Origin of the sequence: Burkholderia crassaminum, from assembly GCF_964265005.1 — a bacterium.
Classification (GTDB): Bacteria; Pseudomonadota; Gammaproteobacteria; order Burkholderiales; family Burkholderiaceae; genus Burkholderia.
This window is the reverse complement of the sequence record NZ_OZ183800.1, coordinates 741,152-798,822: the sequence shown is the minus strand read 5'-3', so window position 1 is coordinate 798,822 and position 57,671 is coordinate 741,152. Positions and strand designations below refer to the sequence as shown.

At 68.3% G+C, this 57,671-nt stretch carries 43 protein-coding genes and 1 tRNA gene (2 of these 44 running past the window's edge); 14 read left to right on the top strand and 30 right to left on the bottom strand.

The window, feature by feature from the left end; genetic code table 11:
• On the bottom strand, nt 1-968 hold the 5' portion of the coding sequence (locus ACPTTF_RS20650; protein WP_423367995.1) for a leucine-rich repeat-containing protein kinase family protein. 367 nt of this gene lie to the left of the window's left edge; the window shows 968 of its 1,335 coding nt (coding positions 1-968); it begins with the start codon at nt 966-968; its stop codon lies beyond the left edge, outside the window.
• 146 nt (nt 969-1,114) lie between these two features.
• Between ACPTTF_RS20650 and ACPTTF_RS20645 the strand changes: the two genes are divergently transcribed.
• Nucleotides 1,115-1,199 (top strand) — tRNA-Leu (locus ACPTTF_RS20645).
• Nucleotides 1,200-1,269: 70 nt separating this feature from the next.
• Here the strand turns inward: ACPTTF_RS20645 and ACPTTF_RS20640 are convergent.
• Nucleotides 1,270-2,169 (bottom strand): LysR family transcriptional regulator, encoded by a 900-nt coding sequence (locus ACPTTF_RS20640; RefSeq protein WP_423367994.1) that lies wholly within the window; start codon nt 2,167-2,169, stop codon nt 1,270-1,272.
• Between the two features lie 138 nt (nt 2,170-2,307).
• On the opposite strand from ACPTTF_RS20640, the gene ACPTTF_RS20635 reads away from it, so the two are divergent.
• On the top strand, nt 2,308-3,549 hold the full coding sequence (locus ACPTTF_RS20635) for an MFS transporter (protein WP_423367993.1): 1,242 nt from the start codon (nt 2,308-2,310) through the stop codon (nt 3,547-3,549).
• 81 nt (nt 3,550-3,630) lie between these two features.
• On the opposite strand, the gene ACPTTF_RS20630 is transcribed toward ACPTTF_RS20635, so the two are convergent.
• From ACPTTF_RS20630 to ACPTTF_RS20610, 5 genes are all read right to left on the bottom strand, one after another.
• Nucleotides 3,631-3,855: a hypothetical protein gene (locus ACPTTF_RS20630; protein ID WP_423369930.1), complete on the bottom strand. Its 225-nt coding sequence runs from the start codon at nt 3,853-3,855 to the stop codon at nt 3,631-3,633.
• Between the two features lie 24 nt (nt 3,856-3,879).
• On the bottom strand, nt 3,880-5,778 hold the full coding sequence (locus ACPTTF_RS20625) for a clostripain-related cysteine peptidase (protein ID WP_423367992.1): 1,899 nt from the start codon (nt 5,776-5,778) through the stop codon (nt 3,880-3,882).
• 165 nt (nt 5,779-5,943) lie between these two features.
• The gene (locus tag ACPTTF_RS20620) at nt 5,944-7,656 is read right to left on the bottom strand and encodes an ArnT family glycosyltransferase (protein WP_423369851.1); all 1,713 of its coding nucleotides are present in this window, start codon (nt 7,654-7,656) and stop codon (nt 5,944-5,946) included.
• Nucleotides 7,657-7,763: 107 nt separating this feature from the next.
• Nucleotides 7,764-8,525 (bottom strand): polysaccharide deacetylase family protein, encoded by a 762-nt coding sequence (locus ACPTTF_RS20615; protein WP_423367991.1) that lies wholly within the window; start codon nt 8,523-8,525, stop codon nt 7,764-7,766.
• Nucleotides 8,522-9,643 carry a glycosyltransferase family 4 protein gene (locus tag ACPTTF_RS20610; RefSeq protein ID WP_423367990.1) on the bottom strand — a complete coding sequence of 374 codons (1,122 nt, stop codon included), beginning with the start codon at nt 9,641-9,643 and terminating at the stop codon, nt 8,522-8,524. Before ACPTTF_RS20610 ends, ACPTTF_RS20615 begins: the two co-directional genes overlap by 4 nt.
• A 489-nt stretch (nt 9,644-10,132) precedes the next feature.
• Between ACPTTF_RS20610 and ACPTTF_RS20605 the strand changes: the two genes are divergently transcribed.
• Complete coding sequence (locus ACPTTF_RS20605) at nt 10,133-11,473, top strand: helix-turn-helix transcriptional regulator (protein ID WP_243771766.1); 1,341 nt, start codon at nt 10,133-10,135, stop codon at nt 11,471-11,473.
• 116 nt (nt 11,474-11,589) lie between these two features.
• On the opposite strand, the gene ACPTTF_RS20600 is transcribed toward ACPTTF_RS20605, so the two are convergent.
• Together ACPTTF_RS20600 and ACPTTF_RS20595 are read right to left on the bottom strand one after the other, a co-directional pair.
• Entirely contained in the window at nt 11,590-12,963 is a 1,374-nt protein-coding gene (locus ACPTTF_RS20600; protein ID WP_423367989.1) for an HdeD family acid-resistance protein, read from the bottom strand.
• 67 nt (nt 12,964-13,030) lie between these two features.
• Entirely contained in the window at nt 13,031-13,813 is a 783-nt protein-coding gene (locus ACPTTF_RS20595) for a DUF4105 domain-containing protein (RefSeq protein WP_166961702.1), read from the bottom strand.
• Between the two features lie 199 nt (nt 13,814-14,012).
• Here ACPTTF_RS20595 and ACPTTF_RS20590 point away from each other — a divergent pair, with 199 nt between their 5' ends.
• Nucleotides 14,013-14,801 carry a hypothetical protein gene (locus ACPTTF_RS20590; protein ID WP_423367988.1) on the top strand — a complete coding sequence of 263 codons (789 nt, stop codon included), beginning with the start codon at nt 14,013-14,015 and terminating at the stop codon, nt 14,799-14,801.
• Nucleotides 14,802-14,857: 56 nt separating this feature from the next.
• Here the strand turns inward: ACPTTF_RS20590 and ACPTTF_RS20585 are convergent, their stop codons facing one another.
• The 5 genes from ACPTTF_RS20585 to ACPTTF_RS20565 form a co-directional block, all read right to left on the bottom strand.
• Nucleotides 14,858-15,283: an ExbD/TolR family protein gene (locus tag ACPTTF_RS20585; protein ID WP_166961696.1), complete on the bottom strand. Its 426-nt coding sequence runs from the start codon at nt 15,281-15,283 to the stop codon at nt 14,858-14,860.
• Nucleotides 15,284-15,292: 9 nt separating this feature from the next.
• Nucleotides 15,293-15,715 (bottom strand): ExbD/TolR family protein, encoded by a 423-nt coding sequence (locus ACPTTF_RS20580; protein WP_423367987.1) that lies wholly within the window; start codon nt 15,713-15,715, stop codon nt 15,293-15,295.
• Nucleotides 15,716-15,727: 12 nt separating this feature from the next.
• The gene (locus tag ACPTTF_RS20575) at nt 15,728-16,645 is read right to left on the bottom strand and encodes a MotA/TolQ/ExbB proton channel family protein (protein WP_423391175.1); all 918 of its coding nucleotides are present in this window, start codon (nt 16,643-16,645) and stop codon (nt 15,728-15,730) included.
• Between the two features lie 69 nt (nt 16,646-16,714).
• Entirely contained in the window at nt 16,715-17,401 is a 687-nt protein-coding gene (locus tag ACPTTF_RS20570; protein WP_423367985.1) for an energy transducer TonB, read from the bottom strand.
• Nucleotides 17,402-17,426: 25 nt separating this feature from the next.
• A complete protein-coding gene (locus ACPTTF_RS20565) occupies nt 17,427-19,763 on the bottom strand; it encodes a TonB-dependent receptor (RefSeq protein WP_423367984.1) in 2,337 nt (778 codons plus the stop codon).
• 58 nt (nt 19,764-19,821) lie between these two features.
• Between ACPTTF_RS20565 and ACPTTF_RS20560 the strand changes: the two genes are divergently transcribed.
• Nucleotides 19,822-20,361 (top strand): hypothetical protein, encoded by a 540-nt coding sequence (locus tag ACPTTF_RS20560; RefSeq protein WP_423367983.1) that lies wholly within the window; start codon nt 19,822-19,824, stop codon nt 20,359-20,361.
• Between the two features lie 38 nt (nt 20,362-20,399).
• On the opposite strand, the gene ACPTTF_RS20555 is transcribed toward ACPTTF_RS20560, so the two are convergent.
• The 3 genes from ACPTTF_RS20555 to ACPTTF_RS20545 form a co-directional block, all read right to left on the bottom strand.
• Entirely contained in the window at nt 20,400-21,689 is a 1,290-nt protein-coding gene (locus tag ACPTTF_RS20555; protein ID WP_423391174.1) for an MFS transporter, read from the bottom strand.
• Nucleotides 21,690-21,867: 178 nt separating this feature from the next.
• Nucleotides 21,868-23,343: a M81 family metallopeptidase gene (locus ACPTTF_RS20550; RefSeq protein ID WP_423367981.1), complete on the bottom strand. Its 1,476-nt coding sequence runs from the start codon at nt 23,341-23,343 to the stop codon at nt 21,868-21,870.
• Between the two features lie 191 nt (nt 23,344-23,534).
• On the bottom strand, nt 23,535-24,980 hold the full coding sequence (locus tag ACPTTF_RS20545) for a serine hydrolase domain-containing protein (RefSeq protein ID WP_423367980.1): 1,446 nt from the start codon (nt 24,978-24,980) through the stop codon (nt 23,535-23,537).
• A gap of 349 nt (nt 24,981-25,329) precedes the next feature.
• Between ACPTTF_RS20545 and ACPTTF_RS20540 the strand changes: the two genes are divergently transcribed.
• Nucleotides 25,330-26,514 (top strand): alpha/beta fold hydrolase, encoded by a 1,185-nt coding sequence (locus ACPTTF_RS20540; protein ID WP_423367979.1) that lies wholly within the window; start codon nt 25,330-25,332, stop codon nt 26,512-26,514.
• A 15-nt stretch (nt 26,515-26,529) separates the two neighbouring features.
• Here the strand turns inward: ACPTTF_RS20540 and ACPTTF_RS20535 are convergent, their stop codons facing one another.
• The 11 genes from ACPTTF_RS20535 to ACPTTF_RS20485 all read right to left on the bottom strand — a co-directional run bounded on the left by ACPTTF_RS20535 (nt 26,530) and on the right by ACPTTF_RS20485 (nt 48,662).
• Nucleotides 26,530-27,603, bottom strand: coding sequence for a helix-turn-helix transcriptional regulator (locus ACPTTF_RS20535; protein WP_423367978.1), 1,074 nt, complete (start codon nt 27,601-27,603; stop codon nt 26,530-26,532).
• Between the two features lie 168 nt (nt 27,604-27,771).
• A complete protein-coding gene (locus ACPTTF_RS20530; RefSeq protein ID WP_423367977.1) occupies nt 27,772-29,016 on the bottom strand; it encodes an MFS transporter in 1,245 nt (414 codons plus the stop codon).
• Between the two features lie 22 nt (nt 29,017-29,038).
• A complete protein-coding gene (locus ACPTTF_RS20525) occupies nt 29,039-30,550 on the bottom strand; it encodes a PepSY-associated TM helix domain-containing protein (protein WP_423367976.1) in 1,512 nt (503 codons plus the stop codon).
• Nucleotide 30,551: 1 nt separating this feature from the next.
• Nucleotides 30,552-30,815 carry a hypothetical protein gene (locus ACPTTF_RS20520; RefSeq protein WP_423367975.1) on the bottom strand — a complete coding sequence of 88 codons (264 nt, stop codon included), beginning with the start codon at nt 30,813-30,815 and terminating at the stop codon, nt 30,552-30,554.
• On the bottom strand, nt 30,815-33,022 hold the full coding sequence (locus tag ACPTTF_RS20515; protein WP_423367974.1) for a TonB-dependent siderophore receptor: 2,208 nt from the start codon (nt 33,020-33,022) through the stop codon (nt 30,815-30,817). Before ACPTTF_RS20515 ends, ACPTTF_RS20520 begins: the two co-directional genes overlap by 1 nt.
• Before the next feature lie 146 nt (nt 33,023-33,168).
• The gene (locus tag ACPTTF_RS20510; protein ID WP_423367973.1) at nt 33,169-34,935 is read right to left on the bottom strand and encodes an ABC transporter ATP-binding protein; all 1,767 of its coding nucleotides are present in this window, start codon (nt 34,933-34,935) and stop codon (nt 33,169-33,171) included.
• The gene (locus ACPTTF_RS20505; protein WP_423367972.1) at nt 34,932-36,653 is read right to left on the bottom strand and encodes an ABC transporter ATP-binding protein; all 1,722 of its coding nucleotides are present in this window, start codon (nt 36,651-36,653) and stop codon (nt 34,932-34,934) included. The genes ACPTTF_RS20510 and ACPTTF_RS20505 overlap by 4 nt, the downstream gene beginning before the upstream one ends.
• Nucleotides 36,650-37,702: a Gfo/Idh/MocA family oxidoreductase gene (locus tag ACPTTF_RS20500; protein WP_423367971.1), complete on the bottom strand. Its 1,053-nt coding sequence runs from the start codon at nt 37,700-37,702 to the stop codon at nt 36,650-36,652. The genes ACPTTF_RS20505 and ACPTTF_RS20500 overlap by 4 nt, the downstream gene beginning before the upstream one ends.
• Entirely contained in the window at nt 37,699-43,176 is a 5,478-nt protein-coding gene (locus ACPTTF_RS20495; RefSeq protein ID WP_423367970.1) for an amino acid adenylation domain-containing protein, read from the bottom strand. The genes ACPTTF_RS20500 and ACPTTF_RS20495 overlap by 4 nt, the downstream gene beginning before the upstream one ends.
• Nucleotides 43,173-47,597, bottom strand: a complete 4,425-nt coding sequence (locus ACPTTF_RS20490) for an amino acid adenylation domain-containing protein (protein ID WP_423367969.1) — start codon at nt 47,595-47,597, stop codon at nt 43,173-43,175. The genes ACPTTF_RS20495 and ACPTTF_RS20490 overlap by 4 nt, the downstream gene beginning before the upstream one ends.
• A gap of 123 nt (nt 47,598-47,720) precedes the next feature.
• Nucleotides 47,721-48,662 carry a helix-turn-helix transcriptional regulator gene (locus ACPTTF_RS20485; RefSeq protein WP_166961639.1) on the bottom strand — a complete coding sequence of 314 codons (942 nt, stop codon included), beginning with the start codon at nt 48,660-48,662 and terminating at the stop codon, nt 47,721-47,723.
• Between the two features lie 217 nt (nt 48,663-48,879).
• Between ACPTTF_RS20485 and ACPTTF_RS20480 the strand changes: the two genes are divergently transcribed.
• The 4 genes from ACPTTF_RS20480 to ACPTTF_RS20465 are packed head-to-tail and all read left to right on the top strand — an operon-like array spanning nt 48,880 to nt 53,043.
• A complete protein-coding gene (locus ACPTTF_RS20480) occupies nt 48,880-50,532 on the top strand; it encodes a (2,3-dihydroxybenzoyl)adenylate synthase (RefSeq protein ID WP_423367968.1) in 1,653 nt (550 codons plus the stop codon).
• A complete protein-coding gene (locus tag ACPTTF_RS20475; protein WP_166961633.1) occupies nt 50,529-51,302 on the top strand; it encodes a thioesterase II family protein in 774 nt (257 codons plus the stop codon). Before ACPTTF_RS20480 ends, ACPTTF_RS20475 begins: the two co-directional genes overlap by 4 nt.
• The gene (locus tag ACPTTF_RS20470) at nt 51,299-51,604 is read left to right on the top strand and encodes an isochorismate lyase (protein ID WP_166961631.1); all 306 of its coding nucleotides are present in this window, start codon (nt 51,299-51,301) and stop codon (nt 51,602-51,604) included. The genes ACPTTF_RS20475 and ACPTTF_RS20470 overlap by 4 nt, the downstream gene beginning before the upstream one ends.
• Nucleotides 51,601-53,043, top strand: a complete 1,443-nt coding sequence (locus ACPTTF_RS20465) for an isochorismate synthase (RefSeq protein WP_423367967.1) — start codon at nt 51,601-51,603, stop codon at nt 53,041-53,043. Before ACPTTF_RS20470 ends, ACPTTF_RS20465 begins: the two co-directional genes overlap by 4 nt.
• Before the next feature lie 25 nt (nt 53,044-53,068).
• On the opposite strand, the gene ACPTTF_RS20460 is transcribed toward ACPTTF_RS20465, so the two are convergent.
• On the bottom strand, nt 53,069-53,953 hold the full coding sequence (locus tag ACPTTF_RS20460; protein WP_423367966.1) for a LysR family transcriptional regulator: 885 nt from the start codon (nt 53,951-53,953) through the stop codon (nt 53,069-53,071).
• 78 nt (nt 53,954-54,031) lie between these two features.
• On the opposite strand from ACPTTF_RS20460, the gene ACPTTF_RS20455 reads away from it, so the two are divergent.
• A complete protein-coding gene (locus ACPTTF_RS20455) occupies nt 54,032-55,333 on the top strand; it encodes an aspartate aminotransferase family protein (protein WP_423367965.1) in 1,302 nt (433 codons plus the stop codon).
• An 80-nt stretch (nt 55,334-55,413) separates the two neighbouring features.
• Here ACPTTF_RS20455 and ACPTTF_RS20450 read toward each other — a convergent pair whose 3' ends face one another.
• On the bottom strand, nt 55,414-56,163 hold the full coding sequence (locus ACPTTF_RS20450) for an SDR family oxidoreductase (protein WP_423367964.1): 750 nt from the start codon (nt 56,161-56,163) through the stop codon (nt 55,414-55,416).
• A 41-nt stretch (nt 56,164-56,204) separates the two neighbouring features.
• Between ACPTTF_RS20450 and ACPTTF_RS20445 the strand changes: the two genes are divergently transcribed.
• The 3 genes from ACPTTF_RS20445 to ACPTTF_RS20435 all read left to right on the top strand — a co-directional run.
• Complete coding sequence (locus tag ACPTTF_RS20445; RefSeq protein WP_423367963.1) at nt 56,205-57,182, top strand: AraC family transcriptional regulator; 978 nt, start codon at nt 56,205-56,207, stop codon at nt 57,180-57,182.
• Nucleotides 57,183-57,263: 81 nt separating this feature from the next.
• Nucleotides 57,264-57,464, top strand: coding sequence for a hypothetical protein (locus ACPTTF_RS20440; protein WP_423367962.1), 201 nt, complete (start codon nt 57,264-57,266; stop codon nt 57,462-57,464).
• A 62-nt stretch (nt 57,465-57,526) separates the two neighbouring features.
• Nucleotides 57,527-57,671: the 5' portion of a helix-turn-helix domain-containing protein gene (locus ACPTTF_RS20435; RefSeq protein WP_423369850.1), read on the top strand. It continues 713 nt past the right edge of the window; only the first 145 of its 858 coding nucleotides appear in the window; it begins with the start codon at nt 57,527-57,529; its stop codon lies beyond the right edge, outside the window.

Here is a 57,671-nt window from a genome sequence, read left to right as displayed (position 1 = left end):
AGCGCCGCGGCAGGCTCGAATCTCGTGCCGTCGGCATACACGTCGCGCGTGCAGGTCGCGAAGCTCGGCGGCCCCGCGAGGTTCGTCAGCGCGGGATCGACCAGCTCCATCACGAGGCCGTGCGTGCCGTCCGGGTGCCCGCGCACCTTGCCGATCACCGGGATCATGTTCGGGTGGCGGCCGGCGTGCAGGCACGCGGCCATTTCGCAATCGGGCAGGCCGTCGCTCGTCACCGCGCCCTTGAACAGCTTGACCGCGACCGCGCGCGGCGCACGGCTTTCCGCCGTCCATTGCGCGCGGTAAATCACGCCCGAGGCGCCTTCACCGAGTTTCTGCTCGCACGCGAGCGCTGCCCAATCGACATCCGCGACGCCCGGTTCCGCCGACGCCGCGGCTTCCGGTGCCGCGCCGAACGGATTGCCGGCAGCGGCGAGCCACGCGAGCCGCGGCAAGCGCAGCAGCCAGTCCGGCAGTGCGTCCAGACGATTCGCCGACAGGCGCACCAATTCGAGCGCGCGGCAAGCGGCCATTTCCGCCGGCAGCGCGCGCAACCGGTTGCCCGCGAGCATCAGCTTCTGCAGCCGCGAGCATTCGCCGATGTCGGCGGGCAATTCGTCGATTGCGTTGTCGGTCAGGATCAGCCAGCGCAGCGCGCGCGGCAGCGATCCACGGGGCACCGTTTGAATCCGGTTCGCCTTGAAGCCGATCATGTCGAGTTGCGCGCAGGCGCCGAGCACGTCGGGGAATGCGGTGAAATGGTTGCCGGATGCGAACAGGATACGCAGGCGATGCAGGCGCGGCAGGTCGTCCGGCAGCGAGGTAAGCGCATTGCCGGTCAGGTCGAGCACTTCGAGGGTGTCGGCGAGATCGAGAATTTCACGCGGAAACTCAGTCAGCCCGCATGCGAGCTTGAGTTGCCGTGCGCCGGCGAGTTGCCCGGCCTGCAGTTGTTCGAGAGTGTGTGTCACGCGGAGAAAACGGGTTGCGGTTGCGGCGATCATCGGGTCGATCGCCCGAATTCTACCGGGATCGCCTTCACGCATCCGCCGATCGTGTCACACCCTCTTCACAAACGCGAAATGTGACGCTACAATTGCGCCCCTTGCAGTGCAGTGCCGACGTGGTGAAATTGGTAGACACGCTATCTTGAGGGGGTAGTGGCGAAAGCTGTGCGAGTTCGAGTCTCGCCGTCGGCACCAGATGCGGTTCACCGCATTTCACGCATTTACAAAAACCGCGACAGCACATGGCTTCGCGGTTTTTTTGTTTCTACCGCACGCCCTTCGCCTCATCCTCCCCCGCCAGCAACAGAAAATTCCGAACCACCGCCGACGACTCGTCGCATCGTGACGCAATGGCGAGCCGTGCACGCAGCGCATCCCCCGCCAACGGCCGATAGACGACTCCGGCAACCTGCACCTGCGTAATCGCCTTCGGCACGACCGACACGCCGAGCCCGGCCGCCACCAGCGTCACCGCGGACGCCATTTGCGGCGCGGGCTGCGCCATGCGCGGCTCGAACCCGGCGGCATTGCATGCGGCGACGATATGGTCGAACAGCGCGCCGCCGGCCTCCCGCGGCACCTGCACGAACGACTCGTCCACCAGTTCCACCAGATCGATCCGCCGCCGCTGCGCCAGCCGGTGCGCGACGGGCAGCGCGACGAACATCGGTTCGTCGTCCCAGTCGAAGACCCGCAACGTCGCGGCCGCACGGCGTTCCGGCCGCACGATCGCGACGTCGAGGTGCCCGGCCTCCAGCGCCTCCAGCAGCACGCGCGACGCGGCCTCCTGCAACGTCAGCTCGGCGTCCGGGAACGCTTCCCGAAAGCGCCGGATCAGATCCGACACTTTCGAATTGAAGGCCGCCGTCCCGGTGAAGCCCACGCGCAGATGCCCGGTCTCCCCGCGCGCGGCCCGCCTTGCCGCGCGCACCGCACGCTCGGCGGCGTCGAGCACGCGGCGCGCTTCCTGCGCGAAGACCTCGCCCGCCAGCGTCAGCTCGGCGCCGCGCGCGGTCCGCTTGAACAGTTCCACCTCGAGCTCGCTTTCGAGCGCCTTGATCTGCTGGCTCAACGGCGGTTGCCCGATGCCGAGCGCTTCGGCGGCCTTCGTGAAATTCGATGCGGCCGCCACGGCCAGAAAATAGCGGAGATGTCGGAGTTCCATTCGTACGTGACCTCACGGTGCGCCGGGTCGGCTTACTAGCCAGCGGTTAAACATATCGCTGCGGTTGTTTTCATATATTGGACATATCGATGACGGTGCGCAAGAATTCAGGCATCCCTTCGCACATCGAGTGCAGTCATGCCCTCCCCTTCGCTTTCCCGCTCCCTGCCCGGCACGCAACAGGCCACGCCCGATGCGCTGCCCGCCGGCGTTTCCCCGCGCTCGGCCGCATACAAGCGCATCGCGCTGGCGCTCTTCCTCGCCGGCTTTTCCACGTTCTCGCTGCTGTACTGCGTCCAGCCGCTGCTTCCCGCGTTCGCACGCGAGTTCGGGCTCGGCGCGGCGTCGAGTTCGCTCTCGCTGTCGCTATCGACCGGGATGCTGGCGGTCTCCATCCTGTGCGCCGGCGCACTGTCCGAACGCGTCGGGCGGCGCGGGCTGATGTTCGCGTCGATGACGCTCGCCGCACTGTTCAACGTGCTCGCCGCGCTGTCGCCCGACTGGAACCTGCTGCTGGTCTGGCGCGCACTGGAAGGTTTCGCGCTGGGCGGCGTCCCGGCAGTGGCGATGGCGTATCTCGCCGAGGAAATCGCGTCGGAAGGGCTCGGTTTCTCGATGGGGCTCTATGTCGGCGGGACCGCGTTCGGCGGCATGGTCGGACGGATCGGCATGAGCATGCTGGAAGAGCACTTCTCGTGGCGCACGGCGATGCTGACGATCGGTGTCGTCGATCTCGTCGCGGCGGCCGCGTTCGTGATGCTGCTGCCGCCGTCGCGGCGCTTCGTGAAGCGCGCCGACCTGACGCTGCGCCATCACGTCCGGCTGTGGGGCGCGCAACTGCGTCACGACCGGCTCCCGTTCGTTTTCGCGATCGGCTTCCTGGTGATGGGTGCGTTCGTGACGATCTACAACTATGCGGGGTTCCGGCTCACCGCGGCCCCGTTCAACCTGAGCGCGACCGCGTGCGGGCTGATCTTCGGCGCCTACCTGTTCGGGATGGTTTCGTCGTCGAGCGCAGGCGCGCTCGCCGACCGTCTCGGACGCGCACCGGTGCTCGTCAGCGGCGTGCTCGTGTTCGCGGCGGGCCTCGCGCTGACGCTGTCGCATTCGCTCGCGGCGATCGTCGTCGGCATCGTGCTCGTCACGATCGGCTTCTTCATTGCCCATTCGGTCGCGAGCGGCTGGGTCGGGCACCTTGCGGGGTCCGCGAAAGGGCACGCCGCGTCGCTGTACCTGCTTGCGTACTATCTCGGGTCGAGCGTGCTCGGGTCGCTCGGCGGCACGTTCTGGCAACACGGCGCGTGGACGGGCGTCGCCGCGTTCGTCGCGGTACTGCTCGTGCTCGCGCTGCTGGCGGCGCGCCGGCTGGCCCGCGCGTGACGGGTGCGGCGCGGATCGCGCGCGATCCGGTCCCCGTGGCCTGCTTCAAGTACGCCACGCATCGGGCCGGTCGCGCATCGATCAGGATACCGGCACATTCTGCTGCTTCACCGCGTTGCTGCTCGCACGCGAGGAATCCCCAAACGACGTCCGCAACACCCCGACAGGCCGACGCTGCCGCTTCCAGCGCCGCACCAAACGGCTTGCCGGCGACTGCGGCAAGCCCGGCAGGTCGTCTGGCGGTGCGGTGAACGCGCTGCCGATCAGGTCGAGTACTTCGAGCGAATCGGCAAGATCGAACTTCATGAGCTGGAGCGCGCCCCGGGCGGTTCAAGGAACCTGCTCCTCTCCGGGGGGAACAGGTTCCATCTCGGGAGACAGACGCAAGCGATTCGCCAGGTCTGCCACGGCGAACCGGAATCGATACGACTTGGGCTTCTCGATCCTTCCGATTTTCCAGCTTCCGTCCTGCGCCGCGACCGCCTTGCACACGACAGTCTCCGGGGGGGGTGGGTACCACATCGACTGGGCAGCAGACCAAAGCTGCGGCGTCAATGTCCACTTCGGGCCGATCGACGTCACATGACCGACTGCCGTGCCAAGTGACGGCACGAAGCCCTCCAGAGTCATGTCACCACCCGGCCCTCCCGACGCCAGCAGGAAGCCTGTGACATCCGCGGTGGAGCCCTCGTCGCGGTACGATACCGGAATCACGAACGATGTTTCGGTATCGCCAGTTACGCCCGGAATCACCGACACGATGCAACCATTGAGCGCATACCATGGCTCCGACAATTTGGTCGAGAGCTTGCGGAAATCGCCGCCCAGATTCGTATCCCCGGCAGGTGACGCCGGTCCGATAGGACGAAATGCCACGATTTGCCCGAGGTTGTCTCCAAGCGCAGCCATCGGCACCTCTTCCTGCCAGAGCTTCGGGGAATACGCGAAAGCCTGAACATCATCGCCGGTCGCGGCTGGCGGCGAGATCTGAACGAGTACATCGAGCGCGGCCCGCAATGCCGCGCCGTACTCGCCAACAAAACTCTGGTAAGACGTACTGAAATCCAGGCTGTCGTACGTCTGCATGACGGTGGCGTTGTACGCAGCGCCTGCCGGCATGAAAATCGTCAATCCTTTCGCCAGCGACCGGTTGCTTCCCGCCCGCTTGACGACGACGGCCTGGCTCAATGCTTTTTCGACCTCACTGCTCGCGACCGTCGGCTTCGGCAGCGCCGCAAGCTCGAGCGCCCTTGAAAACTGCACCAGATCGACCATATCGTTGACTGTCGTCCAGTCGGTATCGAACGACCGCGCATTGACGCGCGCACGTGCGATGTCCTCCACGCTGGTTCCGTTCGCATAGAGACCGCGGCCCAGTGCGTCAGCCACGCCGATGACACTGTCCAGCGCCCCCAGGTCGACAAGCGAAATCGTGAGATCCGGATTGCCTTCCGCGCGCAAGTCGGCGTAGCTGTTGACGATCAGCGTTCCCAGGTCTCGGGCATTCATATCCGGCTGCGCGGCGAGACCGCCAAATACGCTGGCGTAATCCCACCCGCCGAATTCAAGATCCTCGGATGCGACCAGATAGTCCGCATACGGGCGAAATGCGGCGGCAACCTCGACACTGGCCATCAGGCATGCGTCGAACCCGACCAGATCGAAGCGCTTTCCCGTGGCCGCGGTCGCGCGCTGAAACGCCTGGGTCATGTCCCGCAACGACAAATGCGGGCGCTCCTGCGCATCGTCCTCGGCCTTCGTCGTCGTTCGATAGCCAAAGCCGCCATTCGGCCCTCCCCCGTGATCGCCCAGAATGACTGCGACCCGCTTCGCCGGATACTGCCGGATACCCCATTCGAGAAAATCGCTCAGCGTGGCCGATGCCGCCATGTCCTGCTGTCCGAGGTCGGCCAGCCAGGTTCGCCGCCCCTGCGAGAGCTGCCAACGTTGAGTTCGAGTCCAGTCGACGTCCTCCTGCATCCGGTCTCCGCCGCCGGTTGTAACCAGGATATTCACGTTCGTACCGGCCGTGGCCTTGGCCATCGCGTCAAGATCGTCTTGAAGGCTCGATGTCAAATTCGCGCCGACAAGATAAACGAGCACCGTGCGCTCGGCCGTCGCCGTTATCGATTCGTCTCCCGATCCGCAAGCGCTCATCAATCCGGACAGCGCGAACCCCACAAGCAGCCATCCGATCCGCCTCCACGTCATGCACCAGCGCTTTCCCATTGTTTTCTCCTGAAATGTACTCACCCCCGCCCTTCGCATCACGCCTCGACACCCACGCCTAACCGACGAGCGAAGCAACGATTCCAATCAGTTCCGCGACGAGCAACATCAACGCGCCGATCACCAGTACGGCGAGCCAACAACCGCGGCGTCCGCTACGCGTCGTCATCTGCGCTCCGGCACATTCGATCCGGCACGCGGCCACTCACCGTTCACCGAGCGATAAACGACGAGCGCCTCGTGCGTATCGCCACGACGCGCGCCTTGCCAGAACGGCGCCCATGACGCCCCAGGATCCGGCACCGCACCGCGCACGCCTTGTACGATCAGCCAGCGGCACGCGCGCGCACGCGGCTCGTCCACCGGTATGTAGCGGAGTCCGGCGAAGTAATCGAGCATCGGCACCTCGGACTCGCCGAGCCCCGGGCTCGCGATGCAATCGCCCGCGTGCCACTCGCGCGCAAGCTGGACCTTCAGGTCGTCGAACACCGACCGATAACTTTTCGCTACGTCGAGCCAGGGCAGCAACAGCGTGCAGACAAGGCCCCAGGTGAGCACCACGCCGCTGGCCCACGACAACGTGCCGCGCCACGGGCCCGCGCCGCGCAGCAACGGCAACGCAGCGAGCCAGCCGACGCTCAGCGCGAACGCCCCGCAGATCGCCGCGGGTTGCAAAGGAATCGTCCAGTCAAGCGGCAGCCAGCCCCCCAACCACCCAACGATGTCGCGCGGCAGCGTGTCGCGCGTCATTGCGAACCAGACGCACCACACCAGCACCGCACATGCACCGAACAGGCCGCGACTCGCGTAATCCCACGCGGCATGCAGGCGAGCCGGCATGCGCTCGACGCTGCGCGCGGCGATGAGCGACAGCGGCCCGATGAACGGCAGGATGTAGAGTTGCCGCGACGTCGCGGCGAAGTGGAGCACGATCAGCCCGATCGCGGCGAATGCGACCGGCAGCGCGATCGACGGATTGCGCCAGCCGCGCAACACACCGCCGGCGATCGCCACGACCGCGAGCGGACCAACCGGAAACCCGACCGTCAGCAACGCGCGCCAGATGAACAGCAGCTTGTCGTTCTCGGCGCCGAGCATTGGCACCGAGAAGCCGAAGAAACGGCCGACGTTGTTGTCCCAAAACCAGACGGCGAACAGCGTTTCCGAACGCAGGTAGAGCGCCGTCGGCCAGATCAACACGAACGGTGCGCAGACGAGCGCAGCCGTCGCGAGCGCACGCGCGCAGGCACGCGTGCGACACGCCGGATAAAGCACGAGCGCGACACCGAGGGTCGCGCCGAACACGATCGGCACGAACAGGCCCTTCGACATGAACGCAATCCCGATGCCGGCTCCCAGCCGCGCGGCCGCCCGGTAATCGGCATGGCCGCCGTGCACGAACCCGCCGACAAGTTCAAGCAGACCGCAGAAACCGATCGCCGCACCGGCCATCAGCGCGACGTCTGTCATCATGTCGTGCGTGTGTTTGAGCACCACGAGCGTCCCGGCGCACAGCGCGACGGGACCAAGCACGCGCGGCTCGAACCAGCGCGTCGAGCCGGTTGCCACGCGCGCCGCACGCGCGGTGAAACCGAACGCCAGCACCGCGAAAAATGCGCTCGCAAGCCGCGCGGCGTCATGCAACGGCAAGATTGCGCCGAACAGGCGCGCGAACGCGACCGCGACCCAGTCGTACAGCGGCGGCTTCTCGAGAAACGGCGTGCCGGTGTTGGTCGGCACAATCCAGTCGCCGGAATCGAGCATGTGCCGAATGATCCCGAACGTGTAGGTCTCGTCCTGTTTCCACGGGTCGTGGCCAATGATGCCCGGCGCCAGATACGCGATTCCCAGCGCGACGAACAGCAGCACGCGCACCATCGGCCGCGCGACCCGATCCGCGTCGAATCCGGACGGTGTGCCGCGCCCTGCATGCAGCGGGCCGGCACGGCAAAGCCGTCCTGCGTTTGCAGCGGATCTGTCGCGCATCACCGGAAGAACCTCCCGAGAAAGCGCGCGACGCCGCGCCCGCCCGGCACGGCAATACGCGGTAGCAGAAACGGATCGGTACGCGCGTCAGCACGTCCGCGCACGGTTGTGGTCGCGTTCCGGAAGCCGGCTTCGATGACAAGCCGCCGTACGTTCGCGTCGAGCGCGCCATACGGATAGCAAAACGACATGATCGGGCATCCGGCCGCATCCTCGAGTTGCGCCTTCGAATGCGCGATCTGCCGCCACGCAGCCGGTGAAGGCACGTCGGACAGCGCAACATGATCGACGGTATGCGCGCCGACCTCGTGCCCGTGCGCGCGCCATTCGCGCAGCGCACCGAGATCCATCAACGCGCTCTCGGCCGTCGCGAGCCGGCGATCCCAATCATTGCTGCCACCCAGCCTGCCCGACACGAAGTAGCAGGTCGCAGTAAAGCCGAGCTCATCGAGCACGGGCAGCGCATGCTCGAACACGTTGCGAAAACCGTCGTCGAACGTGATGGCAAACAACTTCTCACGCCGCGCCTGCGGTAGCCGCCACTGCAGGTCGGTGACCGACATGCCGCGATAGCCCAGCGCCTTCAGCGCACGCATCTGGCGCCGAAACGCGCGCGGATCGACGCTCAGGCCGCGCAATACGTCTGAATGCGGCGGCAACGGGCGAATCTGGTGATACATCAGGATCGGGCCGCACACGGCGCGTTCTGCCTGCGGCCGCTCCGGCGGCGTGACCGGCGGTTGCGTCGGAGCATCGGTCATGCAGACACCGCCGTCCCGCGGATCGACGCGCGGTAAACCGAACTCGTTTCGTCGATGAACCGCGCGAAACTGAACTCGCGTTCGCTCCTTGCGCGCGCGGCGCGCCCCATCTCGGGAACACGTTCGGGATGTTCGGCAATCTCGCGCAGGACGGCGGCGATCGCTTCGGGCGAGCGCGGCGGAACGATCCAGCCGTCGATCCGGTCGTCGACGTTCTCCGGCAGGCCGCCGACATCGGTCACGATCACGGCACGACCCATCGACATCGCTTCGCGGCACGCAAACGACAGGCTTTCGTGATACGACAGCACGAACGACGCGTCGCAGGTCGCGAGGATGTCACGCGTCCGATCCGTCGGACCGACGAACGCCACGTTCGCGGCCGCGCCGCAATGCTCGACGAATTCGCGCTGCTCCTGCGACGGCCAGTCGCCTGCAAGCAGCACGCGAAACTTCGCCCGCAACGCCTCAGGCAATTGCGCAAGCGCGCTGACCAGATCGCTCCACCCCTTGTGCGGCCCGGTGCCGGCGACGCTGCCGAGCACGATGGCATCCGCACCGGCTTCGCCGAAATACCCGATTCGCCGACGCCGGATCTCGGCCTGCCCGCCTGTATCCGGCGGCAGCTGCACGCCATGCTTGATTACCGTGATATCCCCGTAGGGCGACTGCCGCTCCAGCATCAGCCGGACGTAGTCACTGACGGCGATCGTCGTGTCCGTCGCGAATCTCGCCCGCAAAAAATTGCCGATGCTGCCGGCTGCATAGGTGTTGTGTTTCGTAAAAACAACCGATGGCCGCGTGCGGCAGCCCACGAGTGCGAGCATGACCTGCCGGTGGTCGGCCGAGCCGTTGACATGGATGACGTCGAACGCAGATTGCTCGATCAGGCGCCGCAGCCGCACCAACTCGGGGAGAAATGTGCGCCAACACGGCTTGAACTGCATGTCGACGACGCGCACGCCCGGTAGCGTATCGACCATGCGCGACAGGCGACTGCCGGCCGGCGATGCGACCGCGACGCGATACCGACGGCCCAGACCAGCCGCAAGGTGATAAATATAGGTGTCGTGCCCGCCACCATTTCCGCCATGAAAGTTGGTATAGAGAATTTTCATCGGTTGTATTCTTCAGCCGGTGTCACGCACGCGCGCCCGTATTTATCGACAGGCATGTCCCTCTGTCACGCGGACGCAAGGACTGGTTTCACCCAGTTGCGCCGCGTAACGCCGCACGATTCGCAATCGAATAATTCAGGATTTACCGAGGGAAACGTATCCGACATAAACTGCATCGGTCACACGATTGTATTGACTATGTAAGATTATTTATTCCGGAATATCGATGGAATTTCTCTAAAAAATAAGCGCTCGGGTGTAAGGTGCTCAGGTCTTCATTTTTCTATTTCCGCACGGCCACCTTGTTTCACTACGTGCAGGTTCCATGCACATAGTCGGCGTAACCGGTCGTATACCCCGTATACAGCACGGCAGCTTATCGAGCGACTGGCTTTTCCCTACGATGCTGGCCGGAAACCGTATTGCTCCCGCATTGATTGACCCCCAATAATATTCAATCAAGCAGATATATTCGAACTGGCCATTATGATGAGTGAATCGCCCATCCAAACGCATCGCTTTCACAGTAATGATCCGGATGAGGTTTCCGACTTTCTCGTGGCGACCTATACGGAGAACCGCTTTCGTGCCTGTCATGCCAGCAATCGGGACGTCACCGTCAGTGGCCAGCAATGGAACGGAATCGCGGTTTACGATGGCAATTTCGAAATACCGTTTCATTTTCAGTCGCACGGCCCCCGCCCCAACTATCTCTTCTCGTCGTGCATCAATGGCGGATCGACTTACTCGAGCGGGAATTCGGTCGCGCAATGCGCAATCGGCGATGTGATGCCTGTTTCGTCCGCGAGTGACGCAACGTGCCTGTCACGACCCGAGGGCCTGCACCACATTGCCGTGATCCTCGATGTCACCGAGGTCAACGAGTTTGTCGGACGCTGGCTCGGCCATCCGCTCGACGACCTCATCCAGTTCGACCTGTCGCCGCTGGCCAAAGATCTCGCCACGCAATGGAACGCGTCCGCGGATTGCCTGCGTCGAATGATGCTGATGTCGCCATCCCCTGATATCGCGATACGCTCGTTGTACGAGCATATGCTCAAGCTCGTCGTGACCGGCCACAAGAGCAACTACAGCGACATCGTCCTGAGCGATCGTCACGCGCCCGAGCACCTCGCGCGTACCGCGGTCGAGATGATCGAAGCCGACCCGACGCGCTGGGCAACGCTCAGCACGGTCGCCTATGCGCTGGGATGTGCAACGAACACGCTGGAAAACGGCATCCGGCGCCTGACCGGAAAACACTCGAGGGACCTCATCGTCGACGCACGTCTTCGCGCCGTTCATCGTGCGCTGGCCGTCGATATCGGCACCGGTTTTGTCGGCGTGCTGCGTGCATATGGCTTTGCGCCGTCGTTGCGCTTCGTTCGCCTGTACCACCGGCGATTCGGAGAGCCACCGAGCGCAACGTACCGTCGAAACCCTAACGCTCAGGACGTCAGTCAAAACATCCGCGAGCGTCCGGACATTCTCTATGAAACGTCCATCAATCGCTGGATCGACGCATCGCTGGGCAAAGCGATCGGCCTTGCCGACATCGCCCGATACACCGGCCTGAGCGAGCACGCGACAATCGCGGCGTTCAAAGAGCGATTCTCACGTACACCGATGCAGTACGTGATTGAACGCCGCCTGGAACGTGCACGCTGGCTGCTGTGCCATACGTCGGCGAGCATCCTGTCGATTGCGCTCGATTGCGGGTTCGGCAGCCAGAGCTATCTGACGACGCAGATCAAGCGGTACTACGGCGTTACGCCGCGTCAACTTCGGCTGTCGGGTCACGCACCGGCTGGCGACAACGACAGCCGATAAATCGCGTCGCACCGCCGTCACGGCAACACGCCTTTCAAACATCGCGAATAGCGCGCATTCGGCGGAATGCGTCGTATTTTTCCCTAGCGTGGCAGGGGCGCAATCCGTATGCCGCATCACTGCACGTTGCCCGCGTCCTGTGCGCGCCATGCACGCCGCTGTTGCGACAGCCGGCTTGCGGCAACCCCTGCTGCCTTCCACCACGCGAACGGACGCGGATCGGCCAGCATGCTCAGCGCACGTGCATAGTCGAGCGTGAGGCCCGGCGTCCACGCCATCGTCAACGCACGCTTGCGAATCTGAGCGGCAACCCACAGTTCAGGCGTGACGAGTACACGCAGAAAACTGCCCCAACCCGTACTGCCGTCGTGCAGTCGGCCCACCGCACCGTCGATCGCAGCCTCGAGCGCATAGGCAACGGTGCTCGAACAGTTGCGGTGCGTGAGGTTGTACGTCGTATCGATCCGGTAGCGCTCCCAGAACGCGTGCAACTTCGCCGGATCGTAATTGCGGATCCGCACGCGTATCGTAGAAGGACACCACGCGCGCGACTCCGTTGCATAGTCCGGTTGAAACGTGCCGGGCACGTCGTTTTCGCGCGTTGCGCGCAGGATACGGCCGAACTCCGACGGCGAACGGTCGATTTCGGCAGCGGGATACAGGCTGATGTAGATTCCCTCAGGCGACTCGAGTGCCGCATGCCCGGTCGAAATGTTGCCGTTGACGTCGACCGCGGCGATGTAGCGGTCGATCACCGGATGATGCTGTGCCGGCGCCTTCGACGAACCCGTCGGCGTCCACACATGCACGGTCAGCGCGCGCTCGTGATCGGCCGGCGGGCCGTCCCATTCGGTTCGATCGAACGGGCCCGTGCGTGTCTCCGATGCGACGTCGGGAAACAATGCTGACCAGCGCGACACGCTGAACGCCGGATTGCGTTCGAGACGCCGCACGCGGGCCGCCAGCGCCAGCATGTTCGTGCCGCCAAAGATCAGGAACAGGCCGAGGGAGTACGGCAACGTGCCCACGTAGTGGGTCGGGTACGGTTGAAAGAAAAACACCGCGATCAGGATCTCGACTGCCCCCCAACCGAGTGCGATTCTCCAGCGACGATACCGGACGATCCACGCGGATATACACTGCAGTGCCCCGTCGACCAGGAACAACGCGCCGAAAATCATCGACAGGATGAAGTTGCCGTGATGGTGTCCGGCAAAGATCAGCATCGACGCGGCCACGACCGCGATCCCCTTCACGTAGCGCAATGCGCGCTGCCCGCCCACGCCGGTCCACGCAACAGCCAGCGTCGCCCCCCCTTCGAGCAGGCACAGCCATGCAAAGAGCGTGACCGGAAAGTGCATTGCGCCATCGAGCGCATCGACGAACACGACGAGCCCCGCGATGACCCATACGATGCCGATCCAGACAATTCCTTTCGCGCGCTTGCGCAGATAGTCGACGCCCAGCAACAGCATGACCAGTCTCACCATGTTCCGCTCCCTCGTCGTCGCCGGCCACGGTGTGCAGGTCGTCGCAGGCCAGTGGCCAGGCATGGGTTCATTCGTTCCGTGCGAGCGGCAGCGATGCGCGGATCGCCGCCGAGAAATCGCCATCGATCATCGCGCCGGGAGGGCGCTGAATCAGGCTTGCCGACTTCAGCGCATCGAACGGTATGGAATCGTCGAGCAGGCCAAGCTCATGTCCGTATCTGTCCGCGTAACCGCTCAGCAACACCTTCCAGCTGTATCCGACGTCAGGAGCAACCGATCTGACGTGACGCAAAATATTCGTCGTGCAATTGTTGAGCAACGTGTTGTAGAACTCCGGATGGCGTTCGAGCGCATGTACGCGATGCAGGTAATCCTCAAACAATGCACGTGCGGTCTCGGACGCGACGTGCGCACGGAATAAGTACACGCGTTCCCGGCGCACATCGGTGCGAACGCCGATCAAATCCCGCTCGTCGGCAACGACGTACACGAGATCGTACAGCGGCAAGAAGCCCTTGTACGGCGAGTAGCGTTGCCCGTGCCGCCGGCGCGTCTCGATCGAGATCGCGATATAACGGCCGTCGCTCAGGCCGAAACTCAGGAACACGTGGGCAATCGCTTCGTTGGTCCAGCGCGACACGACAAGGTCGACCGTCGTCACCGCATCGAGCGCGAACGTTGCGTCGTAGTACGCCGGCATGCAGTCGTCGCGTGTGCGATATCTGAAGTTCCGCACATCGCGCACGGTGACCTGCGCCCCACCCCATTCGATCCGCGCGGCACGCGTGTACTCCGGCACCCACAAGGCCGGCGCGCGCGCAAAGCGCAGCAGCGACGACAGCGGATTCATTCCTGCTCCGTCACGACAACCGGCCGCAGTACCCCGTAGCCACGCCCGGAAAACGCAACGTGAGCGCGCAAGCCCACTGAAGACGGTACGAATGGGCGGAAAGTCGACGTCGAACCAGTCATGTCAATACGATCGTCCACTCACCCTTCCCGATAGCCGAAACCGCGCCTTGCCTTGAACGACTCGTCCGCACATCACGATGTGGCGTTCGATTCAGCCGTCAACGATCGATACCCCGGCGACCCATTTTATGCCGCCACCCGACGAAGGAATTTCGTTAAATATTCTTGATTTTTTTAAAAAATTCGATCGCTCTCGACTGAACAATCAGGCCATGCGCCGCGAGCATAACGAAGTTTCGCCGGGGAGAATCCCGGCGTCTCCTTCAGTATGGCAAGCCGCCCCGTCACCCCAACGACAATTCCACCGCCCCGACAGAATCGGATCATTCATGCACAAGGCCATTCGTGGATGTCAAACGGCGCGACGCTCGGCGGAACATTGCATCGAGACCGACGAAACACCAGAATTTCGCGCTTCCAGGGATATTTTTGACGAGTTGGCTCGCGACATCGCATTGCTCTTCCTCAACGGCAGATTCGACCTTTCCGTCAGCTTCGCATTTCTGAAGCGACTGGTTCGACTGGCAAACTTTGATCTATCGCTTTTTGCGTGGGACATATTTGATGCCTTTGCAAGCGGCGCATATCGCACCGATACGTATCCGTCCGACCTTGACCCTGCCGTTCATCACACGCTCCCGCGACTGCGTGCAATCCTGAGTACGCGTCGCGGCACCTTTTCCGCGATTTATATCGATTCCGGTTCAAGACGCAGTGCGATGCAAAGGGTGGAGAAACCCGGGCGAATACCCGGACCAGACGATCATCCGCAGCGAACGGATCGCGTTCTCACCGATGCCGATGGAATCGGCGTCCCGCACGTTGACCTCTCGACTCGCCCCACGCAGCCTGCCGGCTCTCGGTGACGGAGCGATCCCGGCCTGCGCCAGAAACACTTCCGGCACCCTCCGCTCGCACTCCGCTACTGCACATACTGCTCGTTGCCCGTCAGCCCGATCTTCGTTGCGCCCACGCGCTGCGCCGACGCCAGCACCGCGGCCACATCGCGGTAAGGCGCCTGCCGGTCCGGCCGCAGCCGGATCTCGGCCTGCACCGGCTCGGCGGCCACCCGCGCAAGCTTCGCCTCGAGCGCCGCGCGACCGGGCACCGGCACGCCGTTCCATGACGTGACGCCGTTCGCGGCGACGTCGATCTGCACGATCTCGGGCTCCACGGCCGGTGGCGGCGGCGTGCCGACCGGCAGGTTCATCCGGACCGCGTGCATCTGGATCGGAATGGTGATGATCAACATGATCAGCAACACCAGCATCACGTCGATGAGCGGCGTGGTGTTGATGTCCACCATCACATCCGGCTCGCTTCCCGACGACGACAGATTCATTCCCATGACTGCCTCCTAACCGCCGCGCGCCGGCGGCTCCGTAATGAACGACACCTTGCCGATGCCCGCCCGCTCGCATGCCGTCATCACGCGACCGATGAACTCATAGCGCGTGCTCTCGTCGCCGCGCACGTGCACGTCCGGCTGCGGCGCCTGTACCGCGACGCCTTTCAGTCGCGCGAGCAACGTCGGCGCATCCACCTGCGACTCGTTCCAGAAGACGTCGCCGTCGCGGTTCACCGCGATCTCGATGCTTTTCAGCTGGCTCTGCAGCGGCTTCACGGTTTCCTTCGGCAGATCCAGCGGAATCGTGTGCGTCACCACCGGAATCGTGATCAGGAAAATGATGAGCAGCACCAGCATCACGTCGACGAGCGGCGTCGTGTTGATCTGCGCGATGACTTCGTCGTCATCGTCCTGCCTGACGCTCATGGCCATGGCTCGCTCCGTTCAGTCGACGAGCGACGCTGCGCGCGTCTCGTTGCGCACCGGACGTTTGCCGCCCGCCAGCACCACCGCATGCAGTTGCGCCGCGAACGCGCGCACCCGTTCCATCACGGCCTTGTTGCGACGCACGAGGAAGTTGTAGCCGAGCACGGCAGGCACCGCCACGGCGAGACCGATCGCGGTCATGATCAGCGCCTCGCCCACCGGCCCCGCGACCTTGTCGATCGACGCCTGGCCGGCCACGCCGATCGCGGTCAGCGCGTGATAGATGCCCCACACCGTGCCGAACAGGCCCACGAACGGCGCAGTCGAGCCCACCGTGCCGAGGAACGCGAGCCCGTCCTGCAGCCGGTTCGACACGTTGGTCACGGCCCGCTCGACCGACACGTCGATCCAGGTATTGCGGTCGACGGCTTCGAGCAGCACGTCGTCGTGGTGCTCGCCGGCCTCGATCGCCGTCTCCGCGATGAAGCGGAACGGCGACGATGCGTCGAGCAACTGCGCGCCCTGCTCGAGCGACGGCGCGCTCCAGAGCTGCGCGTCGGCGCGTTTCGCGCGCCGGTTCGCGCGGGTCTGCTCGAAGAACTTGGTGACCATGATGTACCAGCTCCCCATCGACATCACGACGAGCAGGATCAGCACGAACCGCGCGACGAAATCACCGCCGTGCCACAGCGCGCCGAGTCCGTAAGGATTCTCGACGGTTTCCGACGTGGCCGGCGCGGGCGGCGGCGCGGGATGCGCGGCAGCGGCCGGTTGCGACGCGACGACGGTCGATGCCGATGCCGATGCCGATGCCGACGCCGACGCCGGCACGGCGCTCGCCTGCGCCAGCGCCACGCGCGGCGCGACGAGCACACCCGCCGCGCCGGCGGCAACGATCATGCTGGCCGCGAACGCGGCGAGAAAAGGCTTCTTCATGTCTGCTCCATGGGTCGATCTGAATGAGTGTTCAATGCACGGGTTGTGGAATGTCGCGACACACGCCGGTCAGTTCAGGTTGAACGAGAACGGCACCTGCACGCGCACCGACTGCCCCTGCGAAATACAGCTGAATCGCCGCACCGCCGCGAGCGCCGCGCGATCGAGGATCGGGTCGGCCGACCGCGCGACGTGCTCGTCCGACACGAGGCCGTCCGTGTCGACGACGAACTCCACCAGCACGTTGCCGGTGATGTTGTTTTCCAGCGCCTCGCGCGGATAGCGCAACGACGCACGCACCTGGTCCGAGTTCGGGCACACGACGCCCACTTCATGACTCGGCGCCTTGACCGTCACCGGGGCCGGCGGCGCCGGCACCGCGGGCGCGGACACCACGGGGGTGGCCGTAGGCGTCAGCGTCGCTTGCGCAGGCGCCTGCACCGGCACCTCCGGCGGCGGCACGAAGACGGGCGGAGGCGGCGCGCTCTTGTGCGGCGCCGCTTTCACGATCGGCTTCGGCGGTGCGGGCGGAGGCGCAGGTGGCTTGACCGGCTCGATGATCCGCACGCTGACGGGATGCTGGATGATCTCCACCACCCGGTTCGCAAGGCCGTTCAGCAACGCGTAAATCAGCACGGCATGCAGCGCGAGCACGGCCGCGATGCCGCCCAGGCGGCGCGCGGGACGGTGGCTGGTCTGCCGGAACGGGCGCGGGCGGCCGGCGGGCCGGTGTTCCGGTACGGTGTGTGCAAGCATGGAAGCTCCTCGAATCGTCCGCGACTCAGAACGGCGCGCTCAGCTGCACGCCGATCGTGCGCGGCTGGATGACCGACGCCCACACGTTGCCGCCGAGCGGCACGTAGCTCGTGTTGGCGGACAGCAGACCCGCGCGGTTGAACAGGTTCCTGACGAAGAACGACAGGTTCGCGCGGCGCAGGTCCACGCCAAACTGCAGGTCGGTCACCGCATAGGACGGCAGGATGAAATCGGGCGAACCCGCCGAGCCCGCGAAACTCGAATGACGCTCGCCCACGAAACGCTCGTTGGCGCTCGCGACGGCCGGCCACGGGCCGAGCTGGAAGCGCCACGCGGCTCCCAGCGACGCCGCGAACTTCGCCGTGTTCGGCAGCCGGTCGCCCGCGTGCGAGCCGACGCTCGGCGCGCCTTCGGTCAGGTACGCATCGATCGCCGACAGCGACGCGTTGAACGACAGCGCCGACGTCGGCCGCACCACGCCCGACGCTTCGAAACCGCGGATGCGCGCGTTGCCCGCATTGATGAGCTGCGCGACGCCGTCGACCGCGCCGTATTGCTGGATGTCGTGCCATTCGATGTCGTACGCGGACAGCGCCACCGACAGGCGGTTGTCGAGCAGGTCCGCCTTGTAGCCGATCTCGTAGTTCCACAACGTATCGGGCTTGTAGACCGGATTGCCCGAGATGAGCTGCCCCGTCACCGCGCTGACCGCCATGCCGTTGGGGCCGCCCGGGCGATAGCCGCTCGCGGCGCGCGCGTAGACGTTGCTGGTCGGCGTGAGCTTGTAGCTGACCGTGAACATGTACGTCTTGCTCGTATCCGACGACGCGCCCGGCGCGAAAAGCGGCGTCGGCACGAGCAGGCCCGACGTCTCCTGCCGGTAGTCCTGGCTGTTGTGCGCGATGCGCATGCCGGCCGTCAGCGCGACGCGCGACGTGAGGTTGTACGTGATGTCGCCGTACGCGGCGAACTCCTTGTAGCTGCCCCCGTAAGCGAGTTTTTCCAGATCGCCGAGCGACGCGCCGCCCGCACCGGTCGCGCGGTAGGCCTGCACGGTATTGCTGTGCTCGTGATCGTAGTAAAGGCCGGCGACCCACTCCAGCGTCCGGTTGCCCGGCGAGGTGAGCCGCAGTTCCTGCGTCACCTTGTTGGTGCCGACATTGGAGTTCGGCGTGAGCGTGCCGACGTCGAGCCCGCGCGCCGCGAGGATCGGCGCATAGAACGGCGTGAAGTCGAGCGTCGTCGTGGTGCGCAGCGACTGGTACGCGGAAATCGCATTGAGGCGCGCCCAGCCGAAGTCGTATTCCGCATTCGCGGTATAGAACTGGTTGCTCTGGTGATAGGGCTCCTGCGCGTCCTGAAGCTTGGTCAGCGCGCCGTAGGACGGCTGGCCGTTCATCCCGTAGTCGACGTAGTTCTGCCCGTCGCTGTTGATGTTCTGCACCGTGGCGGTGAAGCGGAACGTGAGCTTGCGCGTGGGTGTCACGAGCAGCGATGCGCGCACGCCGGTGGTGTCGTTCGCGTTGATGCGCGTGCCGGCGGCCGCGCCCTTCCCGTCGATGTAGCCGCCGTCGCGATTGTTGAACGCGGCGATGCGCAAGGCAGCGACGTCCTGCTTCAGCGGCAGGTTCAGCACGACGTTGGTCGTGTTGTTGAGCCCGCCGTGCCAGGTCGTCGAAAACGTCGTGGCCGCGCTGCCGAAAAAGCTCTCCGTGTCGGGCTGGTTGGTCACGTATTTCAGCAGGCCGCCCATCGCGCCCGCGCCGTACAGCGTCCCCTGCGGCCCGAACAGGATCTCGATGTGATTCAGGTCGAGCAGGCCCATGTCCAGCGCCAGCGCGGCGCCGCCGCCCGAGACGGTGTTCGAGCCGATCGGCGTATCGTCGACATACACGCCGACGGTCGGCCCGACATCCTTGCCCGCCGTCACGCCGCGCATCGAGATCGTTTCCTGGCCGGGGCCGCCGCCGCTGTCGAAGCCGACACCCGGTTGCGTCGACAGGTAGTCGCTCAGCTTCGTGGCGCCCGATTTCTGCAGCGCGTCGCTCGACAGCGTCTCGACCTTCATCGGCACCTCGCGCGCGGGTTCGCGGCGCCGGTTCGCCGTCACCTCGACGGAATTGAGCGTCACCGCCGCACCGCCCTTTGCGCCTTTTGCATTGGCCGCCTTGTCGCGTGCCGCTTCGGGCGCGGCGCCCTGCGGCGCGGCAACCGCCGCGGGCGGCTGCGTGCCGGTTTGGGCGGGCACGTCCTGCGCGTGAGCGCTGGCCGCCGCGACAAACATCCGCATGACCGAGACGGCAACCAGCGTGCGTCTGAACAGCGTCGGCGCCGCTGCGAATCCGTCCTTGTTGCTTCCCATCTTTGACTCCCCCTGTCTGAACGTGGATCGACGTGTTCGTCTTCTGAAGCGGTCCCGCATGCGAACCGTCCGTCCGAATGACTTCAAAGTAAGCATCCAAATTGGCCGGCGCTTTTGCGAAACGCCGAAAAACATTGGCTGCCGTCCTGCGTGCCGGTGCGCGGCCGGCGGGTCGCGCAGCGCGGTTCAGCACGCGCGCCGATGCGCGTCGCGACATGCGGCGGCGAGGACGGGAAACGGAGGGAACGCGGGAGAAATGGCGGGCTGGCGCGATGCGCCCGGGAGGCGTGGCAGCCGGTCAGGCTGCGTGCGTATCGACGAGTCGAAGCATCTGCGCGTTCACGTCGCAACGCGATTCGAAGCGCTCGCGAAACGTGATGAAGACACTGCAACCAACCGGGCTGCGCGCGTATCGACGATCGACGAGTCGGAGTACCTGAACGTTCACGTCGCAACGCGATTCGAAGCACTCTCGAAGCACGATGAAGGCACTGCAGCCAGCCGGGCTGCGTGCGTATCGACGATCGACAAGTCGGAGTACCTGCGCATTCACGTGGCAACGCGATTCGAAGCACTCGCGAAGCGCGACGTGCGATAGAGCGCGGCAGCCGGTCAGGCTGCGCGCATACCAGCAAGTCAGAGCACCTGCGCGCTCGCGTTGCCGTGCGGCTCGAAGCGCCCGCGAAACATGCGCAGCACGACACCGAGCAGGATCATGCTGAACATCGCGGCCGGCATGCCGAGCCACGCGATGCCCTTGAGCAGCGCGCCGGGCGTGCCGTGCAACGCGTCGGATATCGCGCCGACGGCCGGCACCGACACCGCCTGAAACATATACGTGACGAGCGACGAGGTACCGATCACGCGCCCGCGCAGATGCGGCGGCGCGATGTCCTGCAGCAGCGTCGGCGTCAGCGACGCGCCCGCGATATAGGCGGCGATGATGCCGGTCATGCAAACGAGCAGCATCGTCGCGCTGGTCGCAAACGACAGGCCGAACAGCAGGATCGCCGCGACGAACGCCATCGCGCAGCCGACCGCGACGGGCAACCCCGCCCCGCTGCGCGCGCGCAGGCATCGCACCATGAGCACGCTCGCGAGCAAGCCGAGCGCCGAGCCGCCGCCCACCGCGATGCCGCTGTAGAGCCCCGATTTCGCGACGTCGACATGGAAATCGCGAATCAGCGCAACCGGCGCCCAGCCGAGGATCGCGCCCACGTAGAACGCGGCCATCGCATAGCCGAGGATCAGGCACGTCAGCATCGCGCCCGAGCGCCGCCAATAGTGCGCGAGCGTTTCCCGCGGCGCTTCGTGCGCGTGCCCGGCCTGCGTGCCGCCGCGCGGCGGATGGCCGACGCACGCGAGCAGGCCCGCGACGGCCAGGCCCGGCAGCGCGACGAGCACGAAAGCCAGCCGCCACGGCGCGACCGCCAGCGACTGCGCGAGCGGCGCGGCGAGATGGAAGATCGCGCCGGCGCCCGCGATGCCGAGCCCCGCACCGAACAGCGCGACCGCGAAGAACAGCGTGTTCGCCGCCGTACGCAGCCTGGGCGGAAACAGGTCGGGCAGCAAACTGTAGACGACCGGCCCGAGACCCGCCTCGCCCACCGCGAGCGTCAACGTGCAGAGAAACAGCATCCAGCCGTGCGTGACGAGGCCGCACAGCGCCGTGCCCGCGCTCCACACCAGCACGCAGACGACGAGCAGCCAGCGCCGGTCGACCCGATCCGCGAGCCAGCCGAGCAGCGGCGACGCCAGCGCGCTGAACAGGATCGGGCCGAAGCCGACGATCACGCCGAGGCCCGTATCGTCGAGGCGGAGGTCGCGCTTGAGCGGCTCGATCGCGAGCGTCAGCATCTGACGGTCGGTGATGCCGAGTATCGCGGCCAGCGCGAGCACGACGAGCGCGAACCATGCGCGCGACAACGACGGGGACCGACCGGTTATTCCGCTACCCACGCTGCGCCTCCTTCATTGAAAACTTCCGTGGCCGGCCCGTGCAGCCAGCCTGTCGAGGGTAGCCGCCCGGCGCCGGCAAGACTTTCGCGGACGGCCGGGAAAGTTTCGGCATCGTCCGCGCATCCGCATGCCGGACGCTCGCGGGTCAGACCGCGATTTCGTCGAACGGCCACATCGGGCGCGTCAGGTGCGCGTAGTCGGCCGCGTTGAAATCGAGGCTCAGCGAACCGGGCGTGTCGCAGTAATAGATCGCGCGCGCAAGCGGGCCGAACAGCGCCTGAAAATGCTGCGTCGACTTCACGACGACGATGTTGCAACGCGGCAGGTCGATGCCGAGGTCAGTGAAGCAGCTCGGGCTGTAGGTCTGCTGGCGGGTCGAGTTGACGACCACGCGCACGCCGTCGATCTCCAGCAGGGCGGTGAGCCCGAGGCCGGGGCCCGGAAACTTGAACGCGTCGTCGTGCTGCGCGAGCCCGGCGTCGACGGCCAGCACCGTCGCGACCACATCGAGCGGGCGGCCGGCCCGCGTGCCCGTCTTGCCGCCCAGGCGCACGCAGATCGTCGCGCCCACACCCGCATCGCGCGCGAACGTCGCCGCGACAGGGTCCCAGATCATGCCGAGCGCCACGCCGCGCAGGCCGCGCTTCAGAATCGCGTCGAGGATGAACGTCGAATCGGAGCCGGCCCCGCCGCCGGGGTTATCGGCCGTGTCCGCGATCACGAACGGGCGCCCGGCCGCATCGGCCGGCGCCGCCGCGATCTCGTCGAGGATGCGCTCGATCGGCCGGCGCAGCGCGATCGTCTCGTCGCGCACAGCCACGAAACCGCACGCAAGCTCGCGTGCGTTCGCACGCGCGGCGCCGCGATCGCCGTCGCTCACCACCAGCACCCCCGCCCCGGTATCCGGAAAGTCGGACCACGGGAAGCCGTGGATCAGCGACACCGACAGAATGCCGTTGCGCCCTTCGCGGTCCATCGCGTCCTGGTTGAGGCTCGCCATGCGCGGCTCGGTCGTGAAGAACATGCCGAGCATCGGCACGCGTTCGAAGTGCATCGTCGGCCGGATTTCGCCGCGCACGGTGCGTTCGGCGAGATCGATCAGGTCGACCGCACGCTCGTCGAAATCGATGTGCGGATAGTGCTTGCAGGCGAGCAGGATGTCGCAGTTGTCGAGCATCGCCGTCGTGACGTTCGCGTGCAGGTCGAGCTCGGTGCCGATCACGACCTCCGGCCCGATGAGCGCGCGCGTCTTCGCGAGCAGGTCGCCCTCGCAGTCGTCATAGCCCTGCGCCATCTGCGCGCCATGCAGCAGATAGAGCACCATGTCGACCGGCTGCGCGGCCCGCAGGTCGTCGAGAATTTCGTCGCGCAACGTCTCGTAGTCGCGCTGCGCGCACGGCGCGCCGGGCTCGGCGAACGCGAAGATCGACGCGCGCACTTCGTGGCCGCGCGCCCGGGCTTCGCGCACGAACGTGCCGTAGCCGACGAGGTCATCCGCCTTCCCGTCGGGTTCGCCGTTCGCCGGCCGGTACAGCGCGCGCTCCTCGAACGAATGCAGGCTCGTCGGGATCGGAGAAAACGTATTGGTTTCGTGCGCAAGCGCGGCTACGAAGATTCGCATGATCGTTCCTGAATGGCGTTGAAGTATCGAAAGACGCGGCTGCGCCGCCCGCTTGCGGGCGCGTCAGGTGCAGCCGGTCAGGGCCGTGACCCGGCACAGCCTCCAAAAAAATCAGCATGACGAAACAACCGGCATGCAATCGGAATCCGCCGGGCACGAGAATTACGTCGAAAAACGCGTGCCCGCGCCGCTCAGTCCTCGCGGCGCAGATAACGCAGGCGCGTGTGAACGCCCTCGGGGCGGTCGTCATCGCCGCGGAACGACACGAGCGCGAGCCGTCCGTTGATGCCGCACAACTGCGCATCGGCCGTGCCCGGCGGCGCGAACAGCCCCTCGGCCAGCGGCACGAGGTCGAGCACGTAGGTCGATGCGCCGTCGAATGCGAAACGGATCTCGCCGTTGCCTACCTCTTCGCCGCTGCTCGGCCACAGAATCGCGCGCCGGCTGTCGGCATCCATCTCCGTCCAGTACGCCTCGACCGTCAGCCGCTCCGGCCCCGCGACCGACGCGATGCGCATCGGGTAATGCCGGTAGCCGCCCGCGTAACGCGACAGCGGCCGGCCCGGCGTCGCGCGCTCGAACGGCATCACGGGGTCGTGGCCGAGATGCGCGAGCGTCATCAGCAACACCTGGTCGTGCAACGCGCTGGCACCCGGCCCGGTGCCGCCGGTGACGACGACGAGATCGAGTTCCGGGCACACCGCGAAGCTCGACGTCGTGCCGTAGGTCGTGCCGCCGTGCCAGAACACCGTGACGCCGCTCACCGGCACCTTCCACCAGCCGAGGCAGATCGGTGGAACGCAGGGTCGTTGCGCGTCGAACGTCACCGTCTGCATCGCGGCGATCGTCTCCGGCGCGAGTATCTGCCTGCCGTCGACCACGCCGCCCGCCAGGTGCATGCGCCCGTAGGCCAGCATGTCCTTCACCGTCGAAATGGGCGTCGAGCCGGCACCGGCCAGCGATGGCGGGAGAAGGTATGCATGCGTGGCCTGCAGTGCACCGCTCGTCGCGTTCGCGAACACGCCGACCGCGTGATGGTGCAGGATCGCCTGCTCGGCCGACGTGCACGACGCGTTCATCCCGCACGGGCGGAACAGTTCCTCCTCGAGCGCCTGGTTGTACGGCTTGCCGGACAGCACTTCGATCAGCCGCGCGGCCACGACGAAGCCGGGGTTCGAATAATGGATCGTCTCGCCAGGCGCGAACAGCGTGCCGAAGCCGGACAGGCGCGCCACGTATTCGCGTGTCGCATCCGGGCCGGAATCGGTCGTCGGGCTGAAGGAGTCGGCATCGATGCCGTTCGTGTGATTGAGCAGGTGGCGCACGCGGATACGCTGCGCGTGCGCCGGCCCGGCCAGCGTGAACGACGGCAGATGCTTGACGACGGAATCGTCGAGACCGATCCGGCCGGCTTCGACATGGCGCATCAGCAGGTGCGTCGTCAGCACCTTGGTGATCGAACCGATCTGGAAGCGTGTATCGACCGTCATCGGCGCGCCGGTGTTCAGGTTCGCGATACCGCTCGCCAGTTCGATCTGTTCGCCACGGTGCCAGACGCCGGCGACATAACCGGCCGTTGCCGGGCCGTCCACCGCCTTCGACAGCAGGTCGCCGAGCTGGTCCTTCAGGATTTGCATGACCGCACTCCATGATGAGAAAGTGGGCGTTGCCGCGCGCCGGAGCGAAACCGGCGGCGTGAACGCATGCCGTCAATGTAGTGGCGTTTCGCCGGGCAGCCTTTTGCGATCGACCGGGATGCTTTTGCGCGCGTCTGCCGTTTCGTGTCCGCCATCACACATGCCGTTCCCGGCCGACACCCGCGGCGCGCAAAACCGGCGCGGACGCGCGCGACAATCCCGCGGCGGAAAGCGAAAGCAGGCCGGCACCGCGTCCGCTATCGTACGGGGTCCACGGGCACGCACGCCCGTCGCCTGTCATGCGACGCGCGCGGCCGCCCTTCTCGACATGCCGAACCAGGGAATTCCAATGCGCACATGGCTTCCGACCTTCCTGAGCCGAGACTGGGCGGGCCTGCCCATCGCGTTTGCGATCGCGCTTGCGGGTAGCGGCCTCGTCCACGCCGGTCACGATCCGACGGGCTACACGCTGCTCGGCACGGCCATCGTGCTCGCAGCCGGCTCGCTCTACCACCTCGCATTTCTCTCCCACGTGCGCGCGGCCTGCCCGCCGCCGGGAATACGCGTGGAGGTGAACGGCCACCGCATCCACGTACTCGCGGAAGGGCACGCAGGCGGCCTGCCGTCGGTCGTCTGGATGCCGGGCGCGCATATGGGCGGCCTCGTCCTCCATCACCTGCATCAGGCGTTGCGCGGCGAGACACGCTCGATCCTGATCGACCGGCCCGGAAGCGGCTGGAGCGATGCCGGCCCGTATCCGCGTTCGACCGCGCTGGAAGTGGAGGAAGTCGTGGAGGCGCTGGCACGCGCGGGCGAACGCGGGCCGTTCGTGTTCGTCGGACATTCGTTCGGCGGCCTGCTCGTCGCGAACCTCGCGCGCCGCCATCCGCATCTCGTGCGCGGGATCGTGCTGCTCGACGCGACGCATCCCGACTTCTTCAACTACGCGCCGCGCGGCATGCGCCCCACCGCGATGATCGTCGCCGGCAATCTCGTCGGGCTGCTGCACCTGTTCGGCATCCACATCGATCTCGTCGGCGTGCTGGGGCGCCGGCAGCCGGCACTCAGGCGGCTGCTCGATCTCGTGCAGAAGCGGCTTGCCGATGCGATCGAGATGGGGGTCGAGCGCATCGAGATGCATGCGCGCGCCGGCTTCAGCGCCGCGTCGAGCCTTGCCGAGTTGAGTGTCGCGGGCGGTGCGCGCGCCGGTTTCGACATGCTGGTTCACGACGGCGAGCTGGGCGACCTGCCGGTGTTCGTCGTCACGCCGCGCGATGCGTCGGAAATGCGGCCCGCGCAGGAGGCCGACGCACGCAAGCTGTACCGGAGAATGGGCGTGGACGCAGCCGGCTTCGAGCGCCACCTCGCGCTGATGACCGCATTCCGCCAGCGCTACCTCGCAACGTCGTCGCAAAGCGAGCTGATCCATGCGCCGGCCGGCGACGGGCACAACTTCCCGTACGAATCGCCGGCGTTCGTGGTTGAGGTCGTGACGCGGATGCTGCGCGAGCGCGTGCGCGCGTACGCGGACTGACGGGTACCGCGACGCTCAATCGTCGCCCGTCGCGCAGCCGGCTCCCGGCACGCCGCTGCGCGCGCGCAATGCGCGCGGCGACATGCCGAAACGCTTCTGGATCGCGACGGAGAAGCTGCTCGGATGGTTGTAGCCCACCGCGTAGGCGACGTCCGTGACCGGCACGCCCGGCTCGCTCAACAACCGCAGCGCCTGCTGCATGCGCAGCTCGTGCGCATACTCGTGCACGCTCTTGCCGAGCAGCGCGCGAAAGCCCGCGCACAGGCTGCTGCGGCTCAGACCGACCTGCTGCGACAGCACGTCGAGCGACGGCGGCGACACGAAGTGCTCCTGCAATACGACCTGCGCTTTCGACACCGCGCGCCGCGTCATGCGGCTCACGCTGCCGTTGAGCGCGTCGGCATCGGTGTGGCGCATGCCTTCGGATACGGAATCGACCGCGCGCGCGACGATCTCGAGGCTGCGTGCATGCAGATAGATCGAGCGGCTGCGGCCGTCGAGCGGGCAATTGCCGATGTCGCGCAGGCACTCGACCAGCGCCGGCGGGATCGGCGTCGCATGGATGAACGATTCGCGCAGCGTGCCTTCGACGAAATGCCGCAGCGGCGCCGGCAACGCATCCTCGGCGCCGGCGTAGAGTGCGCCCAGCATGCTGCGATGCATGTAGATGCCGGTCACCTGATGATGGCCGCGCTCGATCACATCGCCCGAGGGCATGCCGTCGGGTTCCGCGACCAGCACCATCGTCGGGCCGTCGAGATTGACCTCGCGCCCGGCCACCGAATACGATGCCGCCCCGCTGCGGCCGATGCGGATACGCAACGCGTTCTCGCCGCGCGTGCGCCGCCGCACGACGCCCTCGAAGCTGACATCCACGTCGGTCATCCAGAAGGCCGGCGACTGCGCATGGAATTCGGTGTGCCCGTTCGCATACGCGTTCGCGTATTCGACGCGATAGTGGTGCCCGTTGCCGATCTGCCGGACCGTCGCGGACGGGAAATCGGGCACGGAAAGGTCGCCCGGCGGCACGGCCAGGTCGCGGCTCAGCGAATCGTAGTCGAGGTACGGCGAATACAGGTTCTGCAACATCGGCGCAGGGCTCCGGTGGCCTGCCCGCGTCCGCACGCGGCGCGGGCTTCTCGCGATCGAGACAAGGCCTCTTTATATCAAGCCGAAAACGTCGTGCAAAAGATGTGTTTACCCCTGACCGGTGACCCCGGTCACGCGTGCGCCGGACACCACCCCGCGCTCGCGGCGTCACGCCAGCGCATCGTCCCCCTTCACCGCATACGCCGCCTCCCGCCGCCGCAACCGCATCGCGATCAGCGCCGCAAACACCGCCAGCGCGGCGCCCGTGAGAAATCCGCCCGTATAGCCGACCTTCGCGGTGAGCGACAAAATCGTCGACGACGCGATCAGCTCGCCGAGGTCGCGCGTGCTCTGCACGGCCGTCACGTCGGTGCCGGCCTGGTCGCTGCCGCCCGCAAAGCGCATGCCGGCCGTCATGATCGACACCGACGTGATCCCGGTCGCCAGCGAACCGAGTACCGTGCACAGCCACGCCCACGACTGCGACACCGGCAGCCACCCGCTCGCCTGCGCGAACCACAGCAGCGCCGCCGCGCCCGCACAGCTCACGCCGGCCGTAAACGCACGCCACAACCCGAGCCGCCTGACGAGCCACGCGCCGCCACCGCATCCGAGCACGACCGTCACGATGCCGCCGGCCATCCCGAGCTTGCCGATCGCGTCGAGCGTCCAGCCGGCGTCGTTGAGGAACAGTTTCGACAGGCCGAAGCCCGAGACGGCCGTCATCGCCGACAGCAACGCGAGCGACAGCAGCGACCACGAACGCGGCCGCTTCGCGAAACGCACGAGGCTCGCATCGTGCTCGGGCTTCACGCGCGCACGATCCGCATCGCGCGGCAGCACCCACAGCACGCAAATCAGGCTCGCGAGCGGCACGGCGGCCAGCGCGAGAAACGCGGTGCGCTGGCCGAACAGGCCGATCAGCGTCAACGTGCCGGCGCCGCCGCCGAAGAAGCCGATCATCACGCCCGCGATCTGGATCGCGTTGATCTTCGCGAGCGTGTCGCCGCTGAAGTGCTCGGCGGCCATCCCGTCGTTCGCGATGTCCTGCGTCGCGCTCGCGAGCGACGCGACGGCCAGCAGGCCGACCGCCCACCCGGCCGTCGCGACCGTCATCCCGATCTGCGCGAGGCTGCCGAGGCACAGCACGACGAGCATCTGCATCGGCAGCATCCAGCTGCGCCGCCGGCCGATGCGCGGCGACCAGCGGTTGTCGACGACGGGCGCCCACAGGAATTTCACGACCCAAGGCAAACCGACGAGCGGCAGGAACGCCAGTGCGTGAAGCGGCGCGCCGTCGTGGCGCAGCAGTGTCGGCATCGCATCCATCGCGATGCCGATCGGGATTCCCTGTGACAGGTAAAGCAGCGTGATCGTGATGACCAGGCGGCGATGTTCGAGCAGATCGCGCATCGAAGTCTCCAGTTGCATGAAATTAAAAAGGTTCGGCGCCGGCCGGCACGCGCGCAGGCCGCATCGCATCGCGTCGCGGACGGCGCGCGGCACGCAGCAGCAATGCGCCGAACGCGACGAGTGCCGCGTCGATCGGCCAGTACACGGGTTCGCCCGCGCCGAGCAGCGCGATCGCGCAGTGCGTCGCACCTGCGAGCCCGTATGCGGCGCCGGCCGCACGCATCAGCCGGCGCAGCCAGGCCGCGCGATCGGCAACACAGGCCGCGAGCGCGACCGCGCCGCCCCACACGGCCCAGAACAGCATCGCGAGCCCATGGTCGACGTGCACGCCAGCGGGCAACGCACGCCCCGCGAACAGCAGGACGCCGCCCGCGAGCACCAGCCCGCCGCAGGTGCCGACGGCGACCGCGGCCAGCACGTTCGCCGAGCGATCGTGCTGCGCCCGCCGCCGCTCGATCCACAGATGCAGCCCCGTCGCGCACAGCGCGCACGCGGCGAGTCCCATCAGGAAATGCAGCACGCGCAGCACGCCGCCCATCGCACCGACCCAGCCGTATTGCGCGAAATGCAGCGGCTGCACCGCGATGAATGCGCGCAACCAGAAACCCCGGCCACGCGACGTGGCGTCCGCGAGCCATTGGCCGTCCGCCGCGCGATACAGGTGACGCTCGAACACCGCCGTGCTCGGCAGGCCGGCGGTCGTCCCGGCAATCTCGACACGCGCGTTCGCATCACCCCAGCCATGCAGCACGACCGCTTCGCGTCGGAAATCCGGCGTACGTGCCGCGTCGCGCCGCAGCAGCGCATCGAGATCGGGCGCGCGTTGCCACGCGCCGCCGGCCACGGCAGGTGGCGGCCCGCCGAGCAGTTCGGCAAACGCGCGCTGCGGCTGCCCCGGATACGCGACACCCGCGAGCGATACCGTGCCGAGCGCGCCGAGCCCCGACAACGCACCGGTGAACGCGAACAGCACGAGCCACGGCGAGCCCCACAGGCCGATCCACGCGTGCAGGTCGAACAGCGCGGCGCGCAACCCGTTGCTGCGCCGGATGCGCGCGGCAGCGGGCCAGCGCCGGTGATGCACGACCAGGCCCGCGACGATGAGCACGAGCAGCACGATCCCCCACAGGCTGACGAAGATCCGCCCGGGAAAGCCCGCGAACAGCGTCTTGTGCAGCGTGACGAGCAACGCCGCGCGTCCGCCGTCGGCCAGCCGCTCGCCCGTCGCCGGGTCGAGCGCCAGCGTGCACGCCTGGCGCGCGTCGCAGAAACGGATTGCCGGATCGTCCGGTTGCGGCAGCACGATGCGCGCATCGCGCAACGGCACGCCGAGCGCCGCCGCGCGCGCGACGAGTTCATTCAGCGACAGCGACGGCCGCGCGACGGCAACCGGCGGCGACCGCCACCAGCCCTGCATCGAATCGGTCGCGAGACTCCACGTGCCGCTGAACAGCACGACGAACAGCACCACGCCGAACAGCGCACCGGCACCACGATGCAGCGCGCGCCAGCGCGAACGCAATGAAACGTCCATGTCAGCGCCCTCCCCAGAACATCGCGCACGGCACGAGCACCGCGAGCCAGGCACCCGCACGCCACGCAGCCTGCCGTCGCCCGGGCGCAACGAGCACCCACAGCAGCGCGGCGACCCCCGCGGCAAGCGACAACAGCACCGCCGCGTAGAGCCGGTTCAGGCCGTCGGCCGGGTAATGACGGGCCAGCGTGACCGCCAGCGCGACCGCGCCCGGCAGCACGCCGCCGATCGAAAGCGCCACCCGCGTCCCCCAGCCGCCCGCCATCAGAACTGCCCGCGCACGGTCAGCATCACGTTGCGCGGTTCCCCGTAGCGGTTGTTCCAGCCCGGGTTGCTCAGGCTCAGGTAGTACTTGCGGTCGAACAGGTTGTTGACGTTGACCGCCGCGCTCCAGTGCTTGTCGTAGCGGTAGCCGAGCCGCACGCTCGCGAGCGCGTAGCCACCCTGGCTCATCGAGACGCCGTTCGCCTGCGCCGAGTAATTGCTCTGCACCTGCACGCCGCCGCCGACGCTCCAGCGCCGTTCCTGCCACGGCAGGTCGTAGTTGGTCCACAGCCGGAACAGGTGGCGCGGGTTCAGCAGCGGCGCGAACGTGCCCGCGTTCGCGAGGTTGTCCGCATAGCGCATCGTGTCGTACGTGTAGCTCGCCCACACGCTCCACCATGGCGTGATGCGGCCGTTCGCCTCGAATTCGAAGCCCTGGCTGCGCACGCTGCCGCCGTTCACGTAGTAGCAGTTCGGCCCCGCGCACGGATGCGCGAGATCGACCTGCGGATTGTTGTCGAGATCGATGCGGAACGCGGCGAGCGACACGTTCAGCTTGCCGCCCGCCAGCTCGCCCTTCACCCCCGTCTCGTAGGTGCGCCCCTTCACCGGCGTCAGGATGCCGCCGCCCCACATCGACTTGGTTTGCGGCTGGAACACTTCCGCATAGCTCGCGTACCACGACCAGTCGCGCGCGAAATCCCAGATCAGCCCGCCGTACGGCGTGAACTGGTGGCCGGTGTTGTAGTGCGCGCCGAGGCTGTCCTGGTTCCACCAGCTCATCCGGCCGCCGAGCACGAGCGTGACGGGTTCCGCGAGCTTGATGCGGCCGAGCCCGTACACGCCCTTCTGCGACACGTCGTTCTGCTGCGACTGCTGGTACGGACCGACACCCGGCTCGGGCACGCTGCTCGGGTTCCAGCGGTAGACGTTCACCGGCGTGCCGGCCACGTTGCCGAGCAGCTGCGCCGACATCTGCCCGCTGCTGCTGTTCGCGTAGGTCACGCCGAACAGCAGGTCGTGCGTCAGCCCGAACGCATGCACCGGGCCCTGCACGTTCGCATCGATGCTGCGGCTGTAGCTGCTGAACTGGTACGCGCCGCCCGTCAGCGCGCCGCCCGCACCGGTCGCCGGATCGATCGCGCCGTAGGAGCCCGCGTACTTCAGGTCCGAACGCACGCTCTGGTATTCGCCGCTGACCTTCGCTTTCCAGCCGGCGCCGAGCTTCTGCTCGACCGACGCGAACGCGCGCGTCGTGTCCCAGTCGAAGTGGCCCCACGCCGTGTCGAGGAACGTCGAGCGCGACAGGCCGAGGCTCGACCCGTCGCGCGCCATCGGCACGCCGGACATGTCGGGCACCGAGCGCGTCGTCTGGTACTGCGCGCCGAACGTGAGCAGCGTGTCGCGCGTCACGTCGACTTCCGTGATCCCGTAGATCGAGCGCGTGTCCTGTTTCGCGTGGTCGTAGAAGAAATGGCGATCCTCATACGCGGCGACGAGCCGGCTGCGCACGGTGCCGGCCGCATTGAGCGGCCCGCCGATATCGGCTTCCGCGCGATAGCGGTCCCAGCTGCCGACGCTCACGCTCGCGTTCGCCGAGAACTGGTACTGCGGCCGCTTGCGCACGAGGTTGACCGTCGCGGCCGGGTTGCCCGAGCCGTGCAGCAGGCCGTTCGCGCCGCGCAGGATTTCCACGCGCTCGTAGACGGAGATGTCCTGCGGCGCGCTCGCCATGTCGCCGATCACCACCGGCACGCCGTCGAATTCGAACGAATCGACCTTGAAGCCGCGCACGAAATACGCGGTGGTGAGCAGCACGTAGGGCTGCACGGTCACGCCCGCCGATTGCTGCATCACCTCGTCGAGCGAGTACAGGTTCTGCTGGTCGATCCGTTCACGCGTCGTCACGCTGACCGACTGCGGAATCTCCCGCAACGCGAGCGGCATCTTGCCGACCGTCGCCACGGCCGGATCGTCGGCCACGCCGCGCGACGCGTTCACCGAAATCGCCTTCAGTTCGCCCGCGGCAGGCTTCACGGCGGTCGCCTCTTCCTTCCGGACTTCCGCGCCGGCCGCCGGCACCGGCACCGGCACCGGCACCGCATCGGCGAACGCCGCCGCCGGATGCGCGGCGATCAGCAGGCCAAGATACAGCGACGGACGCCAGCGCCCTCGCCCGCAACGGGCGACGCGTGCGCCCTTCTTCATCGATCTCCCAGGTTCCAGCACCTCGTACCGCATTCACGCCCCCGTATTTGATAATCATTCTCATTATCAATTAGAACCGGCAGGCCATTTTTCGATCGAGGGGCTTTTCCTATCGATTCCGGGCACGCCGGCCCGCATTGTTCACGTCAGTGTTCGGACTCGGCCGGCCAGGCTTGCGCGTCCGTATCGGCCGGCGGCGGCCCGTCGGGCCACTGCCCGGCACGGGCGAACGTCGCGTACCACGCATCGGTTTCGACCAGCTGCGCGTGCGTGCCGGTCGCCCGCACGCGGCCCGCGTCGAGCACGACGATCGTGTCGGCGGCCGCCGCGAGCGCCGGCTGGTGCGTGACGACGATGCGCGTGCGCTGCCCGCGCAGCGCGACGAGGGTGTCGCGCACGCGCCGTGCACTCAGCTCGTCGAGGCTCGCGGTCGGCTCGTCGAACATCAGCACCGGTGCACGCGCCAGCAGCGCGCGCGCCAGGCACGCGCGCTGGCGCTGTCCGCCCGACAGCAACTGGCCGCCCGGCCCCACGTCGGACTCGAGCCCGTCCGGCAAGCGCTCGGCATCGCGCAGCAGGCCGACCGCGTCGAGCGCGTCGCGCAGTTCGGCATCGGTCGCGTCCGGGCGGCCCATCCGCACGTTCCACGCGAGGCTGCCGCGAAACAGCCCGCTGTCCTGGAATACGAGATTGCGCGTCGCGGCGAGCGTCGCCTCGCTCAGGTGCCGCACATCGGAGCGGCCGAGCAGCACGCGCCCGGCGCACGGATCGTCGAGCCGTGCGAGCACGCCGAGCAGCGTGCTCTTGCCGGCACCGGTGGGGCCGACGATCGCGACGAAGCCGCCCGCCGGGCAATGCAGGTCGACGCCGTCGAGCAGCGTCGCGCCGGCGGCCGAGCGGTAACCGACGCGCACCGCGTCGACGCTCGAATCGTGTACCGGCGTGCCGCGCTCGGGGCTGTCGAAACGCGGCGCATGCAGCACCGCGAGCACGGTGTCGAGCGCGCGCCAGCCGCCGCGCAATGCCTGGTCGAGCTGCGTGAGCTGCGCGAGCGGCTCGATGAAGCGCACGAGCAGCACAAGCACCGCCACGGCCGTTGCCGCATCGAGCCGGCCAGCCGCGACGGCCCACGCGCCGCCGACCAGCATCGCGACGAACACGCCCTGCACCGCGCCCGCGAAGCCGAGCTCGATCGGCAGAGAGCGCCGCATCAGCGCGCGCGTGCGGCGATGCTGCTCGTCGAACGCGTGCTGCAGCGCCGCGCGCGCGTCGCCTTCCCGGCCCGCGAAGCGCAACAGCCCCTGATGCGCGGCGAAAGTCTGAAGCTGCACGGCCATCTCGCGATCGCCGGACGCGCGCGATTGCTCGAACACGAGTGTGCGTGTGCCGCCGCGCTCGAGCAGCGCGAACAGCAACACGGCGGCTGCCGCGAGGCACAGCGCGATGCGCCAGTCGATCCACGCGAGCCCGGCGACGACCGCAAGCGGCGTCACGACCGCGCCGATCAGCGGCCCGAGCAGGTGTGCGGGAATCCCCATCGCCTGCATGACCGGCCCGCGCAACAGCCCGGCCGGATGACTGTCGCGCACGGCCTGCCACGACGCGATGCGCGGCAGGTGGCGCACGAGGCGTTCGACGAGACCGGCCGCGAGCGCGCCGCCCGCGCGATAGCCGCCGCGTTGCGCGGCGTACAGCACGCATGCGTGGCACAGCGTCAGCGCGCCGAGCGCGATCGTCCAGTGCAGTACGGCCGCATGCGCGCCGGCGAACCACGCGCGGATCAACGGCACGAGCAGCAACCCGCACGCGCCGTCGAGCAACGCGGCCGCCACCGCCCAGCCGACCCCGTGCCACAGCGCGCGGCGGGTTTCGGATGGCAGGCACTGCAAACGTTTGAGCGATTTCATCATCATGCGGACTCCCCGCCTGCGGCACCGCGTTCACTCCATAACCGCGCATACAGCCCGCGCGCGGCCAGCAGCGCCGCATGCGTGCCACGCTCGACGATGCGGCCGCGATCCAACACGAGAATCTGGTCCGCTTGCCGGATCGCGTCGAGATCGTGGCTGACGATCACGCGTGTGCGCGCGTCGCCGCGCAGCGCATTGCGCAATGCACTCCCGGTTTCCGGATCGAGTGCCGATGCCGGTTCGTCGAGCAGCAACAGCGGCGCCGTCGACAGCAGCGCACGTGCAAGCGCCAGCCGCTGCAGTTCGCCGCCCGACAGCCGCACGTCGCGCCCGCACACGCAGTCGTAGCTGCCCGGCAACGCGTCGATGCGCTCGTCGAGACAGGCCGTGCGCGCAGCCGCGCGAATCGCGTCGCGATCGGCATCGGGCCGGTAAAGCGCGATGTTCGCGGCAATCGACACGTCGAGCGCGGCGGCCTGCTGGAACACCATCGCCACCTGCTCGCGCCGCGTATCGGGCGCCAGCAGCCGCAGATCGACGCCGCCGAGCCGCACCGCGCCGCGGTCCGGATCCATGAAGCGCGCGAGCAGCATCAGCAGCGTGCTCTTGCCCGCGCCCGACGGCCCGACGATCGCGGTGGTCGTGCCGGCCGCGATCGTCGCGTCGATGTCGCGCAGGATCGGCGTGCCGTCGATGTCGACGCTCACGCCGCGCAGCTCGATCGACGCGTCGCGCGGCACCTGTGCAGCGCCATCGACCGGCTCGGGCAGGCCCGGCTGGGCGAGCAGCGCATCGAGGCGCGCAGCGGCCGCGCGCGCTTCGCGCAAGGCGTCGGCCCCGTGGCCGAGCGCGCGCACCGGCGCGGCGACCGCCCAGATCAGCAGCGCGAACGCACACAGTTCGCCGACCGGCAAACGGCCGGCCGTGAGCCATGTCGCGCCGAACACGACCCACGCGAGCAGGAACGGGGTGCCGAGCAGCACCTGCGTGCAGGCACCGGGCCCGCCGACGGCGCCGACCCACGCCGAAAACGCCTGTTCGAAGCGCCCGGTCGACGCCAGCGCGGCCGCCTCGATGCCGGCGCCCGGATACTGCCGCACGAGCGCCGGGTTCTGCGCGAGCTGCGCGTAATCGCCCATCAGCTGTTCAAGTGCCGCATTGCGCGCCGCGACGGCCGGCGCGAACCGCGCCGAACGCATCCAGCGGAACAGCGCGGCGCCCACGACGAGCGGGACCAGCGCAAAGGCGAGCAGCACCGGATTCAGGTACAGCAGGCACGCGAGCGCCGCGCACGGCACGACGACGAGTTGCGTGACGTCGGCCGGCGCGTGCCCGACGAGCTGGTGCAGCGCGCGCACATCCTGGTCGACGTGACGCGCGACGCGATCGCTGCCTGCGCGCGCGAACCAGCCGAGCGGCAAGCGTTGCAGATGATCGGCAAGGCGCCTGCGCAAGCGGTCGGCGAGATCGGCGTCGACACGATGCGTCAGGTGCAGCGCGACCGTCTGGCCGCCCAGCCAGCACACGCCGGCCACCACGGCCGCGACGAGCCAGCCGCGCGCCGTCGCGTCGACCTGCGCCGTCGCGCGCCATGCGTCGGCGACACGGCCGAGCGCGAGCCACGGCACGAGCGAGGCGACACCCGCCAGCGCCTGCAGCACGACCGCCGCCGCAAGCGGCACCGCGAACGGCCGCAACATCGAAAGCAACGGCCCCTTCATGCGGCGCGCTCCAGCAGCGTGCCGAGCGTGGCCGCGCACGCATCGCCCGGCGGCTGTTCCGGAAAGCCGAGCTGCATGGTCAGTTGCTGCCAGACGCGCGCCACGTCGATGCTGCGCTGGTTGCACGCGTGCAGCCCGTCGCCCGACACGAGCCGATCGACCGCGCGCACGGCCGCTTGCGGCCAGCTGCGTGCATGAATCGCGCCCCACGTGTCGCGCGCATCGTCGCAGATCTGGATGCTCGGCATGTCGTCCCCCGTCGCATCGCCGAAGATCGGGAACAACCCGTCCTCGTCCGTCGCCGGTTCGCGCAGCGCGGGCGCCCACCACAGCGGGCCATGCGGCGACGCGAGCGTCCACGTGCCCGCGTCCGTCGTCAGCGTGATGCTGAACAGCATGCTCATCCGGCCGTCGTCGGCCGCCGCCATCTCGTTGTGCACGCGCAGCGAGACCGGCGTTTCGGCGAGCACCATCGCGCATTCGCGCATCGACGACAGTGCCGGCCCGACCGGCTCGACCGACCACGGGCCCACGCCCTGCAGCGCGGCGGCGAGCACGTCGAGCGCCGCGTAACTGGCCTGCACCGAGCACACGACATCCGCATGCACGGGCGCGCTCGTTTCACGCAGCCGTCGCGCGACGGCGATGAAGCGGGAGACGACCGGCAGGTTCGGATAGAAGCTGTTGAGCAGGCAGCGCCGGCCATGACGCGACGCGGTGCGCAGCACGCGGTCCCATTCGTCGGGCAGCAGCGGATGCTCGATCACGACATCGATCCCGCGCTCGAGCAGCCGGCACGCGAGCGCCGCCCCGTCGGCGCCGCGCGCCGCGCCGCCGACCGCGACGCACGCGACGCGCACGTCCTCGGGAAGCGATTCAGGCGCGTCGAACACCGGCGCGTCGACACGTGCAGCCAACGCGGTGGTCCGCGCGCTGCCCTGCCCCAGAATGCCCGCGACACGATAGGCGCTGGACGCAGCGAGGCCCGCCGCATAGAACTGCCCGAAGCGGGAGCCGGCCACGACGACCGGCAGCGGATGAGCCTTCATTGCGCCTCCTTCAGGCGGGTGTCGACGAACGCGGCATTCAGGCAGTCGAAATGACCGCCGGGGATATCGACGGACGTGATGCCGCCGAGCGCCTGCGCCGTCCAGTAGTCGGTGAGCGCCGCGCGCTGCTGCGGAATCAGCGGGTTGCAGCGCTCCGGCACGAACAGCCGCAGCGCACCCGCATACGGCGCGTCGCCCGCCCAGTGGCTCGCCTGCACCGAATGCATGAAGAGCCGGTACAGCCGCTCGCGTTCGTCGAGCAGCGGATGCGCGACCTCGTCCTGCATCGACAACCCGGCGGCTGCACGCAGCACGCGGCCGCGCAGCGTGTCGAGCGGCTCGCAGCGATCGCCGAAAATCTCCAGCTGCGCCTGCAGGCTGCCGGACGCGACACGCGCAGGGTCGGCCTTCAATGCATCGGCGAGCGCGTCGGCGAGCACGTACGTCTCCGGAAACCCGAGTGCGTCGAGCGGCAGCCCGAGCGTGGCCGCGAAGTTGAACAGCACGAGCCGTTCGTCTTCGATCAGGTACGGAATCCGGTAGCTCGACACGATGTCGAGCGTGCGCACTTCGACGCCGAGCTGCACCAGCGACTTGGCCATTTCGAGCGCGACCAGCCCGCCCGAGCAGTAGCCGAGCACGTCGACCTCGCGCACGCCGGTGCGCCACAGCGCATCCGCATAGCGCCTGCCGAGCGTTGCGTTCAGGTGGCGTGCCGGCAGGTCGAGATAGTCCTGCGCGTCGCGCACCGCGAAGCCGAGCACCGGACCGAGCCGCGCGAGCGCCGGCATGACCGGACGATACGCCTGCACGGTGCCGAGACCTTCGTGCACGATCACGCGCGGCACACCCTCGCCCGGTGCGAGCGGAATCGGCTGCACGCCTGCACGCACGCGTGGTGCAGGCGCATGGATGACCGCCGACGCGTGCGCGATGCGCGGGGTGGCCGGCGCAGCCGGCGGTGCGCTGCCCGACGGCTGTGCAGCCGCATCGCGCAGGCATTGCGCGAACGCGGCGGGCGTCGGTTGCGCGAGCACCCAGCGCAGCAACCGGTCGAACGGATGCGCGTGCGCGAGCGGCTCCTCGCCGCGCAGCCGCGACACGAGCTGCGCGATCAGCAGCGAATCGCCGCCCGCGGCGAAGAAGTCCTGATCGGGCGTGACGTTGCGCGTATCGAGAACGGCTTCCCACAAGCCGATCAGCCGCGCCAGCAGCGGATCGGCGGCAGCCTGCGCGTGAGCCGGACGAGCGGCCGCCGGCTCCGGTTCGCGGATGTCGGCGATGCCGGCCAGCATACGGCGGTCGATCTTGCCGTTCGCGGTCACGGGCAGACGGTCGAGCACGCGCAATTGCGACGGCACCATGTAACCCGGCACGCGCTCCGCGACGAACGCCAGCAGCGCGTCCGGTGCGATCCGCGCCGCGCCACGCCTCACGTGCGCGAGCAGGATGTCGTAGCCGAGTGCGTCGAGCGGCGTGCCGGGTGCCACGCAGCCGAGCGCGCAATCGCCGCCTTCCACTTGCAGCCATTCGAGCCACTGCGCACGCGGCACGAACAGGCGCGCCGTCTCGGCGCGCGCGTCGTTCGGCGTTTCCATCATCAACCCCTGGCTGATGCTGATCTCCGGATGCTCGGTCGTCAGTTCCTGGATCACCCACCACGCATCGGCCGCCGACAGCGCACGCAATCCAGCGACCAGCGCGACCGTGTCGCGCGCATTGTTCAGCGCACCGGAGCTGATCGCGACGTCGATCGAATGCGGCGCAATACCCTGCGCATCGAGCGCCGCGTTCATGTCGAACCGCACGAACCGCATCCACGGATACGCGGCGAAACGCTCGCGCGCCGCCGCGAGGAAATAGCTCGACACGTCGCTGAACAGGTAGTCGATCCGTGCGCCGGCTTCGACCAGCGGTGCGAGTGCGTCGACGATCGCGCGCGTCGCCGCAGCCGTGCCCGCGCCGATCTCGAGGATGCGCCACGGGCGCTGCGGCTCGCGCGCGACGATCGCACGCACGGCTTCCGCCATCCCGTGATGCAGGGCACGTGCATGTTCGCCGTCGCTGTACATCGCGTCGGCGATATGTGACGCGCCTTCCGGGAACATCAGGCCGGCGGGCGACACGCTGCCGTCCACCTGCACGTCGATGCATCCCGCGCTGTCGCGGAAGTAGTCGACGAGGACGGCCGGCCACAGATCGGGCGACGCATCCTGCGCAAACGCGTCCCAGCATGCGTGTGCGTCGGCGTGGCCGGCATCCGGCCGCAGACGCCAGCCGCCTGCTTCAACATCCGCGTGCAGCACGCAGTGCTTGTCGAGCAGCGCGAGCCAGTGGCGCAGCAGATGCTGTCGCGCCGCCGGCACGCGCAACCGTTCGCACAATGTCGCGAAATCCGTCGCAGCATCGTCGGTCAGCGCGCCAGCCGGCACGATCCACGCGGCCAGCGACGCAACGCAGGCCGCTTCGAGCTGCGCGACCGACCGAGACACGTCCGCGTGCGCGGGCCAGCGCGCCGTGTCGAACGCCGTGCGCACGTGCGCCGCAATCTCGTGCAGCGCGTCGTCGTGCGCCGACGGCTCCGCGCCGTGCAGCGACACGAAGCTCGCGAGCCGGCGCTCCGTGCCGTCGCCGAGCACGATCGTCGCGGCCGCACCGACGAGCGGATGCGCGGTCAGCGCCGCATCGATCTCGGCCAGCTCGATCCGGTAGCCACGGATTTTTACCTGATCGTCCTGCCTGCCGAGGAATTCGAGCGAACCGTCGGTGCGCACGCGGCCAAGATCGCCGGTGCGGTAGAGCCTGCGCCCGTCGCGATGATGAATGAAGCGTTCGGCCGTTCGTACGGGATCGTTCGCGTAACCCGTTGCCAGCCCCACGCCGCCGATATGGATCTCGCCGCGCACGCCGGGCGGGCACGGCCGGCCGAGTGCGTCGAGCACGTCCATCGTCTGCCCGGTCAGCGCGCGGCCGTACGGAATGCTGGCAAGCTGCGTATCCGCCGGACGGATCGGATGCTCGATCGACCAGATCGACGCCTCGGTCGCGCCGCCCAGGCTGAACAGCGCGCTGTCGGCCCAGCGCCGCCACCAGCGCGTGGGCAGCGTCACCGGAATCCAGTCGCCCGACCACAGCACGCGGCGCGGGCCCGGCACGTCGAGCGCCGGTTCGCTTTCGAGGTAGTCGATCAACATCTGCCCTTGCGCGGGCACCGAATTCCACAGCGTCACGCGATGGCGCACCATCAGCTCGGCCCAGTGCGACGGATCGTTGCCGCGCGCCGGATCGGGCAGCACGATGCACGCGCCGCGTGCGGTCGCGCCGAAGAAGTCGTAGACGGACAGGTCGAAGCTCAACTCGGCCAGGCCGAGCACCACGTCGCCGTCACCGACTTCATGGCGCGCGCTGATGTCGGCCAGCGTGTTGCACACGGCCGCGTGGCTCAGCATCACGCCCTTGGGTTCGCCGGTGGAGCCCGACGTATAGATCACGTACGCGAGTGCGTCGCCGGCGATGTCGCGCGCGGCGCGCGGCGGCCACTGCGGATCGATCGGCAATGCATCGAGATCGATGCGCACGCAACCGTCGTGTTCGAAGTCGAGCGCCTGCACGCTGACGACCGCACGCACTCGCGCATTGCGCAGAATCGCCTGTTGCCGCAGCGCCGGCTGGCGGCTGTCGACCGGCACGTACGCGGCGCCCGCCTGGACGATCGCGAGCACGGCCGCGAGCTGGTGCGCGCACTTCGGCATCAGCACGGCGACGGGGTCGCCCACGCCGACGCCGGCCTGTTCGAGCGCCGACCGCAGCGCCGCCGCATGCTGCGCGACGTCGCGATACGTGCGCGCCCCCTGCGCATCGATCACCACCGGCGCATCGGGCGACCGCAACGCCTGCGCGGCGAAGCCGGCCGCGATATGCGTATCCGCATCCGGATGAACCTCGGCGGCGGGCGCGTCGGACGGCAGCACGATGTCGCCCGCGCGCGACCACCACGCCGCTTCAGCGGCGAGCCGGCCCAGCAGCGCGACGTACGCGTCGAACATCGCCGCCGGCATCCCGTCCGGAAACAGGTCGTCACGCACGTCCCAGCCGATTTCCAGCCCGCCGAACTGGTCGGTCACCTGGCAGTCGAGCCACACCTGCGGCGTCTGGCTGATCATGTAGCGCGGCGGCTCGGCGCGGGCCGCATGCTCGCCGAGCAGGCGACCGACACTGCCGATGCCGCTCGTGAACACCACCGGCATCAGCGCCGCATCCTTGCCGCGGCGTCGCGCGAGTTCGCGCATCACGTCGACACCGGTAAACGCGCGATGGTCGAGGTCGTCGAACATCCGCGCGCCGATCGTGCGGGCGCGCTCGACGAAATCGCGCCCGTGCGTCGCGTCGACCGCGAGCAGGCTCAGTGCGGTGAAATCGCCCAGCACCGCGTCGATGCGCGGATGCACGGGCGGCCGGTTCAGCACCGTCAGGTTCAGGCAGAACGCGGGCGACTGGCTCCAGCGGCCGACGACTTCGGCGAACGCGGCCAGCGCGACACTCGCCGCGCTCAGCCCGACGCGGCTCGCGTGGCCGCTCAGCGCGGCCCATTGCGCACGATCGAGCCGCGCATGCCGGTGCGTGAAGCGCGGCCGCGCGTCGGACGGCATCGCGGGCACCACCGGCAGATCGGGGCGCGCCGGCAGCGCGTCGATGCGCGCAAGCCACCACGCCTTGTCGCGCGCATGATCGGCGCGCGTGCCGGCATGGGCTTCATTGACGACGTAATCGCGGAACGTCGCATCGAGCGGCGCCGGCTGCCATTGCGGATCGTCGTAACGGCGCCGCCATTCGGCGAGCAGCAATTGCAGGCTCGCGTAGTCGATCAGCGTGAAATCGACGGACAGGTGCAGCACCGCGCCGTCCGGCCCGAGGCTCACTTCCGGCTGCAGCACCGGCCAGCGGTCGAGCGCGTGCACCGCATGGTCGAGGCGCTCGCGCACGCGCTTCACGTGCGCGTCGAATGCGTTCGCATCGGCATCGCGCAGGTCGTGCACCGCGAGCGGCTGCCACGGCACGTCGGGCAGCACGCGTTGCCACGCGTTGTCCTCGACGATCGCGCGCAGCATCGGATGCCGCGCGACGCACGCATTCCACGCAGCCTCGAAGCGCACGCAGTCGAGATTCGCGGGCTCGCCATATTCGACGTACAGATGGCACGCATTGCCGCCGAACTCGAACGATTCGTGCCGGCCGAGCACGTACGCGGCTTGTACCGGCGTCAGCGCGAACCGCTCGTGCCGGCGCGCCGGATCGCGGCGCCAAGCGCCGTCCTTCAGGAAGCGGACGAACGCGTCGCGTTCGGCCTTGATGCGCGCGGCCAGGTCCGCATCGAGCGCGCCGGCCGGCGCGCGATAGCGCAACTGGCCGCCGTCGTCGCACCACAGTTCGATCTGGCGTTCGCGGCAAAGATCGAGCACGTCATCGAAGCTCACAGCACGCCCTCCTCGATCGCCGCAACCGGCGTGTCGCTTTCGGCCTGCGAGGTCTGCGACGCTTGCAAGCCCGGCACGGACGATGCAGCCTGCGCGGCCTCGTCGAGCTGCGCGGCAAGACCCGCGAGCGTCGGCTGCCGGTAGAACGCCGCCATCCCGACCCGCACGCCGAGCCGCTCGCGCAGTTGCGCGAGCAGGCGCGTCGCGAGCAGGCTGTCGCCGCCGAGCGCAAAGAACGTCGCGTCGCGCGCGTTCGCCGGGCGGCCAAGCGCGTGCTCCCAGCAGGCGAGCAGCGTCGCCTGCCGTTCGTCGGCCGGCACGAACGCATCGTGTGCGGCCGGTGCGTCGCCGAGTGCCCGCGCGAGCGCCTCGCCCACGGCCCGCCGATCGATCTTGCCGTTCGCGTTGAGCGGCCAGCGCGCGATCCACCACAGCGCTTCGGGACGCATCGCGTCGGGCAACCGGTCGCGCAGCCAGTCGGCCAGCGCCGCTTGCGCGGCCGGTTCGCCGACACGGCGCGCGTCGATGCAGGCGAACGCGGTCGAGCGCCAGCTCCGGGAATCTTCCAGCGCAAAGCCGCACGCGTGTGCCGCCGACGCCAGCGCTTCGTGTGCAAACGGCCGCGGCAGCGACGCATCGCCCGTCACGCCCGCGACGAGCTCGCGCAGCGGCGAATCGCGCAGCACGTCGGCGAGCAGCAGGCGGCCATTCTCCGCAAGCAACGCTGCTGCGATCCGGAACGTATCGCGCGGATCGTCGCGCAAGTGAGCCGCCGCGAAACTGATCACGCAATCGAACCGGCCGAGATGACGTGCGGGCAGCAGGCCGTCCTGCATCGTCTGCAGCATCGGCATCGTTTGTGCAAAGTACGCCTGCGCGTTGTGCAGCAGACCTGGCGACGCGTCGAACAGCGTCACGTCGAAGCGCGGATCGTCGAGCACGCCGAGCCCCGCATCGAACCATTGCCCGGCGCGTGCGTCGAGCACCGCGACCCGCAACGGTTCGGTGCGGGTCGCGGCCTGGGCCCGCAGTGCATCGCCAAACTCGCGCAGCGCGCGGGCGCCATCCGGCAGACGCGTCGCGAACGCCAGCGGCGCTATCCGCGGATCGAGCGGCACACGCCGCGCGGCGCCGTCAGGATCCGCAGCGAGCGCACGCAGCGATCCGGTCAGGTCGTCGAGATCGGCGGCATACCAGTCGAGCAGATCGAACGCGCCGTCGATGGAAATCAATACGTCATCCTTCGCATGCCGATACGCACGCAGTGACGACGGCAAGCCCGTATCGCCATCAAGCAGCCGATCGGCGACCGCACGCGCGACGGCCGCTTCCGCGTGCAGGGTATCGGCAACGTCGGCTTCCGCGAGCGCGGGCGATGACGGCATGACATCCGATGCGCGGTCGGCCGGCACGAACGCCGCCGCGATGCGCGCGGCTTCGCCGCCGACGACGCTCGCGCACGCACCGTCGATCTGCGGATGCGCGGCCAGCGCGGCCTCGATCTCGCCCAGTTCGATCCGGTGCCCGCGTACCTTCACCTGGCGATCCTCGCGCCCCAGGAATTCGAGCGTGCCGTCGGGCCAGTAGCGGCCACGGTCGCCCGTGCGATACCAGCGGCCCGACGCCTGCTGCACGAAGCGCTGCGCGGTCAGCTCGGGATCGTTCCGGTAGCCGCGCGCGAGACTGTCGCCACCGATCAGCAATTCGCCCGGCACGTAATCCGGCACATCGCGGCCGTCGGCGTCGACGACACGATAGGCCTGCCCCGGCAACGGCCGGCCATATGGAATCGAACGCCAGTGCGGCGGCACGTCGCGCACCGTCTGCACGTTCGACCAGATGCCGGCCTCGGTCGCGCCGCCGAGCGCATGGAACGCACAGGCGTCGCCGCACCGTTCGCGCAGGCGCGCCGGCAGGTCGAGCGCGATCCAGTCGCCGGACAGCAGCGCCGCGCGCACGCTGCGGCACGCGTCGGCCGCAGCGGGCACCGCCAGCGCCATTTCCAGCAGCGCGGGGGCCGAATTCCACAGCGTCACGCGATGCTGCGCAATCAGCTCGATCCAGCGCGCCGCGTCGCGCGCATCGTCCTGGGTCGGCAGCACGAGCTCGGCGCCGGCACCGAGCACGCCGAACAGGTCGTACACCGACAGGTCGAAATCGAGTGCCGACACCGCGAGCAAGCGGTCTTGCGCACGCGCGCCGAGCAGCGCGTCGATCGCATCGATCGTGTTGAGCGCCGCCGCGTGCGTCATCTCGACACCCTTCGGCACGCCCGTCGAACCGGACGTGTAGATCACGTACGCGGTGGCCTGCGGCGCCACCGCGAGCGGCGCGGCCAGCGGCGCATGCGTCGTCAGCGCCGCGACGTCGAAATGCGGCAGCGGCGCATCTGCGCGCGCCGTGTCGCCGATCACGGCCTTCACGCCGGCGGCGCGTTCGATCAGCGCCTTGCGCGCCGCTGGCTGCGCGATGTCGAGCGGCACGTAGCACGCGCCGGCGGCCAGTACGCCGAACACCGCGGCCACCTGTTCCGGCCCGCGCGGCAGGCTGATCTCGACGGCATCGCCGTGACCGATGCCGGCCGCACGCAAGCCACCCGCGATCGCCAGCGCCTGCGCGGCCAGTTCGCCGCGCGTCACGACGCGCTCGCCGCAGCGCAATGCGACGGCCGCCGGCTCGCGCGCAGCCAGTGCAAAGAAGTCGGCATGCAGCGTGCGCGGCCGCGCGGGCGCGGGTACCGCGTTGAGCGCATCGCGCACGCGTCGCTGCGAGGACGGCAGCTCGACTGCGATCGGCAACCGCCAATCGCGATCGCACAGCGCCTGCACGAGCGCGACATACGCGCCGAACATCGCATCGATCATCCCGTCGGGAAACAGGCCGTCGACGCTGTCCCATGCGAGCAGCGCGCCGTCCGGCACGCGATAGAGCTGGTGATCGAGCCACACCTGCGGCGTCTGCGAAATCATGTCGTGCAGATCGCCGAACGCGCGCGCGAATGCGTCGGGCACGAACGGCGCGTCGCCGAGATTGCACGAGAACACGACGGGCGCCGCGCGCGGCGCGCCCTGCCGGCGCGCATCGCGCAGCACGTCGAGCGCCGGATAGGCAGCCTGTGCGATCGCGCCGTGCAGCCGCTGCTGAAACGCGCGCACCGTGTCGGCCGCGCTCGCGTCGGCGCGCATGTCGCATTCGACGAGCAGCAGCGTCGTGAAATCGGCGATCACGCGGCCGAGATCGGGCGCATCGCCGTGCCGGTCGAACAGAGGCACGTTGAGCAGGAACGCCTGCCGGCCGCTCCAGCGCGCGAGCACCGCGGCGAACGCCGCACCGAACACCGACGACAGCGTGACGCCATGCTGCGCGGCCCGCGCCTGCAGACGCGCGAGTTCGGCCGTGCTCAGCGTATGCGCGACGCGGCTGAAACGCGGCGCGCGAATCGTTTCCGGCGCACGGGCGAGCGGCAGCGCCGGCCCCTCCGGCAGCGTCGCGAGCCGCGCATGCCATGCGTCGCGCGCCGCGGCCCGCGCATCGCGCGTATCGGCCGCGCGACGCGCGAGCCAGGCCGGGAACCACGTCGACGGCGCGTCGGGCAATGCCGACGGTTCGGCATACGCGGCGCCGATCTCCTGCATCAGCAACCGCACGCTGTCTACGTCGGCCGCGAGCAGGTCGACGCTCAGCCACACGCGATCCTCGCCGCCGGGCATCTGCACGAGCCCCATCATGAAAACCTGCGCATGCTCGACGTCGAGACATTCGTGCGACCGGAACGCGCGCAGCGACACCCATTCGGTTTCCGCATCGACGGCGACCCTGTCACGCCAGTCCGCATGCGCGAACACCGGCGCGTCCGGTGCCGCGACGATCTGCTGGCGGCCGCCGGTGAAGCGCGCACGCAGCATCGGATGGCGCTCGCGCACGTGCCGGCACGCCGCGTCGAGACGAACGGGATCGATTGCGCGGCTGCGAAACTCGAGGAACGCGTGACAGCTCACGTTGCCGAGCACTTCGCCGTCGCCGCGGCCGAGCCAGTACGCCTGCTGCACAGCGGACAAGTCGAACGGCGCATGCACGTCGACATCCGCCACCTCGGCAGCCTCGGCCTCGGGCGCCGCGGATGCGACGCGCGGCGCATTCGCGAGCAGCTCGGCCCACGCGCCGAGCGTCGGCGTACGCGCGAGCGCATCGAACGTCAGCGCGTAGCCGAGCCGGTTCACGCGCGTCTGCAGGTACATCAGCCGGATCGAATCGAGGCCGCAGCTCAGCAGGTCCTCGTCATCGTCGAGCGACGCGATTTCGTCGACGGGCTCGTCGAGCAGCGCCGCGATCATCGCGACGAGCTGCGAGCGAAGGGCTATGGGAGAAAAACGGGAAGGATCGGAATGATCGATGGTTGAATCGACAGCGGTCTGGCTCATGGGCACGCCTTGTATGGGTCGTTCGATGGCGGATCCGCGCGGCGGCGGCCACCCGTTAATGAGAATCTATCTCATTTACACCCATGAGCCCGGTCGATTGCTTTAGGCGGCCGGTCAGTTGTTTTAGATTGCCGCGCGCTCCAGTTCGACGTCGTCGATCGCGTTCGACGACGCGCGAATATCGCTCGGCGAAATGCCGTAGCGCTTGCGGAACGCAATCGAGAAATGCGCGGGGCTGTAGCCGACGCGGTACGCCACGGTCGACACGTTCGCGTCCTCCGCGCACAGCATCGCGTGCGCGGTCCGCAACCGGTATTCCTGCAGGTACGCATACACGCTCGTGCCGAACACCTTGCGGAAACCGGCCGTCAGCTTGCGCGAATTCATCCCCACGCGGCCCGCGAGCGCGTCGAGCGTCGGCGGCTGCTGAAGCTCGCGCGTCAGGATGTCGCTCGCCGCGTACACGCGCTCGACGTCCGACGACGTGACGCGCACGTCGGCCGGCGCGAACTGCCGCTGTGTCGCCAGCAGCTGCGCGCTCAGCGCGGTCAGCTCGAAGGCCTTGGCCTTCAGGTAGTACTCGCGCACCGCGCCCTCGAACGGGCACGTCGCGATCTGCACCGCGAGCGCCTGCAGCGCCTTCGACGCCGGGCAACTGACGATGCGCGGATCGCCGCCCGTCGGCGCGAGCATCTTCTCCGGCAACAGGCTCAGGTTGCGGTCGAGCGCGTCGAGGCCGAGCTGCACGATCGTGTAGCGCAGCGGCGTGTCGCGGTCGTAGATCTGGTGCGTCGTGAATTCGCCGTCGTTGGCGATCACGCACAGGCCCGGCCCCTTGATGCACTGCTCGGGCTGGCCCGGCACGCGGCAGCGCAGCTGCCCGCTCTGCACGAGGACGAGCTTCAGCCCTTTTTCGAGCGGCTCCTCGTACCAGTCGCGGCTGTCCGAGCACAGCGTGCCGCTCATGAGTTTCATGCCCGCGTCGATGTGCACCACGCCCGGATGATTGCCGGGCACGAGCACCGGCGGGTGACGTCGTGACGAAGCGAAGGAGGTCGAGCTCATCGGAGGTCCGTTGGTTAGGCGGCACGCGCGGCCCGGCGCGCGCCGGCGGCAACCGGCCGATTCTCCGGCCGGGCCGGGCGGGCGCCGCGCGACAGGCGCCCGATCGAATGAAATTGCCGCGATATCGAAAGAAACGGCGTTATCGCGGCACTTGTTACAAATGATAATACCTCTCATTTACATTTTTTGACAACTTGCCGGAACCCAAGGTCAGCGCATGCAACCCTCCCTTCCCTCCGTGGCGCCGGCCATTCCGGCCGACGCGCCCGACTGGCCCGACGACTTCGCGCACCGCTATCGCGACGCCGGCTACTGGCAGGACACGACGTTTTTCGATGCGCTCGATGCGCGCGCGCAGCGCGATCCCGATGCGCTTGCCGTCGTTGACAGCGCCTGCCGGCTCAGCTACCGCGACCTGCTGGCGCGCATCCGCCGGCTTGCGGGCGGCCTCGCGCGTCTCGGCCTGGCGCGCGGCGACGCGGTCGTCGTCCATCTGCCGAATGGCGCACGCTTCATCGAGACGTGCTTCGCGCTGTTCCAACTCGGCGTGCGACCGGTGCTCGCGTTGCCCGCTCACCGCCACTACGAGATCGGCGCGTTCTGCCGCTTCGCCGGCGCGCGTGCGTACCTGGGCGCGGCACAACTCGGCGAATTCGACTGCCGGCCGCTTGCGGCCATGCTGCAAGCCGACTGCCCGACGCTCGAGCACGTCGTGATGGCCGGCGACGATCACGCGTTCACCCCATTCGACGCGCTGTATGACGCGCCGCCGCTGCGCGAATGCGCGGCACGCGCCGACGACATCGCGTGCTTCCAGCTGTCGGGCGGCACGACCGGCACGCCGAAGCTGATTCCGCGCCGCCATCGCGAATACCTGTACAACGTGCGCGCGTGCAGCGCCGCAAGCGGATTCGACGCCGGCACCGTGTATCTCGCCGCGCTGCCGATGGCGCACAACTTCACGCTGTGCTGCCCCGGCACGATCGGCGCGCTGCTCGCGGGCGGCCGCGTGGTCACGACCGGGCGGCCCGAGCCCGAACAGAGCTTCGCGCTGATCGCGCAGGAACGCGTCACGCATACCGCGCTCGTGCCGCCGCTCGCGCTGCTGTGGCTCGACGAACAGCCGCAACGCCAGGCCGACCTGTCGAGCCTGCGCGTACTGCAGGTCGGCGGCGCGCGCTTGATGGACCACGCGGCAGCGCGCGTGACGCCCGTGCTCGGATGCCGGCTGCAACAGGTGTTCGGGATGGCGGAAGGACTCATCTGCTGTACACGGCTCGACGATTCGCCAGAACGGATCGCGCATACGCAGGGCCGCCCCGTGTCGGACGGCGACGAAGTGCGGATCGTCGACGATGCCGGCGAACCGGTCGCGCCCGGTGAAATCGGCGAGTTGCAGGTGCGCGGCCCGTACACGATACGCGGCTACTACCGGCTCGCCGAGCACAACGCGACCGCGTTCACGGCCGACGGCTTCTATCGCAGCGGCGACCGCGTGCGGCGCACCGCGGACGGCGACCTCGTCGTCGAAGGCCGCGACAAGGACCAGATCAATCGCGGCGGCGAGAAAGTCTCCGCTGAGGAAGTGGAAAACCTGTTGCTCGCGCATCCGCAGGTGCACGACGCGGCGGTGGTCGCGATGCCCGACCCGCTGCTCGGCGAGCGCACGTGCGCGTTCGTCGTCGCCCGCGCGCCCGCACCGTCCAGGCTGGTGCTGAAACGCTACCTGCGCGACTGCGGGCTCGCGGCCTTCAAGATTCCCGATCGCATCGAGTTCATGCCGCGCTTCCCGGAAACCGGTATCGGCAAGACCAGCAAGAAATCGCTGCGCGACCTGCTGCGCCGCCAGTTGCAGGCGGCGGCCGCATGACCGCACGACCGGCCGATTCGAACTGGATCCGCGAACTGCGCCTGTCGCCGTGCCCGCGCGCGCAGCTCGTCTGCTTCCCGCACGCCGGCGGCACCGCGAATTTCTTTCGCGGCTGGAGCCGCGCGCTGCCGTGGGACGTCGACCTGCTCGCGCTGCAGTATCCGGGCCGCGAGGAACGCTTCGGCGAGGCGTGCCTGGCGTCGATCGACGCACTCGCCGGCCCCGCCGCCGCCGCGCTGCAACGCTATGCCCATGCGCCGCTCGTGCTATTCGGGCACAGCCTCGGCGCGGCGCTCGCGTACGAGGTGGCGGCGCGGCTCGAGGCGCGCGGCACGGCACCGCTTTACCTGGCCGTGTCCGCGTTGCCGCCGCCGCATCGTCAGCGCCTGTCGGATCTGCACCTGCAATCCGACGATGCGCTCGTGGCCGATGTCGCGCGGCTGTCCGGCGAGCACGCCGCGCTGCTCGCCGATCCGGAAATGCGCGCGATCTACCTGCCGATGATCCGCAGCGACTACCGCGCGATCGAGACGTATCGCCGCGACCGGCCGCCACGGCTCGACACGCCGCTCGGCGTGATGTTGCCGCTTGCCGATTCCGAACTCGACAACGACGAAGCACAGGCATGGCAGGACGTCGCGTCGCGCCCGATCCGCATCGAGACGTTCAGCGGCGACCACTTCTACCTGCGCCACCAATACCCGGCGGTGATCGCGCATCTGGTCGAACGGATCGACCATTCCCTTCGTTACGGAAAGGAGTACACATGAAGACACCGGACGCCTGCACGGGGCTGCCCGACATTCGCGAAGCCATCGATCGCCTGGACGCCGACATCATCGAGGCGCTCGGCCTGCGCATGCAATACGTGAAGGCTGCCGCGCGTTTCAAACCCGACGAAGCGAGCATCGCCGCGCCGGAACGGGTAGCCGCGATGCTGCCCGACCGGCGCCGCTGGGCCGAACAGGCCGGCCTCGATGCCGACTACGTCGAGACGCTGTTCTCGGGCCTGATCGCGTGGTACATCGCGCAACAGACGCAGCACTGGCGCCTGCAACGGGGGCGCGCATGAACGCCGGCCTCCCGCTGCTGCACGACACGTTCGCCCGTGCGGCCCGCCGCGCCGCCGACACCGGCACGCCGACGCTCGCGTCGGTGTCGGTGCCGCTGCGCGCGCTCGATTTCTTCGACCTGATCGCCGCGTGGGACGACGGCGCCACGCCGTGGTTCTTCCACGAAGCCGGCGATACGTCCGTCACGCTATTCGGCTGGGACTGCGCACTCGAACTGACCGCCACCGGCGACACGCGCTTCGCGCAGATCGATGCACGCTGGCGCATGCTCGTTCGCGATGCGGTGACGGCCGGCCCGCAACCGCCGCGCGTCGTCGGCGGCTTCCGGTTCGATTCGCATGGTGCGCGCAGCGCACACTGGGCACCGTTTCCCGACGCGAGCATGACAGTGGCGAAACTGCTGATCGTGCGCGAAGGCGATGCACACTGGGCTGTCTGCCAGCACATCGTCGCCGCGCACGACGATCCGGCCGCGCTCGCGCATGCGTGCCTCGCGCGCATCGAGTCGCTTGGCACGCTCGCCGCCGCCCGCGACGACGATGCCCCGCATCTGCTGCACACGCAGGCGCTGCAGGCGAGCGAATGGCAGCACGAAGTCCGGCGCGCGGTGGACGCGATCCACGGCGGCGCGTTCGGCAAGGTCGTGCTCGCGCGTGACGTGCTCGAACAGTACGCGCGGCCCGTTGGCGTCGCGCCGCTGCTGCGCCGGCTGCGCAAACGCGACGCGCATGCGCACCTGTTCGCGGTCCGCCGCGAAGGCGCCTGCTTCGTCGGCGCCACGCCGGAACGGCTCGCGCGTGTCGCGGCCGGCGACGTGCGCACGCATGCGCTGGCCGGGACAATCCGGCGCGGCGCCACGCCCGACGACGATCGCGCGCTCGGCGCGGCCTTGATGGCTTCCGCGAAGGAACGGCTCGAACACGCGCTCGTCGTCGACGCGATCCGCGCCGCCTTGACACCGCTGTCGCGCGCGCTCGACGTGCCCTCGGAACCCTCGCTGCACCGGCTGCCAAGGCTGCAGCACCTGAGCACACCGATCCGCGCGACGCTGAAGGCGGACGCGACGCTGCTGCAGGTCATCGCGGCGCTGCACCCGACGCCGGCGGTGGCCGGACATCCACGCGATGCGGCGCTCGACCACATCCGCGCGCATGAAGGATTCGATCGCGGCTGGTATGCAGCGCCCGTCGGCTGGATCGACGCACACGGCAACGGCGACTTCATCGTCGCGCTGCGCTCCGCGCTGGTCGACGGCGGGGCCTGCCGGCTGTTCGCGGGCTGCGGCATCGTCGCCGATTCGGAGCCGGTCAACGAATATCAGGAGACCGAACTCAAGTTGTCGGGCATGCAGGCGGCCATCCGCGTGCGTGATGTGACGGAGGCTGCCGCGGAAGCGCATGGCCCGGCACGGGTGTCGGCTTCGTCGACGGTCGAGTGATGCTGAGGCACGGCGGCCGCGCGCATCACAACAACGGCAGCGTGAGCCGGATGTGCTCGGCGAACGCCGCCGTCAGGTGCGACGGCCGCTTGCGGTCGAACTTCAGCGCAATGCCCACGGCCGGCAATGGCGGCAAGCGCGGATCGCCGGTGACGATCGTCAGGTCGGCCGGTACCGCCGTCTGCGTCATCACCGCGAACGCCTGCCCCGAACGCACCAGTGCGATCAGCCCCGCGAGACTGCTGCTCGCATACGCGACGCGGTAGTCGCGACCGGCGCGATCCAGCACCTCGCAGGCCGCGATGTGATCGAGCGTGTCGCGATCGGACAGCGCAAGCGGCAACGGATCGAAATGCCCGGGTTCCAGCCCGGGATAACCGATCCAGACCAGTTGCTCGCGACGAATGATGTCGTCGTTCGCGCCGTCGTCCGGCAATGAAATCATCGCAAGATCGACCGCGCGCTTCTCCAGCTGTTCGATGAGCCGCGGCGTCGGCCCGCACACCACTTCGACGATCGCCTGCGGATGCTGGCTCGAGAACTGCCGCAGCAGCGACGGCAGCCAGACCTCCGCGTAATCGTCCGGGCACCCGAAGCGGATCGTCCCCGACAGCCCCGTGCCGCACAGGTCGACCATCGCCTCGTCATGCAGCCGCAGGATGCGCTGCGCATGCACGAGCAGCCGCTCGCCCGGATGGGTCAGCACCACGCCGCGGCCGGTGCGCTGGAAAAGCGGCTGGTCGACGACAGTTTCGAGCCGCTTCATCTGCTGGCTGAGCGCGGACTGGGTCCGGCCGACACGCGCGGCCGCGCGGCTGAGCGCGCGCACCTCCGCGATCACGACAAACGAGCGCAGCAGGTCGATTTCAAGCGAAAGTCCCAAGGTATTAGCTCCTTTTCTACCTTGCATAAGAACTATTCGTTTCCATCAAACCAGACGCGCGCCTAGACTGCAAGCGACCCCTGCCCCCTTGTCTGGAGACGCCCGATGTCCCTGAACGACGATCCGACCTTCTGGCGCAACGCCAGGCAGCACCTGGTCCGCTACGGCGGCACGTTCGAGCCGATGATCATCGAGCGCGCGAAAGGCAGCTTCGTGTACGACGCCGACGGCCGCGCGATCCTCGATTTCACGTCGGGCCAGATGAGCGCGGTGCTCGGCCACAGCCATCCGGAGATCGTGTCCGTGATCGGCGAATACGCGGGCAAGCTCGATCACCTGTTCAGCGGGATGCTGTCGCGGCCGGTCGTCGACCTCGCGACGCGCCTCGCCGACATCACGCCCGACGGGCTCGATCGCGCGCTGCTGCTCAGCACCGGCGCGGAATCGAACGAGGCGGCGATCCGGATGGCGAAGCTCGTCACCGGCAAGTACGAGATCGTCGGCTTCGCGCAGTCGTGGCACGGGATGACGGGCGCGGCCGCATCGGCCACGTACAGCGCCGGCCGCAAGGGCGTGGGCCCGGCCGCCGTCGGCTCGTTCGCGATTCCGGCACCGTTCACGTACCGGCCGCGCTTCGAGCGCAACGGCACCTACGACTTCCTCGCCGAACTCGACTACGCGTTCGACCTGATCGACCGCCAGTCGAGCGGCAACCTCGCCGCGTTCATCGCGGAACCGATCCTCAGTTCGGGCGGGATCATCGAACTGCCGGAAGGCTATATGGCGGCGCTCAAGCGCAAGTGCGAGGAACGCGGGATGCTGCTGATCCTCGACGAGGCGCAGACGGGCGTCGGGCGCACCGGCACGATGTTCGCGTGCCAGCGCGACGGCGTGACGCCCGACATCCTGACGCTGTCGAAGACGCTCGGCGCCGGGCTGCCGCTCGCGGCGATCGTGACGTCCGAGGCCATCGAGGAACGCGCGCACGAACTCGGCTACCTGTTCTACACGACGCACGTGTCGGATCCGCTGCCGGCAGCCGTCGGCCTGCGCGTGCTGGACGTCGTGCAGCGTGACGGGCTCGTCGAGCGGGCGAACGTGATGGGCGACCGGCTCCGGCGCGGCCTGCTCGACCTGATGGAACGCTTCGACTGCATCGGCGACGTGCGCGGACGCGGGCTGCTGCTCGGTGTCGAGATCGTCAAGGATCGCCGGACGAAGGAACCGGCGGACGGGCTCGGCGCGAAGATCACGCGCGAATGCATGAAGCTCGGGCTCAGCATGAACATCGTGCAGTTGCCCGGCATGGGCGGCGTGTTCCGGATCGCGCCGCCGCTGACCGTCAGCGAGGAAGAGATCGACCTCGGCGTGTCGCTGCTGGGGCAGGCGATCGAGCGCGCGTTGTAACGGTGGGGGCTGCGCCCTGCTCTGCCTCTCGCGATCCGTCGCGCCGGTTCGACCGGCCGGCGCGACGGTTTCCCGGCCGATCAGCGCGCTTCTGCCGCCCACGCCAAGGCATCGGCGCCGGCCGGGATGCGCGTCGGGCTCGACGGATCGGTCGCCGCGCGCCACACGGCTTCGGCGACGTCCTGCGCATGGGTAATCGGCCCCGATGCATCGAGCATTCGCGCGATGGTCTTTTCGACAAACGCCGCATAGGCCGCGTGCTCGAAGCCGTGGATGTTCGCGCGCGCGTTCTCGCTGAACCGCGTATCGGGCGCCCGGCCCGGCAGCACGAGATGCGCGCGCACGCCGAACGGTTCGAGTTCCACGGCCATCGATTCGGTGTACGCATTAACTGCCGCCTTGCTCGCGCGATACGCGCTGAGCAACGGCAACACCTTCAGCGTGACACTCGACGTGACGTTCACGACCACGCCGGCCCCACGCTCGCGAAACTGCGGCAGCACGGCCTGCGTGACCGCGATCGTGCCGATCGTGTTGGTCTCGAACAGTGCCCGCACCGTATCGGGCGGCGTGAGTTCAGCCGGCGCGGCCGCGCCGAAACCCGCGTTGTTGACGAGCACGTCGATCGGGCCCGCCGCGTCGATCGCGGCGCGGATGCTGTCCGCGTTCGTCACGTCGAGCGCCAGCACGCGCAGGTGCGCCGACGGCGGCAGCACCTCCGCGTTCGGCGTGCGCATCGTCGCGACGACCTGCCAGTCGCGTGCGAGGAAATGGCGGGCAATCTCGAGGCCGAAGCCGGAGGAACAGCCGGTGATCAGTACGGTCTTCATGCGAACTCCTGACGTGTGGTGGGCATGTGTCCGTACGATAGATGGCCGGATCCGTATTCGCTACAATCAAAGATCCGATTTTCTTTTGCGAGAGTCCGGCGATGATCGACCCGCTCACCGAAGTCGTGACGCTGCTGCAGCCGGGCGCGCAGTTTTCCAAGTCCATTCAGGGCGCGAGCCCGTGGGCGATCCACCGCACGGTCGCCGGCGAGCCGTTCTATTGCGCGATCCTCGACGGCGGGTGCCGGATCGCGATCGACGGGCATGCGCCGATCGAACTGCTGCCCGGCGATTTCGTGCTGATTCCGGCCGCCTACGGCGTCGCGATATCGAGCCTCGCACCGCCGCCGCCGGGCGTCGACACCGCGCCGCCGGTCGCGCTCGACAACGGCGAATACCGGATCGGCGATCCGGGCCGCCCGATCGACATGCGGATGATGGCCGGCAACTGCAGCTTCGGTTCGCCCGACGCGGCGCTGCTGGTGTCGCTGCTGCCGCAGTTCGTGCACGTGCGCGGCGAACCGCGGCTGACCACGCTCGTGCAACTGGTGCGCGACGAAACGCGCGCGCAACGGCCCGCGCGCGAGATCGTGCTGGCGCGGTTGCTGGAGGTGCTGCTGATCGAGGCGTTGCGGTTCACGACCGACACGAACGCGTCGCCCGGCCTCATGCGCGGGCTTGCCGACAACCGGCTCGCGGCCGCGATCCGCGGGATGCACGCACGCCCCGCGCACCCGTGGACGGTCGCCGAACTCGCCAAGGAAGCGGCACTGTCGCGCTCGACGTTTTTCGAGCGCTTCAGCCGTGCGGTCGGCGTCGCGCCGATGGAATACCTGCTCACGTGGCGCATGGCGCTCGCGAAGAACCTGCTCCGTCGCAACGAAGGCCGCATCGCCGAGATCGCCGGGCGCGTCGGCTACAGTTCAGCGAGCACGTTCAGCGTCGCCTTCACGCGCCACGTCGGGCGGCCGCCGGCGCAATACGCGCGCGACGAACGGATCGCGGCGAACGACGCGTGAACGGCTGAGCCCGGCAGCCCGTGCTGCCGGATCACGCGTCGCGCAGCCTGTCGACCAACGCGCGTTCGACTTCGGTCGCCCATGTCCTGTCGCCGGTCGCGCGCGAGCAGGTTCGCGCCGACCATCGCCGCGAATGCGACGCGCAGTTCGTCGTCGGACATCACGCACGACGCGCTGCATGCCGCGCACGAGATCAACGGGCCGACCTTCGCGCACGAGATCCTGTCGACCGATGCGCTCGTCGCAGCGATCCGTAACGCGGCCGCGTCCGGCGGCGCGTGAGCGCGCGGCATCGGCGTACACTGCCGGACACGTCACGACGCGGCACGAAACGAGCGATGGAGATGGACACAGCGACGAACCGCAGCGACGCACCCGACCACTGGCTCGTCGCGCGGCGCGATCAGGACACCGGTATCGAAAGCCTGCACGCACATTTCAAGGGTCATGCGTACGACTCGCACGATCACGACGACATGCTGGTCGGCT

Coding starts and splice junctions, on each gene's coding strand:
- ACPTTF_RS20485 (WP_166961639.1), bottom strand. CDS start 48,662: ATGAGCTCGACCTCCTTCGCTTCGTCACGACGTCACCCGCCGGTGCTC.
- ACPTTF_RS20595 (WP_166961702.1), bottom strand. CDS start 13,813: ATGAATCCGCTGTCGTCGCTGCTGCGCTTTGCGCGCGCGCCGGCCTTG.
- ACPTTF_RS20445 (WP_423367963.1), top strand. CDS start 56,205: ATGGCCGGATCCGTATTCGCTACAATCAAAGATCCGATTTTCTTTTGC.
- ACPTTF_RS20575 (WP_423391175.1), bottom strand. CDS start 16,645: ATGAAGAAGCCTTTTCTCGCCGCGTTCGCGGCCAGCATGATCGTTGCC.
- ACPTTF_RS20530 (WP_423367977.1), bottom strand. CDS start 29,016: ATGCGCGATCTGCTCGAACATCGCCGCCTGGTCATCACGATCACGCTG.
- ACPTTF_RS20605 (WP_243771766.1), top strand. CDS start 10,133: ATGAGTGAATCGCCCATCCAAACGCATCGCTTTCACAGTAATGATCCG.
- ACPTTF_RS20630 (WP_423369930.1), bottom strand. CDS start 3,855: ATGAAGTTCGATCTTGCCGATTCGCTCGAAGTACTCGACCTGATCGGC.
- ACPTTF_RS20490 (WP_423367969.1), bottom strand. CDS start 47,597: ATGAGCCAGACCGCTGTCGATTCAACCATCGATCATTCCGATCCTTCC.
- ACPTTF_RS20510 (WP_423367973.1), bottom strand. CDS start 34,935: ATGATGATGAAATCGCTCAAACGTTTGCAGTGCCTGCCATCCGAAACC.
- ACPTTF_RS20620 (WP_423369851.1), bottom strand. CDS start 7,656: ATGGTGCGCGTGCTGCTGTTCGTCGCGCTGGGAATCGCGTATCTGGCG.
- ACPTTF_RS20580 (WP_423367987.1), bottom strand. CDS start 15,715: ATGGCCATGAGCGTCAGGCAGGACGATGACGACGAAGTCATCGCGCAG.
- ACPTTF_RS20560 (WP_423367983.1), top strand. CDS start 19,822: ATGCGAACCGTCCGTCCGAATGACTTCAAAGTAAGCATCCAAATTGGC.
- ACPTTF_RS20455 (WP_423367965.1), top strand. CDS start 54,032: ATGTCCCTGAACGACGATCCGACCTTCTGGCGCAACGCCAGGCAGCAC.
- ACPTTF_RS20635 (WP_423367993.1), top strand. CDS start 2,308: ATGCCCTCCCCTTCGCTTTCCCGCTCCCTGCCCGGCACGCAACAGGCC.
- ACPTTF_RS20505 (WP_423367972.1), bottom strand. CDS start 36,653: ATGAAGGGGCCGTTGCTTTCGATGTTGCGGCCGTTCGCGGTGCCGCTT.
- ACPTTF_RS20475 (WP_166961633.1), top strand. CDS start 50,529: ATGACCGCACGACCGGCCGATTCGAACTGGATCCGCGAACTGCGCCTG.
- ACPTTF_RS20480 (WP_423367968.1), top strand. CDS start 48,880: ATGCAACCCTCCCTTCCCTCCGTGGCGCCGGCCATTCCGGCCGACGCG.
- ACPTTF_RS20525 (WP_423367976.1), bottom strand. CDS start 30,550: ATGGACGTTTCATTGCGTTCGCGCTGGCGCGCGCTGCATCGTGGTGCC.
- ACPTTF_RS20440 (WP_423367962.1), top strand. CDS start 57,264: ATGTCCTGTCGCCGGTCGCGCGCGAGCAGGTTCGCGCCGACCATCGCC.
- ACPTTF_RS20535 (WP_423367978.1), bottom strand. CDS start 27,603: ATGTTGCAGAACCTGTATTCGCCGTACCTCGACTACGATTCGCTGAGC.
- ACPTTF_RS20565 (WP_423367984.1), bottom strand. CDS start 19,763: ATGGGAAGCAACAAGGACGGATTCGCAGCGGCGCCGACGCTGTTCAGA.
- ACPTTF_RS20540 (WP_423367979.1), top strand. CDS start 25,330: ATGCGCACATGGCTTCCGACCTTCCTGAGCCGAGACTGGGCGGGCCTG.
- ACPTTF_RS20460 (WP_423367966.1), bottom strand. CDS start 53,953: ATGCAAGGTAGAAAAGGAGCTAATACCTTGGGACTTTCGCTTGAAATC.
- ACPTTF_RS20610 (WP_423367990.1), bottom strand. CDS start 9,643: ATGAAAATTCTCTATACCAACTTTCATGGCGGAAATGGTGGCGGGCAC.
- ACPTTF_RS20465 (WP_423367967.1), top strand. CDS start 51,601: ATGAACGCCGGCCTCCCGCTGCTGCACGACACGTTCGCCCGTGCGGCC.
- ACPTTF_RS20520 (WP_423367975.1), bottom strand. CDS start 30,815: ATGGCGGGCGGCTGGGGGACGCGGGTGGCGCTTTCGATCGGCGGCGTG.
- ACPTTF_RS20470 (WP_166961631.1), top strand. CDS start 51,299: ATGAAGACACCGGACGCCTGCACGGGGCTGCCCGACATTCGCGAAGCC.
- ACPTTF_RS20600 (WP_423367989.1), bottom strand. CDS start 12,963: ATGGTGAGACTGGTCATGCTGTTGCTGGGCGTCGACTATCTGCGCAAG.
- ACPTTF_RS20615 (WP_423367991.1), bottom strand. CDS start 8,525: ATGACCGATGCTCCGACGCAACCGCCGGTCACGCCGCCGGAGCGGCCG.
- ACPTTF_RS20640 (WP_423367994.1), bottom strand. CDS start 2,169: ATGGAACTCCGACATCTCCGCTATTTTCTGGCCGTGGCGGCCGCATCG.
- ACPTTF_RS20550 (WP_423367981.1), bottom strand. CDS start 23,343: ATGCGAATCTTCGTAGCCGCGCTTGCGCACGAAACCAATACGTTTTCT.
- ACPTTF_RS20625 (WP_423367992.1), bottom strand. CDS start 5,778: ATGGGAAAGCGCTGGTGCATGACGTGGAGGCGGATCGGATGGCTGCTT.
- ACPTTF_RS20585 (WP_166961696.1), bottom strand. CDS start 15,283: ATGGGAATGAATCTGTCGTCGTCGGGAAGCGAGCCGGATGTGATGGTG.
- ACPTTF_RS20570 (WP_423367985.1), bottom strand. CDS start 17,401: ATGCTTGCACACACCGTACCGGAACACCGGCCCGCCGGCCGCCCGCGC.
- ACPTTF_RS20450 (WP_423367964.1), bottom strand. CDS start 56,163: ATGAAGACCGTACTGATCACCGGCTGTTCCTCCGGCTTCGGCCTCGAG.
- ACPTTF_RS20500 (WP_423367971.1), bottom strand. CDS start 37,702: ATGAAGGCTCATCCGCTGCCGGTCGTCGTGGCCGGCTCCCGCTTCGGG.
- ACPTTF_RS20515 (WP_423367974.1), bottom strand. CDS start 33,022: ATGAAGAAGGGCGCACGCGTCGCCCGTTGCGGGCGAGGGCGCTGGCGT.
- ACPTTF_RS20545 (WP_423367980.1), bottom strand. CDS start 24,980: ATGCAAATCCTGAAGGACCAGCTCGGCGACCTGCTGTCGAAGGCGGTG.
- ACPTTF_RS20590 (WP_423367988.1), top strand. CDS start 14,013: ATGTGGCGTTCGATTCAGCCGTCAACGATCGATACCCCGGCGACCCAT.